A 45,780-nucleotide genomic window follows, 5' to 3' on the forward strand; every position below is an offset into this window, starting at 1 on the left:
ATCCTTACGACACCAGCCCCCGCCTCGCAAGGACACCAGCCCCCGCCTCGCAAGCTCGGCGGTCCAAGGTGGCTTCGCGCAACAGCTGGGGGCGCGGCGCTTCATAGCAAAGGCGCGCCAGAGAGGATGCAACGGCGAGGATGCAACGGCAGGGCGGTGGGTTCTGGCGTAGAGGCAGCCGCAGGGCGGGGCAGGAGATTATCGTACCGTTTGGACAAAAACAGCCTTTTTTGCGCCGACGGCGTCAACGGCGGGTTTTTGCTGCTCACGGACTTGAGTCCGCTGCGCGCAAAAATCCGCCGTTTCCTTGTCGGCATCAAAAAAATCTTATTTTCCCCCAATTCTTACGACACCAGCCCCCGCCTCGCAAGCTCGGCGGTCCAAGGTGGCTTCGCGCAACAGCTGGGGGCGCGGCGCTTCATAGCAAAGGCGCGCCAGAGAGGATGCGGCGGCGAGGGCGGCCTTGCAGAACAAAGTCGCCCGTCCGGTTAGACCTCCGCAGGATTTGCCGTCGTCGGATCCTCTGTCGCTGTGGCAATGTCTTCTTCCATCCCGTCCGCCAAAGCCGCAGGAGGGGCGGTTTTGTCTTCGAGCTTGTTGTGTTTGAGGCTCTCGCCCTGGCTGATGAAGTAGACGTGCTCCGCAATATTGATGGAGCGCCGCCAGATGCGCGTGAGGGAGCGGGTGATGAGGATGATGTGCATGGCCAAAGGCGGCTTGAGGCCAGAGGTCGGATCCGAAAGCCGCTCCATAATGCCCTGGATGATGCGCACCTCGCACTGCAGAGCTTCGCCATCGCCGTGGATGCACTGCAGGGCCTCGTCGGCGCGGTTTTCACGAAAAATGCGCACGGCCTGTTCATAGGCCTCGCGGGCGCGCTGAAACATGGGCAGCACCTGCGGGATCACGGCGCAGCCCGGCGTGTCCTGCATAAGCACGGCCTGTTCCGCCACGCTCACGGCTTCGTCGCCGATGCGCTCCAGGTCCACCACCATGCGCAGGGCGCTGACCACAAAGCGCAGATCGCCGGCCACGGGCTGGGTGCGGGCCAGCAGCTGCAGGGCCATTTCATCAATTTCGTTTTCCAGGGCATCGATGGCCGCGTCGTTTTCCATAACTGCCGTGGCCCTGCCAGGGTCGTTGGCGGCCAGGGCTTTGCCCGCTTCTTCCAGCGCGATGCCCACGCTGGCGGCCATGACCAACAGACGGGTGCGCAGAGTGGCGAGCAGTTGCTGCAAGTAGTTGATTTCCTGTTGCATAAGAGAATCCCTCCCTCTAACCGAAGCGGCCGGTAATGTAATCCTCGGTCTGCTTTTTGGCCGGCCGGGTGAACATGCTGTCCGTGGTATTGTGTTCAATGAGTTTGCCCATGTAGAAAAAGGCCGTGTAGTCAGAAACGCGGGCCGCCTGCTGCATATTGTGGGTGACGATGATAATGCACAGGGATTGCCGCAGCTCGCGGATACTTTCTTCTATCTTTTGGGTGGCAATGGGGTCCAGGGCGCTGGCGGGTTCGTCCATAAGCAGCACCTCCGGCTCCACAGCCAGGGCGCGGGCAATGCACAAACGCTGCTGCTGCCCGCCGGAAAGCCCCAGGGCCGGGGCCTGCAGGCGGTCCTTCACTTCGTCAAAGATGGCTGCCCGGCGCAGGGAAAGCTCCACCTTTTCGGCAATGAGGCTTTCGTCGCGCAGGCCGTTGACGCGCAGGCCGTAGGCCACGTTTTCATAAATAGTTTTGGGGAAGGGGTTGGGCTTCTGAAAGACCATACCCACCTTACAGCGCAGGGAAACTACGTCTGTGTCCGGGCGATTCACGTCTTGCCCGTCCAGCAGGATTTCGCCTTCCACGCGCGCGCCGGGCACCAGGTCGTTCATGCGGTTAAGACAGCGCAGAAAGGTGGATTTGCCGCAGCCGGAAGGCCCGATGAGGGCCGTGACCCGGCTGGGGGGGAACTCCAGACTGACCTCGTGCAGGGCTTTGTTCTGCCCGTAAAAAACACTGACCTTGCGCGTCAGCAGTGCTTCCTTCATGAGTGTGCCGCTCCGTGGACGGGTGTGAGGGTAAAGACCAGGGCCGTGCTGCCGTCCGGGGCCGGACTTTCCGCCCGGATATGGCCGCCGTGCCGCTCAATGATGTGCTTGCAGATGGCCAGGCCCAGCCCGGTGCTGGCCTGGCCCCGGTGGCGCTCCACCTGGTAGAAGCGCTCAAAAATCCGTTCTAGATCCGCCTTGGGAATGCCCGGCCCGTCGTCCGTCACGCGAAAGGTGACCGTGTTTTCCGCTTCCTGCGCGCTCACGCGCACAGTGCCGCCTTCAGGCGTAAAGCGGGCCGCGTTTTCCAGCAGGTTGCGGAAGACCTGGGTCAGGTGGGGCTGGCTGGCCATGACCCGGCAGCCCTGGGGCATGTTCACCGCTACCGTGCAGCGTCTAGCCTCCAGGCTCTCGTGACACTGGGCCGTGGCCTGGTTCAGAGCCTCGAGCGGATCAATGGGGCTGAGCTCCAGGCTGCCGCCCTTGCCCTCCAGGCGGGCCAGAGAGAGCAGATCCTCCACCATGCGCGAAAGGCTCAGGCCGTGTTTGAGGATGATCTCGCCGAAGCGGCGGCACTGGGGCGGCAGGTCCAGATTCATGAGGGTTTCCGCATAGCCCTGGATAGCCGTAAGGGGCGTGCGCAGCTCGTGCGACACGTTGGCCACAAAGTCGCGGCGCACGCGCTCCAGGCGCATGAGCTCCGTGATATCATGGAACACGGCCACCGCGCCCACGCCGGTGGGCACGTGCGCGTCCTCCTGGCCGGAAGGGCGGGAAAGGCAGACGGACATGACTTCGCCCGAAGACAGCTCCAGGTGCAGATAACGTTGCCGGCGGGCCCTGGATTCGGCTTCATCGCTTCGCGCTTCCGGCTCGGCCATAAGGGCGTCTACAGCTTCCTGCAGAGCGGGGGAGGGGATGACCTCCACCACAGGCGCGCCCTGAGCCGCGGCGGCCTGGGGAAAGCATCGGGCCAGGGCGCGGTTGCAGCGGCGGATGCGGCCACGCGGCCCCAGTACCAGCACGCCGTCGCTCATGGTTTCCAGCACGCATTCCAGTTGGGCGGTCTGCTCTGCGGCGGCGCGTATGTGTTCCTCAATATTCTCGGCCATGCGGTTGACGGCCTCGGCCAGCGGGGCAAATTCCCGGCCGGGGATGTGCCGGAGTCGACGCTGAAAATGTCCCAGCGAAATGGCCTCCACCACCGCCACCATCTGGTCCAGCGAACGGCGCAGCGCGCCGGAAAGCACGCCCGCCAGGACCAGTGAAAGCAGCAGGGCCGTCAGCCCCAGACGGGTGAAAAAAGAAGCCTGGTGGGCGATGTCCTGGCGCAGGTGGTCCAGGGGCACGGCCACCCGCAGCACGCGCCCGGTGGCCGCGGGCACGGCGGCGTAGGCCATGTCTGTGCCCAGGGTGCCGCTGGGGCGCAGGGCAAAGCCCGGCTCGCCCATAAGGGCGGCGTGGATTTCGGGGCGATCGGCGTGGTTGTCCAGGCGCGTCACCGGCTGTGCGCCGGGGGACGTGTCGGCCAGCACCTGCCCCGTGGCGTCTGTGAGGGTCAGGCGTTCCTGGGGCATGTCCAGGATGCGCGCCAGTTGGGGCAGACTTGCCGGTTCTGGCCCCAGCTGGGCCAGCAGGGCGGCGGCCAGGGTCGTTTCACGCAGCAGGCGCTGCCGCGCGGCCTCCAACTGGCCCTCCTCAAACCACGAACGGCCCGTAAACACGGCTATGCCCGCTACCACCAGGGCCACGGCCAGCATGCCGCCAAAAATGCGCGTTCTGAAAGAAAGCATGTGTTTCACCGGGGTATAAGATTGTTGTGCCCTGCAACCTTCCGTCACAGGGGGAGGGGCCAGCGGCGGGGGGCATGACGCCGTCGGCTCTGCCGCGCTATTCCTTGATCCGGTAGCCCACGCCGCGCACAGTTTCCAGCAGGGGGGCGGCGGGCCCCAGTTTGGCGCGCAAACGGCGTACATGGGTATCCACCGTGCGGGCATAGCCTTCAAAGGAGTAGCCCCAGACCTTGTTGAGCAGTTGCTCGCGGGTGCGCACCGTGCCCGCGTGGCGCAGCAGGTCTTCCAGCAGGCGAAATTCCGTGGCCGTGAGGTTGAGGGGGGTATCCTCCACTTCGGCGGTATGGGCGTCCGTGCGCAGGCGAATGCCGTGACGTTCCAGCGCGGGGCTTTGGGTTTCGCGTCCGCCGCGCCGCAGCACGGCCCGTACCCGCAGCATAAGCTCGCGTACGCTGAAGGGTTTGACCACATAATCGTCTGCGCCCAGGCTCAGGCCCACCACCCGGTCCATCTCTTCGCCGCGGGCCGTGAGCATGAGTATGGGGATGTGAGCCGTTTCCGTCTGCGCGCCCAGCCGCCGGCAGACTTCAAAGCCGTCCAGCCCCGGCAGCATGACGTCCAGCAGGACCAGCGCGGGCGTGTGCCGCCGGGCCATGTCCAGGGCCTGGGGGCCGTCGGCCGCTTCCAGCACGCTGAAGCCTTCGCGCTCCAGATTGAAGCGTAACAGTTCGCGGATGTCGGCCTCATCTTCTACTACAAGTATCTGCTGCATGGCGTCTTCCTTTTTCCCGACCCAGTTCAGCGCGGTTGTGCGCCAGGCGTGTGGTGGCTGTGTGACAATTGCGTGACAGCCGCCGTCAACGGGGCTGACAGAATTTTGCGCGGCGCGGCAGGGTGTTGCGCGGTTTCACGCAGTGTTCTGCGTTCCGTCATCATTCTGTAACAGAGGCGGGCCAAAAGGGAAACGCGGCGGGAAACGGCCCGCCCGGAACGGCATACGCAACCAAAGTGCAACAAAGGAGCATATTCATGTTTATTGGTAAAAAATTGGTTCTGGCCCTGGCCATGCTGAGCTTGAGCGCCCCGGCTTTTGCGGCCGGGCAGGTCGTTATCAACGGTTCCACCACGGTGCTGCCTGTGGTGCAGAAGGCGGGCGAAGCCTTTATGGCCGCGCACCCCGGCGTGGAGCTGAGCATTTCCGGCGGCGGTTCGGGCAACGGCCTCAAGGCCCTGCTGGAAAAACAGTGCGACATCGCCATGAGCTCGCGCGACATTAAGGACAAGGAAGTGGAAGCGGCCAAAAAGAACGGCGTGAACCCGCAGCGCACGGCCATTGCCGTGGACGCCATCGTGCCCGTGGTTAACCCCGCCAATCCCGTGAGCGGCCTGACCGTTGAGCAGCTGCGCGACATCTACACCGGCAAGATCACCAACTGGAAAGACCTGGGCGGCGCTAACGCCAAGATCGTGGTCATCTCACGCGACACCTCTTCCGGCACCTTTGAGTGCTGGGAAGAAATGGTCATGAAGAAGCAGCGCGTCAGCCCCGCAGCCCTTATGCAGGCTTCCAACGGCGCTGTGGTGCAGGCTGTTTCTAAAAACAAAAACGCCATCGGCTACATCGGTCTGGGCTATGTGGACAAGTCCACCAAGGGCCTTACGGTCAACAAGGTGACCGCCAACGCCCAGACGGCGCTTTCCAAGCAGTGGCCCATCGCGCGCGAGCTGTTCATCTTTACCAACGGCGCGCCTGCCGGCAGCGTTAAAGACTTTGTGGATTACCTGCTGGATCCCGGCAAGGGCCAGAAGAACGTGCTGGAAGTGGGCTATGTGCCCCTGGCCAAATAAGGACGACCCACACACAGCGGGGTGATAAAGCCTCGCGTGGAGGCCTCTGCCGTGGCGGAGGCCTCCGCCGTCGGCGGGACAAGGCCGCCCGGTGTGGACCAGGGCCAATAAAAATCATGCAAGACCATCTGGGAAGGGGAGGGGCCATGCGCTCCACGGCAATGCGGGAAAATCTGGTGCGGCACACCCTGGCCGTCCTGGCGGGCAGTTCTCTGCTGGCTTTGGGCGGCATTGTGTTGTTTTTGTTTATGGAAGGCGTGCCGCTGTTCAGCGAGTATTCCTTTATCGATTTCTTGTTCGGCAAGCTCTGGTACCCCACGGAGGAGCCCGGCCTGTTCGGCATTTTCCCGCTGTTGGCGGCTTCGCTGGCCGTGACGCTGTGTTCATCGCTGCTGGCTGTGCCCCTGGGCGTGCTCACGGCCGTTTATCTGACGGAAATCGCCCACCCGGCCGTGCGCCGCGTGGTCAAGCCCTTTGTGGAGCTGCTGGCGGCTTTGCCCTCGGTGGTGCTGGGCTTTCTGGGCATGGTGGTGCTGGCCCCCTTTCTTCAGGACGCCCTGGGCGCGGCTTCGGGCCTCAACCTGCTCAACGCCTCCCTGGTGCTGGCCCTTATGAGCGTGCCCACCATCTGTTCTGTTTCGGAGGACGCCCTCTACAGCGTGCCGCGTGACCTGCGTGAGGCCTCCCTGGCTTTGGGGGCCACCCGCTGGCAGACCACGGTGCGCGTGGTGGTGCCAGCCGCCCTTTCCGGCATCGGCACGGCGGTAATGTTGGGCATGTCCCGTGCCATAGGCGAAACCATGGTGGTGCTCATGGTGGCCGGCGGCGCGGCCATTCTGCCCACTTCACTGCTGGATCCGGTGCGGCCCATGCCCGCCTCCATAGCTGCGGAAATGGCCGAAGCCCCCTTCCGCAGTGAACACTACCATGCCCTGTTCGCCATTGGCATAGTGCTCTTTTTCCTGACGCTGGCCTTCAATGTTCTGGCCGGACATATTGCTGAAAAACACCGCCAGGCCGGCACCTCCAGCCTGTAACAAGGGGAATTTTCATGCCTTCCATCATACCCACCCCCACGCTGCCGTCCGTGCCCCAGGGCGGCAGGCCCGTCCCGCCGCCCGCTCCGCCGTCGTCCGCTCTGCGCCTGCCCGCCAGCGGACGACGGCGGGCCCGCCGCCAGACCCTTATGTTCTGGCTGCTGCGGGCTGTGGCCGCCTGTAACGTTCTGGCTCTGCTCGGGGTGTGCGCCTTTTTGCTGCGCAACGGCCTGCCGGCCCTGAGCTGGGAATTTCTCACCCAGGCGCCCCGCAACATGATGACCGAGGGGGGCATCTGGCCCTGCATCGTGGGCACGGCCATTCTCTCGCTGGGCTCGCTGCTGCTGGCCTTTCCTTTGGGAGTGGCCTCGGCCGTATATCTGCACGAGTATGCGGGCCGCAGCCCTTTTGCCCGCTATGTGCGCCTGGGCGTCAATAACCTGGCCGGCGTGCCCTCGGTGGTCTTCGGCCTGTTCGGACTTTCTTTTTTTGTCACTTTTTGCGGCTTTGGGGTGAGCATTCTTTCCGGCGTGCTGACCCTGGCCGTGCTGACCCTGCCGGTGATCATCGGCACGGCCGAAGAAGCCTTGCGCAACGTGCCGGATACTTACCGTGAAGCCTCCCTGGCCCTGGGGGCCACCAAGTCGCAGACCATCGCCAGGGTGGTGCTGCCCTGCGCCTTGCCGGGCATGCTTACCGGAGCCATTTTGGGGGTGGCCCGTGCGGCGGGTGAAACCGCGGCCATCATGTTTACCGCCGCCGTGTTTTACACCCCGCGCACGCCCGATTCCGTATTCAGTGCGGTCATGGCCCTGCCCTACCACATGTATGTACTGGCCACGGCGGGTACGGAAATCGAAAAAACCCGCCCTCTGCAGTACGGCACGGGCCTGGTGCTGCTCTTGTTGGTGCTGGGCATGAACCTGCTGGCCATTCTGTTGCGCGACCGGCTGCAGAGGCGGGCTTAGAGCAGTTAGCGAATGGAATGAGCTAACTGCTCTGCAAGGATTTTCTTGAAAATCCTTTGCCACGAAATGCGAGAAGGCAGGCTTTTGCCTGCCGTAAGCGAGCATTTCAAGTGTTAAATGATCGAGGAGCAGATTATCTTGCCCTGGGCGAAGTTCCCGACTGCCGTATACGGCTGCCGCCAGGACAGGTGGCGGCAGATCGCCGGTTGCCGGGCGTGCGGACAGCGCAGCAGAAATTGGGCAACAACATCTGAACATGACGAAACCCCGACCGAAAGGCCGGGGTTTCGCATATCCGTTTCCCCCAGGGAAACGGGAGGAGGGGGCGAGTAAAGTCCGCCGCCGTAAGCCGAGGCGGCATGGTGACAGGAACACTCAGGACAGTTTGTTTTTTTCTGTTTTTTCCGGGTGCAAAGGCTCAATAGTTGCCTGCCCGCCGCAATTGCAGGTGGGGTGCGCCTTGGCGTCGCAGCCTCCGTCGCAGCCACAGCCGCACTGGCCGCTGCGCATGGCGCGGCGCATACGCCGGATCATGAAGACCAGCGCCACCAGGACGCAAAGAATAATGAGGACAAGTTGCAGATCCATATGCATTCACCTTGGCGCGGCGGCGTCGCGACATGTGACGCTCAACCGCGGTTGTCTGTAGCAAGAAGATGGTTCTTTAGAAAATGAAAGTCAAGTTCTTTGCGGGGGGAAATAAATTTTTTCTGGCCGCGCCCTAAAAGGCAGGCCCGCAACCACAGGGGAACGCTAAGGTGCGTTTGTCTCAGCGCAGCTTGCCTTTAAGAATACATATGCTCAACAGTTACGGCTCGCGCGCTTCAGAACTTAACCTTGCAGATACCTTGCGCTTAACTTGCGTGGTGGGCGGTTGCGCAAGCAGTCGCCTGGGCGTTTCAACCTTGAAAAGCCCTAAAGCTCTTTGGCGGCCTTGGCCCGGCATTCGGCGCAGAGGCCGTAGAGGTTGTGCACATGGCCGCGCAGTTTGAAGCCGTATTTTTCGGCCAGTTCGCGTTGCAGTTTTTCGATGCGGGGATCGCAGATTTCCACAATCTTACCGCAGCCGAGGCAGACCAGGTGGTCGTGGTGGCTGTCGGGCCTGGCCACTTCATAGCGGGTGATGCCGTCGCTGAAGTGGATCTCCATAGCCAGGCCCGCGTCGCAGAGCAGCTTGAGCGTACGGTAAACCGTAGTCTGCCCGATGCCGGGATCGCGCTGCAAAATATGCTGGTAAAATTCTTCCAGCGAGTGGTGGCCGGGCAGTTCAAAAAAAGCCTCGGCAATGGTGCGTCGCTGCGAGGTGGTGTTCAGGCCCTTGCGGTTCATGAAGTCCAGAAATTCCGGCAGGCCCACGGTCCTCGGTTTTGCTGTCATAATTGCGCCTGCTCCCGAAAGCGGTCTGGCAGCGCGCGGGGCTGCCAAAACGCTTCCAGGCGGGGAAGCGTGACGGTTGGGGATGTCCGCGCGGCTTCTAGGATGCACCACTTTTATTTAAAAAGCAACGCGCAGTCCCCAAACCAGCGCACGCTTTACGCACAGGCGCGACGGCCTTGTCGTTAGGGCGTGCGCAGACTACAGTAACGCGGTATTTCTCGCTGCCCTGTTCTTGACAGGAATAACAAGATTGAATACTGTTTTCAAAAAGAGACAGCAAAAAACCTTTGCCGGAGCGGTACGCTCCGCCGAATAAGGATGACAGTATGGAAAATCTTATCAACAAAAAAGTGGCTCCGTTCAGCGTGCAGGCCTATCAGGCCGGGGAACTGAAAACCGTGACCGATGCGGAGTTGCTGGGGCACTGGTCTGTGGTCTTCTTTTACCCTGCGGATTTTACCTTTGTTTGCCCTACGGAGCTGGAAGATCTGGCCGAGAACTACGAGGCCTTTAAAAAGCTCAATTGCGAAGTGTATTCCGTCTCTACGGACAGCGCCTTTGTGCACAAGGCTTGGGCCGACGCCTCGCCCAACATTGCCAAAATCCGTTATCCCATGCTGGCGGACTGCGCGGGCGAACTTTCCCGGGCTTTCGGCGTGATGATCGAAGGGGCAGGACAGGCCTTGCGCGGTAGTTTCGTCATCAATCCTGAAGGGGTGGTCAAGGCCTATGAAATCCACGACACCAGCATCGGCCGCAACGTAGAGGAACTGCTGCGCAAGCTGGAGGCCGCCCAGTTTGTGGCCGAGCACGGCGACCAGGTTTGCCCCGCCCGCTGGAAGCCGGGTAAAGCCACGCTGAAGCCGGGCCTGGATCTGGTAGGCAAATTATAGGAATACTGTGGGGAGCGGCGGCCCCCACGTAATTTTTGTATGGAGCCCCTCCATTTGGCTGGGGCTCCATACAAAAAAGGGCGGAGCCCTGCGGCCCCGCCCCATGCGTCCGGTATACGCGGAACTTACTTGATTTCCGCAGTGGCGCCGGCTTCGGTAAGCTGCTTCTTGGCTTCTTCGGCTTCTTCCTTGGAAACGGCTTCCTTGAGGGTGGAGGGGCAGCCGTCCACCTTTTCCTTGGCTTCTTTGAGGCCAAGGCTGGTGAGGGCGCGGACCACCTTGATGACGGCGATCTTGTTGGCGCCGGCTTCCTTCAGCACCACGTCGAACTCGGTCTTCTCTTCGGCGGCCTCAGCGGCGCCGCCGGCCGGAGCAGCCATGACCATGGCGGCAGCGGGGGCAGCGGCGGAAACGCCGAACTTTTCTTCCAGTTCTTTGATGAATTCAGAAAGTTCCAGCACCGTCATGCTGGAGATAAATTCAACGACTTCTTCTTTAGTAATGGCCATGATATGTCTCCTGAATAATTTGGCTTGGCTGCGTTGCAAAAGGCCTTAGGCGGCCTTGCCTTTCTGCTCTTCAATACCCTTGAGGGCGTAGAGCAGGCCACGCAGCAGGTTGGCAAACAGCGACACAAAATTGGTGGGCACGGCGTTCATGGTGCCGAGCAGCTGACCCAAAAGCTGTTCCCTGCCGGGCAGCTTGGCCAGAGCGTCGATCTGGGCGGCGTCCAGCGCCTTGCCGTCCAGGCTGGCGCAACGCAGCTCAAAGAGCTTGCTCTGCTTGGCAAAATCACTAAGCGCCTTGGCCACCGCCACCGGGTCGTCGTACCCAAAGGCCACGCCGCAGTTATCGTGGAACTTGTCCTTGATAGCGGCATGCGTGCCGTCGGTCAGAGCAATACGGGCCAGCGTGTTCTTGACGACGTGGTATTCGCCGCCAGCCTTGCGCAGGCTGACACGCAGGTTCGTCAGCTCTTCCACCGACATGCCCTTGAAGTCCGTGAGCACCGTAAAAGGAGCCTTCTCGGCGCGAGCCTTGATGGCCTCAATAACGGCGGCTTTTTCAGACCTGTTCACGTGATACCTCTCACGTTGGGGTTGCCAGGTGGAATGCCGAGCCAAAGAAGAAGCGTCTGGGCAGGGCAGATTAAGGGGTCGCCCCCGCCTGCCGTCTTCGACTCGAAATCCCGTTCCTCAGACAGTGCGCCCCCAAAACCCGCGGACAAACCGCAAGACCGGGGGCGCTCCTGAAGGCTTAGCCTTCAAGAAATTTTTTGACCTGCGCTATGTCCACCCTGAAGCCGGGGCCCATAGTGGTGGAAACAGCCATGGAGAGCATGTAGGAGCCTTTGGCGGCCGAGGGCTTGAGACGATTGACCGTCTCAAGCAGGGCCTTGAGGTTGCCTAGGATCTTTTCCGGCCCAAAGGAAACCTTGCCCAAGGGCGCGTGCAGCACGCCGGCCTTGTCCACCTTAAAGTCTACGCGGCCGGCCTTGAGCTCGGTGACAGCCTTGGTCACGTCAAAGGTGACCGAGCCGGTCTTGGCGTTGGGCATGAGCCCGCGGGGGCCCAGCACACGGCCGATCTGGCCCACCAGGGCCATGACGTCGGGCGTGGCCACGGCGGCGTCAAATTCGAGCCAGCCTTCCTTGACCTTGGCCACCAGGTCTTCGGCGCCCACCACGTCGGCGCCGGCCTCGCGGGCCTCGGCCTGCTTCTCGCCCTTACAGAACACGGCCACGCGCACGGATTTGCCCAACCCGTGGGGCAGGGTAACGGCGCCGCGCACCATCTGGTCGGAATATTTGGGGTCAACGCCCAGACGAATGGCCACGTCCACGGTTTCGTCAAATTTGGCGAAAGCGGCGGCCAGAGACTTGCTCACAGCGTCTTCAATGCTGAATCGCGCTTGAAGGTCAACCCCTTCAAGGGCGTTGCGAAATTTTTTGCCATGATTGGGCATGGGAATAATCCTTGTCGTTTGCATCTCCTGCCGGGGCCCGACTGCACGGGGCCGGCAGTACAATTGATTCCAACGAGGGCGGGCCGATAATCTCCGACGCAACGCGCCGGTTCCCGCCGCCACAAGGCCGTTGCGCCGCGCAAAAGGGTAGAACGCCGGCGGCGCTCCCGGCGGCACGCGAGCTTACTTGACGTCGATGCCCATGCTGCGGGCCGTGCCCGCAATGGACTTGACCGCAGACTCAAGGCTGGCGGCGTTGAGGTCCGGCAGCTTGAGCTTGGCGATTTCTTCCACCTGGGCGTGGGTCAGGCTGCCAACCTTGTTGCGGTTGGGTTCGCCGGAGCCCTTTTCGATCTTGGCGGCCTTCATGATCAGTACGGAGGCCGGGGGCGTCTTGGTGACAAAGGTGAAGGAGCGGTCGGCGTACACCGTGATGACCACCGGGATGATCATGCCCTTCTGGTCCTGGGTGCGGGCGTTGAACTCCTTGCAGAAGCCCATAATGTTCAGGCCGTGCTGGCCCAGGGCCGGACCCACCGGCGGCGAGGGATTGGCCGCGCCTGCGGGGATCTGCAATTTGATTTTGGCAACTTCTTTTTTGGCCATGTGCGTAATCCTTACATCGCTGCTGTGGCGCGGACATTGCGCCGTGCGGGCAGGTCATTAAAGAGCCGGGCGCGCGCAGGACACAAGACCCTGGCAAAGCGCCCGGACAAAAGGGGCCGCGTTATCCTTTGGAAACCTGCACAAAATCCAGCTCCACCGGCGTTTGCCGGCCGAAGATGGATACGGAGACGCGCAGCTTTCCCTTGTCGTAATTCACGTCTTCCACCACGCCGTTGAAGCCCCCAAAGGGCCCTTCGATGACGCGCACCTCGTCGCCCCGGTCAAAATTGAACTTGGGACGGGGCGTCTCCTTGCGGGTTTCCATCAGGGCCAGAATGCGTTCGGCTTCGGCGTCGCGCATGGGGGTGGGGCGGTTTTTGCCGCCCACAAAGCCGGTCACCTTGGAAATGGACTGCACCAGGTGACAGGAAAGGTCGGTCATGACCATACGCACCATGACGTAACCGGGGTAGAACTTGCGGGTGGAGGTGCGCTGCTGGCCGCCCTTGGTGGGCTCAATGACCTTTTCGGTGGGCACCACCACTTCCTCAATCAGGCCCTGGTCCTGCCCGGTGCGGCGCAACTCGTTAATGGTCTTCTGCACACGCTGCTCGAAGCCCGAGTAGGTGTGCACAATATACCAGCGAGCTTTTTTGGAAAGCTCGGAAGTTTCGTCGATAACGGGTTCTTTCATAACGGCCTTCAGGACAGAATGGTCTTGATGAGGGAGGAGAGACCAAGGTCCACCAGCCCCAGGATGACAGCCATCACGGCGACAAAGCCCAGCACGGCCAATGCGGCCTTGCGTGTCTCCTGCAGCGTGGGCCAGGTGACTTTGCGCAGCTCGGCCTTGGAGTCCTCCACATAGCGGGCAAAGCGGGCCACGGGGTTGGGACCTTTGGCCGCCTTTACGTCAACGGCTTGAGCCTGTTTTTTTGCCATGGTGCGTCCGGGGATAAAAAATGGCAGGGCAGGAGGGATTCGAACCCCCAACATGCGGTTTTGGAGACCGCCGCTCTAGCCGTTAGAGCTACTGCCCTGCGTGCCGTCCGGGGGGCTTACCGCCCCCCGGCGGAAAGGTTGTTACCTGGTTTCACGATGCACAGTGTGCTTCTTGTCCCAGGGGCAATACTTTTTCATTTCCAGCCGCCCGGTAGTGGTCTTTTTGTTCTTCCGGGTGCTGTAGTTGCGGCGTTTGCACTCGGTGCAGGCCAGGATAATGTTGACTCGCATGGCGTTACTCGATGATTTCGGTCACGACGCCCGAACCCACCGTGCGGCCGCCTTCGCGAATGGCGAAGCGCAGGCCGGCTTCCATGGCGATGGGGGCGATAAGCTCCACCAGGAACTGGGAGTTATCGCCGGGCATGACCATTTCCACGCCTTCAGGCAGGTTGATAACGCCGGTGATGTCCGTGGTGCGGAAGTAGAACTGCGGACGGTAGCCGGTGAAGAAGGGGGTGTGACGACCGCCTTCTTCCTTGGCGAGCACATACACTTCGGCCTTGAACTTCTTGTGGGGCGTGATGGACTTGGGCGCGGCAAGCACCTGGCCGCGTTCCACGTCGTCACGCTTGGTGCCGCGCAGCAGCACGCCGATGTTGTCGCCGGCTTCGCCCTGGTCGAGCAGCTTGCGGAACATTTCCACGCCGGTGCAGGTGGTCTTCTGGGTGGGCTTGATGCCCACGATTTCCACTTCGTCGCCCACCTTGATGACGCCGCGCTCCACACGACCGGTCACCACAGTGCCGCGGCCGGAGATGGAGAACACGTCTTCAATGGGCATCAGGAAGGGCTTGTCGATATCGCGCACGGGCTCAGGGATGAAGTCGTCGCAAGCCTGGAGCAGGTCCAGAATGCATTTGGCTTCAGGGGCGTCGGCGCTGTCGGCTTCCAGAGCCTTGAGGGCGGAACCGCGGATAACGGGCACGTCGTCGCCGGGGAAGTCGTAGGAAGAGAGCAGCTCGCGCACTTCCATTTCCACCAGTTCCAGCAGCTCTTCGTCGTCCACCAGATCGCACTTGTTCAGAAAGACCACCAGCTGGGGCACGCCCACCTGACGGGCAAGCAGAATGTGCTCACGGGTCTGGGGCATGGGGCCGTCAGTGGCGGCCACCACCAGGATGCCGCCGTCCATCTGGGCGGCGCCGGTGATCATGTTCTTGATGTAGTCGGCGTGGCCGGGGCAGTCCACGTGGGCGTAATGGCGTTTGTCGGTCTCGTACTCCACGTGGGAGGTAGAGATGGTGATGCCGCGCTCTTTTTCTTCGGGGGCTTTGTCGATTTCGTCATAAGAAATGAACTTGCCCTCGCCCTTGAGGCCGGCGATCTTGGTGATGGCGGCGGTCAGGGTGGTCTTGCCGTGGTCGATGTGGCCGATGGTGCCGATGTTTACATGGGGCTTTTTGCGCTGAAATTTTTCCTTGCCCATTGTACGTCTCCCTGGAGAAAAAAGTTTTGCGTTTTACCTGCGTTACACTGATAAATCGGGTTCGCGCGTGCTGTAACGCCTGCTCCTCGCGTAACGGCTGCGGCAGGGGGCAAGGCCGTGAGGGCGGCCCGCTATCCGCATTCAGTCCCTGGACACCAGGGAACGTGCATTGGCGGACAAGATGACTGAAGGGGGGTAGGGCCAGCAGGAATGGAGCGGGAAACGGGATTCGAACCCGCAACCCTCAGCTTGGAAGGCTGATGCTCTAGCCGTTGAGCTATTCCCGCACATTACCGTAGTACCCCGACAGGCTTCCTGTCTCCTACAGCCAAGGCAGTTTTTTGTAACCACCCACCTACCGTCCCTTATTAAGGGAAGACGGAAAAGTGGTGGTGGAGGGGGGTGGATTTGAACCACCGAAGTCTTACGACGACAGATTTACAGTCTGTTCCCTTTGGCCACTCGGGAACCCCTCCACTGAGCTTGGCAAAGATCCCTATTGCGATCTTTGTTCTGCTTTTTGTGGAGCTGGCGATGGGACTCGAACCCGCAACCTGCTGATTACAAATCAGCTGCTCTGCCAGTTGAGCTACGCCAGCGGCAACACTGCTTCTTAGCTATTTCCACCCTGCTTGGCAAGCAAAAAATGCATTTTGCGACAAATTTCTGTTTGCGCCCTTGGGCTGCAGGGGGCGTTCGTCCGCGCCGGACGCGGAAAAACGGCATTTATACTACTGCACTCTGCCCAGAAGCGCAAGCCGTGTTTCCGCAGCGTTTCTGACAAGGCTGCTTTTTTATAGTGCCGCTTTCCGGCCAAGAGTGCAACGCTCAAGCCCGGCCAGATCCCGGCGCGTCTGGGGGGCAGCAAAGCCGGCCTGGACCAGCAGGCCCCGCACAGCTTCGCCCTGCCTGTCGCCGTGTTCCAGCAGCAGCAGGCCGCCGGGCCGCAGGCTGCGTGTTGCGGCCTGGGTTGCGGCGTCCAGGTGGGCCAGGCCGTTTTGCGGCGAAAACAAGGCTGTATGCGGCTCAAAACGCAGCACTTCGGCCATGACCCGCGAACGTTCGCCCGGGGCCACATAGGGGGGGTTGCTCACCACCAGGTCAAGGCTTGCGGGCCGCAGGGGCGGGGCAAACAGATCGGCCCGCACGGGGCGTACCCGGTGCGCAAGCTCCAGGCGTTGGGCGTTGGCCAGGGTCACGGTCAGGGCCTCTGCGCTGAGGTCCAGGGCCAGGCCGCGCCAGCGAGGTCGGCAACGGGCCAGGGCCAGGCCGATGCAGCCGCAACCCGCGCCCAGGTCGGCAAAGCGGAGTTCCCCCTGCGGATCGGGCAGCAGCTCCAGAGCCGTATCCACCAGCAGTTCCGTTTCCGGGCGGGGAATAAGGGTTTGCGGCGTGACCAGAAAGTCCAGGCCGTAAAATTCCTTGTGGCCTGTGATGTGGGCCAGGGGTTCGCCTGCGGCCCGGCGGTCCACAAGGGCGTCCAGGGCTGCGATTTCGCGGGAGTCCAGCTCCCGCCGGGTTGCCAGCACGCATTCCAGACGGCTGAGGCCCAGCAGATTTTCGGCCAGCACCTGCGCGCAAAGGCGGGGGCTGTCCGCCCCCGCCTTTTGCAAACGCCGGCCCGCCAGAGCCAGATACTCGCCCAGACGCACTAGGCCTCCGCGCCTTCCCGTCGCCGGGCGCGCGGCCTGGCGGCGGTTTTGGCCGCAGCGGTTTTAGCCTTGCCGCCCCGACCGGAGCCGCTGCCCGTCGGGCGCGCACCGCCCTGGGCGTCTTCAAAGACCAGAGACGGCAGTTCGTCATAGTGGTGCACGGGGTGCACGCTGATGCGCTTGAGCAGGTCTTTGGGCACGTCTTCCAGATCCTTCACGTTCTGGTAGGGGATGACCACGTGCTTGAGGCCGCGCGCCACGCCCGCCAGGATCTTTTCCTTGATGCCGCCCACGGGCAGCACCCGGCCCTGGAGGGTGATTTCGCCGGTCATGCAGAGGTCGGCGCGCACGCAGCGGCCGCTCAGGGCCGAGATGAGGGCCGTGGTCAGGGTGACGCCCGCCGAGGGGCCGTCCTTGGGCGTGGCCCCTGCGGGCACATGCACATGGATGTCGTGTTTGGTGATGAAGCCGGGGTCCACGCCCAGCTCGTCGGCCCGGCTGCGGATGTAGCTCAGGGCCGCCTGGGCGCTTTCCTTCATGACGTCGCCCAGCTGACCGGTGAGGGTGAGCCCGCCCTTGCCCTTCATGACCGTGGCCTCTACAGTGAGCACTTCGCCGCCCGCCGGGGTCCAGGCCAGGCCCAGAGCCATGCCGGGCAGGAGGGTCTTTTCCTTTTCATCTTCTATAAAGCGGGGCGCGCCCAGGAGCTTTTCCACATCCGCCACGCCCACCTTGAAGGGGCCGTCTTCGCCTTCGGCCTTACGGCGGGCCAGTTTGCGGCAGATGGAGGAGAGCTCACGCTCCAGATTGCGCAGGCCGGCCTCGCGGGTGTATTCGCGCACCACCTTGACCAGGGCCGCGTCGCTTACAACCACATCTTTTCCTTCTAGGCCGTTTTCTTCAACTTTTTTGGGCAGCAGGTGCTTGCGGGCGATTTCGGTCTTTTCCTGCAGGGTGTAGCCGGGCAGGGAGATGACCTCCATGCGGTCGCGCAGGGGCGCCGGGATGGTGTCCAAGTGGTTGGCGGTGCAGATGAACATGACCTTGGAGAGATCAAAGGGGACGTTCAGGTAGTGGTCGCTGAAGGTGTAGTTCTGCTCCGGGTCCAGCACTTCCAGCAGGGCCGAGGAGGGGTCGCCGCGAAAGTCCGTGCCGATCTTGTCCACTTCGTCGAGGACCATGACGGGGTTGCGCGTGCCGGCCTGTTTGAGGGCCTGGATGATGCGTCCGGGCATGGCCCCGATATAGGTGCGCCGGTGCCCGCGGATTTCGGCCTCGTCGTGCATGCCGCCCAGAGAAAGCCGCTGGAATTTGCGGCCCATGGCCCGTGCAATGGAGCGCCCCAGCGAGGTTTTGCCCACGCCGGGAGGGCCCGCAAAGCAGAGGATGGGGCCCTTGGACTGGGGGTTGAGCTTGCGTACGCTCAGAAATTCCAGGATGCGGTCTTTGACCTTGTCCAGACCACAGTGGTCTGCATCCAGGATTTCCTTGGCGTGGGCGATGTCCAGGCGGTCGCGGGAGAGCTTTTTCCACGGCAGCTCCACCAGCCAGTCCAGATAGGTGCGCGCCACATTGGCTTCGGAGGAATCGGCGTGCATGCCCGCCAGGCGGCGCAGCTGCTTGTCGGCCTCTTTGCGCACATCCTTGGGCAGGCCGGCTTTATCCAGGGCCTTGCGCAGGTTTTCCAGGTCTTCTTCGGCGTCTTCGTCCTTGTCGCCCAGCTCATTGCGGATGGCCTTGAGCTGCTCGCGCAGAAAATAGTCCTTCTGCGCCTTGTCCATGCCTTCGCGGGCGGAGCTCTGGATGCGGGCCTGCACGGTGGCCACTTCCACTTCGCGCTGGAGCTGGGTATTGACCAGCATAAGGCGTTCGATGGGGTCTTCCGTTTCTAGGATGCGCTGGGCCTCGGCGGTTTTTACGCGCATGTTGGCGGCGATGAGGTCCGCCAGGCGGCCGGGGTCGTCCACGCCCTGCAGCACGGCCAGCACGTCCGGCGAGGAAAGCCCGCGCAGGGTGAGCACTTTTTCGCTCTGCTCGCGTACGGAGCGCAACAGGGCTTCCACCGTGGCGTCGGTGACGGCCGTGCGTTCGCTCAGGGTGGTGATGCGGGCCTCCAGATAGGGTTCCACCCGACTGAAGGCCTCCACCTTGGCGCGACTTACGCCCTGCACCAGGATTTTGACGCGCGAGTCGGGCATTTTGAGCATGCGCATGACCTGCACCACCGTGCCCACCTGGTAGAGGTCTTCAGGCCGGGGGTCTTCGGTGCTTTCTTCCTTCTGGGCGCAGACCAGCAAATGGCGGCCGTTCTGCAGGGCCGCGTCCACGGCGCGCACGGATTTTTCCCGCCCGATGAACAGGGGCAGGATCATATAATTAAAGATGACCACATCGCGCACGGGCAGTACGGGCAGCACGTCGGGCACGGCCTGGGCGGAAGGGCCGCCTTCGTGTTCGCCGGTTTCGGGCGCGGCGGCCTCATGCTCCGGCTGCGGGTTCGCGTCGGGCGTGGGGCCGGTTTCGCTGGGCGTCAAAGTGGTTTTTTTGTCAAAATCGCTCATATATTACTCCCCGACTGCAGGCATATGCGCTGTGCTTGCGTGATGCTGTAGCAGTCTCCCTCTGTAACGATGACATGGTCCAGAAAGCGCAGGCCCAGGCGCGGCGCCAGCCTTTGCAGTTCCTCCGTCAGCAGTTTGTCCGCCTGTGACGGCAGGGCATGCCCGCCGGGGTGGTTGTGGACCAGGATGATGCCGCCGGCCTTGTGGGCAAGGGCCGCCTCCAGCACGTCGCGGGGGTAGAGGGGTATCTCCGCCACGCCGCCGCGACGCAGGCGTTCCCAGGCGATCAGGCCGTTGCGCTGGTCCACCAGGGCCAGCCAGCATTCCTCGTGCGGGCATCCGGCCAGCCGGGCCTGGGCCATTCGGGCCACGGCTTCCGGGGTGGCCAGCACCTCGCGTCGGCGTACCGGGGCCGCCACGCTGCGGGCCCGGGTTTCGCGCAGTACCTGCCAGAAGGCCAGCAGCCCCGGTCCAAAGCCGGGCACGGCCAGCAGTTCGTCCGGACGGGCGTCCAGCACGCCGCGGATGCTGCCGAAACGCTGCAGCAGTTCCTTGGCCAGAGGCTTGGTGTCCTTGCGGGTCAGCCCATAGCCCAGTAAAAGCTCCAGCACTTCATAATCCGCTACTGCCGTGGCCTCGTGGGCCAGCCGTTCACGCACTCTGGCCCTGTGGCCAAGATAGCTTGAAGGATTGGATGCCGGCTTTGCTGTCATAAAGTAAGCAGTTTTCAGAGGTGTGCAAGGGGTTGGGCGGCGGAAAGAAGACGCCGCGTCGGCAAGCGTGCCGCAGTCAGTGGGCGGTCTCCGCCGGGGCCAGCAGCCCCGTGAGGCGTGCGGCCAGAAAATCCAGACTTTGTTCCGGGCTGCGGCGGCCGCTCTTGACCTGCCATTCGGCGTCCATAACATGGGCCAGAGCCTCGGCCAGGGTTGCGGGGCTCAGGCGTGCGGCCAGGGCGCGTTTGGCCGCGGCGTCCTTGGGGTAAAGGCGTACGTTCTCACCGGCTTTGATCTGCCAGAGCAGACGCAGTTCCCTGGCCAGCAGGGCCAGAAAGGAGAAAAGCAGGCCGGAGCCGTCTTCGTTGCGGGCCAGCTCCTGCCAGAGGGCCGTGATATTGCCGGCCTCCATATGTTGGATGCAGGCAAAGACGTTGCAGTCCGGGCTCCAGCCGCCTGTGGGGATCTGGCTCAGGTCCACCTCAGGGGGCTGGGGCGCGCCCTGGGCCGTCAGCGCCGCCCGCAGCAGCAAAATTTTTTCCAGCTCGTTTTCCACGGCTCTGGCGTCGGGCGGCACCGAGGCGCAGAGCCGTTCCAGAGCGTCGGGCGCAAAGCGCAGGCCCAGGGCACGGCCCCGCTGCACAAGGTGGTTTTTAAGACTGTAGGGGGTGAGGCCCTCGTGCCGCCACAGCCAGCCCTGTTCTTCAGCAAACTTCAGGCAGCGCAGCTTGGTCAGGGCCGCGGGCAGTTTGGGTTGGCCTTTTTCCCACGGGACTTCCAGGCAAAAAAAAGGCCAGCACTGTTCTGTAGGGCGGGAGAGCGCGCGCGAAAGTTTTTTCCACACTGCCACGGGCCAGAGCTGGGCCTGCCGCACCACCAGAGCGCGGGAGGCGCCCAGCAGGCCGGGCAGGGTCAGCTCTTCCCAGAAAGCGGCTGGCGGTTCCTCATCGCCCCAGTAGACGCGGCGTTCCCAGACGCCGGAGCGGGGGGGATGGGCCGCCAGCAGGCGGTCCAGGCGGGCGCGCAGGAGCTGGCCGTCCGGGCAGATCAGGAGGGAAAAGCCGGGGCGTGGAGTGCTCATAATGCCTTCAGTAACAAGGTTGTGGGGCGTGTGCTGCCGCCCGTAAAAATCCCTGCGGCGAACTGTTCCGTCGTCGCGGTCGAATGGGGCCCGGCACGCGTGCAGCGGGCTGAGCCCCAGGGAACACTGGCTGCAGTATAAGGCGAAACGGCCGTGTGGGGAAGAGGCTGCCCGCGCCCGCACTTTGAGGCCCAACCCAGGCATAACCACTTGGCGGCTACGCAATGTGCGAACAATTCTGACACTACCCTGCTGACGCAACCGCCAGGGCATTGCAACATTGCAATGCCCTACCAGCCGGGGCGTTTTTGCCCCGGTGTATGCGCGGTCTTGCCGTCGCCGGGCTGGCGGGTTGCGGGCCATAACGCAGAAGCCGCAACGGCGAACCGTTGCGGCTTCCAGGGGCCGGACACCCGGCAGCGGCTGTTACCGCTGCTTCCTTTCGGACCTGACGGGGTTGGCAGTGCTGCCGCCGCCCGGCCTGGCCCTGCTTTATACGGTAAGGGGGCGGCTTGTCAATGGCCGGCGGCCACGGAAAGGGGCGGGACTGCCTGGACCGGCGCGGCGGCGTCTTGCCCGTGGCCTGGGCCGAAAAGGGCCGCGGCGTTGGTCAGCAGGCGGTCCATTCCCTCAGCGTCGAGGCCGGCTTTTTGTTGCAGGCGGCGGCGTTCGTCCAGAGGATCGTAGAGGGGCCAGTCTGTGCCGAAGAGGATGCGCTCTGACGGGAAGGCGGCCAGCAGCCGTCGTAACAGCAAGGGCGTGGCAAAGGGCGAGGTGCTGGAGGTGTCCAGCCAGAGATTTTCCCGCAATTTGCCGCCCAGCACCTTGAGCGAGTGCGCCCACATGCGGTAGCCGCCGAAGTGGGCGGCAATGATGCGCAAGCCTGGAAAGGCGTCCAGAATGGCGGCCAGCTTGTAGGGGCAGGAGGGCGCGCTTTCCGGGCGCATGGCGTCGCCGATGTGGATTTCAAAAATAAAATCCTTCTGAGCCGCTTCAAAGATGGGCCACAGGCGCGGGTCGTCCAGGCGAAAGCCCTGAAAGTCCGGGTGCAGCTTGATCCCCCGGATGTTGGCGGCCTTGAGGCGGTCCAGCTCTTTTTGCCATTGGGCGTAGCCGGGGTGCAGGGTGCCGAAGGCAATGACCCTGTCGGGATGCGCACGCTGCAGGGCTATGGCATAATTGTTGGCCGGGATGACCTGGGCCGGGGCCGTGGCCGCGCAGAGCACCACGCATTTGTCAATTCCGGCGGCGCTTTGTCGGGCCAGCAGGTGGTCTATGGTGCCATCGCCGGCGCAGGTGAGCTGATAGTAGGCATTGAGGTGGTCCACGGCTTTACGCGCGATTTTGGGGTGAAAGGCGTGGGTATGGATGTCTATGCGCACGGTTATTTGACCCCGTTGACCACGTTGATGGGCGTACCGGCCTGCCAGCGGCGGATGTTTTCCGCTGTGAGGTTGATGATGTTCTGGCGGGCGCGGGTGGTGGCCCAGGCAATGTGCGGGGTGATCAGCGTGTTGGGCGCGCTGAGCAGGGGGTTGTTCATCTGGGGCGGCTCGGTGGAAAGTACGTCTGTGCCCAGGCCGCGCAGCTGGCCGCTTTTGAGGGCAGCTGCCGCGGCGGCTTCGTCCACCAGGGGGCCGCGCGCCGTGTTCAGCAAAAAGCTCCCCTTGGGCATGAGGGCCAGGGTTTTGGCATTGATGATATGGCGCGTGCTTTCGGTCAGGGGGCAGTGCAGCGAAACCACGTTGGCGGCGGCCAGCAGCTGTTCCAGCGGGGCAAAGGTAAAGGGGCTGTACGCGGGCGGATCCTTGGGCGTACGGCAGTAGGCCAGCACGCTCATGCCGAAGGCGTGGGCCAGTTCGCCCATGCGCCGACCAATGGAGCCGAAGCCGATGAGGCCCATAGTCAGCCCTTCCAGACAGACAGGTGGAATTTTCCAGTAGCACCAGTTGCGGCTTTTGATCCAGTCGCCATTTTTGACGCTTTCGGTATGCAGGGTGGTGTGGCGGCAAAGTTCCAGCAGCAGGGCCATGGCGTGCTGCGCCACGTCGCTCACGCCGTAGGCCACCACGTTGCACACAGGCACGTTGCGCTTGGCCAGGGCGGCGATATCCACGGTATTGTAGCCCGTGGCCAGCACGCCCACCATGCGCACGTCGGGAATTTTTTCCAGATCTGCGCAGCCCAGGGGCGTTTTGTTGGTCAGCAGCACGTCCACGCCTTTGGCCCGTTCCGCCAGTTTGTCCGCCGGGGTTTCGTCATAAATGGTTACATCGCCCAGAGCGGTGATGGGACCCCAGTCCACGTCGCCGGGATTGAGCACCGCGCCGTCCAGAATGGTGATTTTCATAGGTCTAACCTCGGTTTGCCAAAGCAGTGTAGCGCGGCCCGCGTCGGCCCGCAACCTGAAGAAAAGAAGCGCAGCCGCGTGGGCCGGGAGCCGCGTGCCTGCAGGGCAGCGAACAGTATAAAGGCTGGGGGCTGGTGCGGCGCTTAGCCTGCCGATGCAAAAAAATACTGCCAGACCAGCGAAAGCAGCAGCAGACTGAGGGAAACCACCAGAAAGCGGCGCACGGCGGCGGGCCCCACCCGGATGGCCATGCGGCTGCCCAGCCAGTTGCCCAGGCAGCAGGCCGCGGCCATGGGCAAAGCCAGCTTCCAGAGCACCACGCCGTTGAGGACGAAGACCGTGGCCCCGCCCAGATTGGAGGCCAGGTTGAGCACCTTGGCCGTGGCCGAAGCCTGCATGAGCCCCATGCGCAGCACCCAGTGGAAGGCCAGAATGAGAAAGCTGCCGGTGCCGGGGCCGAAAAAGCCGTCGTACGCGCCCAGCAGCAGGCAGACCAGGGTTACGGGCAGCCAGAAGCGCGGTCCCTGCAGAGGCAGGGGGGGCAGGCTGCGGTCTTTTTGGGGCAGCAGGGTGGCGCAGAGGCCCACGGGCAGCAGAGCCACCAGTATTTTGCCCAGCAGGGCGGCGTCCAGCAGCAGGGTCAGACGGGATCCGACCCAGGAGCCCAGCAGGGAGAAACCAAGGCCGGCCAGGGCTACGCGCCAGAGCACCAGACGGCTGCGGGCAAAGTTGCCCAGGGCCACGCCCGTGCCCAGACAGGCGCTGACTTTGTTGGCCCCCAGGGCCATGTGCGGGGGCACGCCGGTGAGCAGCAGCACGGGCATGGTCACCAGCCCGCCGCCGCCGGCGATGGCGTCGATAAAGCCGCCCCCCAGGGCAGCGGCCATGCCCGCCAGCAGGACGGGCAGCGTCAGTTCCCACATGGGCTTACCATTTTTTAAAGATGACCCAGGCAGCCAGCACGATGAGGGCAAAGCCCAGCACATGGTTCCAGCGCAGGGGTTCGTGCAGCCAGAAGACGGAAAAGGCCATGAACACGCAAAGCGAGATGACCTCCTGCACGGTTTTGAGTTCCGCGGCGGAAAAATAGCCATAACCTATGCGGTTGGCCGGCACCTGCAAGGTGTATTCAAAAAAGGCGAGGCCCCAGCTGGTCAGAATGACCAGAGGCAGAGCCGCGCTTTTGTAACGCAGGTGCCCGTACCAGGCAAAGGTCATGAAAACGTTGGAGCAAAGCAGCAGCCCCACGGTGATGCAGGGAACGGGCAGGTGCATGGCGACGCCCTCTGAAGGCGGGTAAAAAGATCCGCACGTGGGCGGGCGCGAGGGGCACGGCGACAGAAGCCGCGTTGCGGCGCAGAGGGGTCTATAGCTGGCGGGCCGGGGCGCGTCAATAAGGCGGCCGGGCCGTTCGGCAAAAAAATCCCTGAAGAAACTTCAGGGATGTGGGCAGAGCGTGGCCCCTTCCGGAGAAAGGATTTCCCGGCCCCGACGCCTGTCGAGGCCGGAAAATCATGTGGGGAGGGGATGTTGCGGCGCTCTGGTTCAGGCGGCCATGGTGTCGAACAGTTCCTTGGCGCTGGCGTTGCCGGGGTTGACGCCCAGCACGCTTTCCAGGTGCTGACGGGCTTCATCGCTGCGGCCCAGATAGATGAGGCAGCCGGCCAGAGTCACGCGCACGGCCTCGGCCTCCGCGCCGGTCTGCAGGGTGTCTTCCAGATAGGGCAGGACTTCTTCCACCCGGCCCAGCTGGTAGGCCTCGCGCACCAGGCAGTTGAGGGCCACGATATTTTCCGCCGATTTGTGCAGGGCGCGGGCAAAGTGGTCATAGGCCGCCTCGTGCTTGCCCTGTTCCATCAGTACCAGGCCGATGCCGCAGAGGGCCTTGTCGGTTTCTTCCACGGCGGCGGCCTTCTGGTAGAGGACCAGGGCCTTGTCCAGCTCGGAGCGCTGCACGGCCACCGTAGCCAGCCCCATATAGGGCGCGGCATTCTGCGCGCCGCTGCTGGCGGCTTTGCGGTAATATTCTTCGGCCTTGTCAAAATCGCCCATAAACAGGTAGCACTCGCCCAGTTCTTTGTTGATTTCGTAATCCAGTTGGTTGCTCATGGTAGTTTCCTCCCCAGCTCTGGCTGTTGTGTTCAGAACGCTCACTGCGCCAATGGCGTGCACGGAAGGATGCAGACTGCGTGCCAGAATAAAAAAATATAGTAAAAAAGAAGTATTGTATGCTGTGTGAAAGGGCGCAGCCCATGCGACGGCAGGAAAAGGACGGCCGAGCGCGCCAAAAACCTGGCGCGGACGGCAAGTTTTGCCCGCCGGTCTTTTCTCCTGTGTCGGGCGCGGCGCAGGGACGGACAAAACTGCCCGCCGTGGGTCGCACGCCGCTTGCGGCGAGTACAGTGGGACCCTGTCGCCCAGCGGCGTCAATGCCTGGCTGTACGTAGATCTTCGCCAGGCCCAAAGGTGCGGCAAGCGGGGAAGAGGCGCTGTTCGCGGTTCTGTCCCGAATCTGCAGACGCGGCGTGGGGTCAGGCCTGCGTCGTCAGGCCGAAGAAGCGGCGGGCGTTGTCGCCGCAGCGCCGCCAGAGCCGGGCGGGATCTTCGTCGCGCGCTGCGGCCAGGGCCTGGGCCGTGAAGACCGTAAAGGCAGGCTCGTTGCGTTGGCCGCGCCAGGGGTGGGGAGCAAGGTAGGGGGCGTCCGTTTCCAGCAGCAGGCGGTCGGCGGGAATGAAGGGCACGGCCTGGCGAAGATTCTCGTTGGCCTTGTAGGTGATGGGGCCGGGCACGGAAATGTGCCAGCCGTTGTGCGTCAGGCGGCGGGCCAGGTCCGGCCCTTTGCCGAAGCAGTGCCAGAGCAGGGGGTAGCCGGCAAAACCGCGCGCCTCCAGCAGGGTCAGGGCTTCGTCTTCGGCGTCGCGGCAGTGGATGACCACGGGCAGATTGCGGGCGCGGGCCAGGTCCAGCTGGTCGGCAAAGGCCTGCAGCTGGATTTCGCGCGGGCAGTCCGGCCAGTGAAAGTCCAGGCCGATTTCGCCCACGGCCCGTAAGCGCGGTTCGGCGGCAAAAGCCGCGTCCATGGCCGCAAGGCAGGCCGGAGTGCAGCGCTGGCCTTCGCAGGGGTGGACGCCCAGTACAAAAAAAACTTCCGGGTGGGCGTCAAACAGGCCGCGCCCCGCGGCAAAGGCTTCCGGCCCCTGAAAGATATTGCCTATCTGGCTCAGGCCCACGGCCCTGGCGCGGGTCAGCACGGCTTCGCGGTCCTGGTCAAATTCTTCGCCGTCCAGATGGGCGTGGCTGTCCACGCCACCCAGGGGCAGGGCCAGAGTCAGGGGATCCACTCGGGTTACGGATTTTTTGGACATGGCTACCTCGCAACCGATTTTTTTACCAACAGCATGGCTGCAAGGCAAGTTTGTCCCTGCAGCGCGGCAGACTGTTTTGTCGCTGCGTTCAGACGACGTTACCCTGCAATGTCTTGGCGGCGTGTCGCAGGGGCCCGCCACAAGGGCGCAGGCCTTTTGCAAGGGGAAACCAACGGCAAACTGCGCTACTGCGCCGGTTTGTCTTCCGGAGAGCAAGGCCGCGCGGGGCTCTGGGGCGGGGCTTTCTTGCAGGCGTGTTTGCGGGCGTACATGCGGGCGTCGGCGCGGGTGAGGGTGGCGTGGAGGTTGGCGTCCTGTTCTGGGTCAAAGGCGGCCACGCCCCAGGCGAAACTCAGTGGAAAGCCGGCGATGGCCGTCCCCTGCGCTTTGGCCTCCATTGCCGTAATGGTCTGGAGTATGCTTTCAGGCGATACGCCGTGCAGGACAGTCACAAATTCGTCGCCGCCGATGCGGTAGGTCTGCCCCGCATCCTGAAACTGGCGCACCAGCAATCCCGCCAGGGTGCGGATGGTGGCGTCGCCCGCCGCGTGGCCGCGCTGATCGTTGATGGTCTTGAGCAGATTGAGGTCGCAGCTCAGAAGCACAAGATTTTTTTCCGCACCCGTGTTGTGCAGGCGGCGCAGGTCCAGTTCAAAAGCATTGCGGTTGTAAACGCCGGTGAGCAGGTCCGTATAGGCCAGTCGGCGATAGAGGGGCACGGCCAGTCGACGCAGCAACCAGCCCGTGAGCAGCGCAATGCCCAGGGCAATGACGCCCGTGGTCACCAGACTGTAGGAAAAAGACCGCCGGATGTCGGTGGCGAAGCCGTCCAGGTCGTATTCTATGACCAGGGCCCCCACCACGCCCCTGTCATCAGCTATGGGCGCGCAGGCCGGGATGATTTTGCCCCAGGAGGTCTGCAGCACGGCCCCTTCGCAGACCGTCTGCCCGTCCAGACAGCGCCGCACCATGGGGAGCACCTCAGATTCCAGCAGGTCGCCGGGATAGCGAAAGTCTGCGGCGTCGAGGGGGAGCCCGTCTACTACATAGGTGACCTGGCCCGCGGCGTTGCGGCTGGCCGTGTACAGGTAACGCACGGCCGTAAGGTGACGGGTGTTGGCCAGCATTCTGTGCACGCTGCGGTAGAGGGGGCCGTGTGCGTCTTCACGGCTGCGGATGCAGGTAAGGCTGGCGGGCGGAATGCGTTGGCCCAGCAGGCTGAAGACGGCGTCGGAACGGTTGACCAGGGTGGCGGTCATAACGCGGCTGAGCGTCTGTTGGAAGATGGCGTAGGTACTCAGGCCCGTGCCCAGAATGGCCACCAGCACTACGAGCAGGATTTTGCGCTCCGTGCTGGAAAAAGGAGAAGGGGCGGTGTGCTGCATAGGCGGTCCAGACAGGTCGTCCGACGCCTTTTTTGTTAAAGGCGGACGGATTATGCTATGCCGCAACACGCAAAAGGGCAAGCCGGTAGCCTCCCGGCCGTCTGGCGTCCCGTTGCCCGGCGGCGCGGGTTCAGGCCCGATGGCAGCGCACGCGCCAGCCTGGGGCCAGGGTTTTCCATTGTGGGAGGCTTTCGCGGCACAGGGGCCGCGCCTCAGGACAGCGGGGGTGGAAGGGGCAGCCCGACGGCGGGGCCAGAGGACTCGGCAGTTCGCCTTCCAGCGGGCGGCCGTTGCGGCCCGGCATGGCCGCCGCCAGAGCGCGGCTGTAAGGGTGGGCCGCGTCTGTCAGCAGGGTGCGGGCGGGGGCCTCTTCCACCACCAGGCCCAGATACATGACGGCCACACGGGTGCACAGAAAATCCACTACGGCAAGGTCGTGCGAAATAAACAGGTAGGCTGGGCCGAAGCGCTCCCGCACGTCGCAGAGCAGATTGAGCACCTGGGCCTGCACTGAGGCGTCCAGCGCGGAAACGGGCTCATCGCAGACCACGGCCAAGGGCTCCGTGACCAGGGCGCGGGCCACGGCCACCCGCTGGCGCTGCCCGCCGGAAAACTGGTGCGGATACCGGCCGCCCGCGCCTTCCAGCCCGACCGTAGCCAGCATGGCTGCAGCCCTGGCGTGGCGTTCCGCCCTGGGCACGCCCTGGGCGGCCAGGGGCTCGGACACTGAAGCCAGTACGGTCAAACGGGGATTGAGGGAGGAAAACGGATCCTGAAAAACCATCTGGATGCGCCCGGCGGCCCAGCTGGCTGCGCCCGCCGGCGGCAAGGGACGGCCCTCAAGCAGCACGCGCCCTGTGGTGGGCGGCAACAGGCCGCAGGCCAGCCGCCCCAAGGTGGATTTGCCGCAGCCCGATTCGCCCACCAGCCCCAGGCTTTCCCCCGGAGCCAAATCCAGACTTACGTCATTGACGGCCAGCAGGCTGCCCCGCGCGGCCCACAAGCCCCGGCGTACGGCAAACCGGCGGGTCACCCCCTCCAGTCGCAGCAGGGGGGCGCTGACTGCCGCAGGGCTCACGGCAGTTTCTCCGCCACACCGGCTTCGTCAAAGGTGGCCATGTCGTTGAAGACGGCGGCGGCGCAACGCAGCAGGTTGTAGGCCACGGCTCCGCCTGTGCCTTCGCCCAGGCGCATGTCCAGCCGCAGTAGGGGCGCGGGCAGCAGATCCGCCAGGGCTGCCGTCATGCGGGCGTGCCCCGGCTCTGCCGAAGCGTGCGAAAGAAAAACCGCCGGCGCGGCCTCCGGCGCTATGCGCAGGGCTGCCACGCAGGCCGCCGTGCAGATGAAGCCGTCCACCAGCACGGGCAGGCGCTCCGCTGCCGCACCCAACAGCAGTCCGGCCATAAGCGTGAGTTCAAAGCCGCCCAGGGCCGCCAAGGCGTCTACAGCGTCGCCTTCGTCCAGCAGCCCGGCATTGGCCGTGAGGGCCTGGTGCAGCACGGTCGCCTTGTGGTGCACCATTGCGGGGTCGGCCCCCGCGCCTGGCCCGGCCATGGCTTCCGGCGACAGGTGCAGCAGGGCGCAGGTCAGGGCTGCGCCCGCCGTGGAATTGGCTATACCCATCTCGCCCAGACCCAGGCAGCGGTAGCCCCGGGCCGCCAGTTCGCGGGCCAGGGTCACGCCCCGGCGCAGGCCCTCCAGGCAGGTCTTCCGGCTCATGGCCGGCCCCCGGCTCATGTCCGCAGTGCCGTCGCCCAGGCGGCGGTCCAGCAGCAGGGGGTGGGGGGCAAAGGGCCCGCCGGCGCAGCCCGCGTCCACCACGTAAAGGTCCATGCCGGAGGCCGCGCACAGGGCATTGACCGCGGCCCCGCCACGCAGAAAATTGTGGACCATCTGCCGGGTCACGTCCTGCGGAAAAGGCGAAACTTTCTGGGCCGCCACGCCGTGGTCTCCGGCTACGGTGAGCATGACCGCCGGGGCAACGCGCAAGGGCCGTTCGCCCCGCAGAGCATAGAGGCGACGGGCCAGTTCCTCCAGTCGGCCCAGGCTGCCCTGGGGCTTGGTGAGGGAATCCAGCCGGGCCTGCGCTTCGCGGCTGCGGGCTTCCAGCAACAGGGGGGCGTCTGCGGGCAGAGGCAGGCCGGGGTCGATGGTTTGGAGCAGTGCGGTAGTCATGGAGTTTTGTGTAGCCTCTCGCCGGGCGGGGCGCAAGAGGCATGCGGCAGCGGCGGCATCGGGCGGGACGCATGGCCGCGTTGACTGCCGCAGACCGTCGACGTGGACCGCCGTTTTTCGGGACGGCGGCAGATTGCTCCGCCCGCAGCCCTTTACGCGGGCGCGCGGGGTGCTTATGTACAAAGCGGCACCAATCCATGCCGTCAAGGACAGAGCGACATGATCCGACCCCGTGTTTTTCCCGCTTTTTTTGTTATTTCCCACGCGCTGCGGTGGCGGGTTTTGCCGCTGCTGGCGGCGCTTTTCTGCTGTCTGGCATCCTTGCCGGCAGCGGCGGCCCCGGCCCCCGGCAGCCCGCGGCTCACGCCTGTGGTGCGGGTGGTGCAGGCCGTGGCCCCGGCCGTGGTCAACATCACCAGCACCCATGTGGTAGAAGGTCAGCGCCTTTCGCCTCTGGAACAGTTTTTCGGCTTCGGCATTTCCGGTCTGCCGGGTTTTGAAGATTTTGGCGGCGCGCCCCGGCGGCAGAAGCGGGTGAGCCTCGGCTCTGGGGTCATTGTGGACGGCGTCAAGGGGCTGGTGCTGACCAATGCCCATGTTATCGCCGGCGGAGACGAGATCATGGTCCACCTGCTGGACGGGCGGGAATTTCCCGCCAGGGTGCGGGGGGCGGACTCCGACTTCGACATCGCTGTATTGGAACTGACCGGTGCGCGCGACCTGCCCGCTGTGCGGCTGGGCGATTCCGACGATATTCTGCCCGGCGAAACTGTGGTGGCCATCGGCAATCCCTTTGGCTTTAACCATACAGTGACCACAGGCGTGGTTTCGGCCCTGGGGCGCACCATCCGCAGCAAAAACGGCGCCTTTACGGATCTGATCCAGACCGACGCGGCCATCAACCCCGGCAACAGCGGCGGCCCTCTGCTCAACCTGGAAGGGGTGCTCATCGGCATTAACACGGCGGTGGACGCCAGGGCCGAGGGCATTGGCTTCGCCATCCCCAGCAACAAGGCCCGGCGCGTCATGACGGACTTGCTGGGCCGGGGCCGGGTGGCCCCGCTCTGGCTGGGACTGGAGCTGCAGGATGTGGACAGCCGCGTGGCCATGGCCCTGGGCCTGCGCGAGGCCCGCGGCGTGCTGCTTACCCGCGTGTTCGCCGGTACGCCGGCGGCAGGGGCGGGTCTGGCGGCCGGCGACATCCTGGAAAGCATCAACGGCTCCCCCGTGCGCGACCGCCGCGACTATGCGGATATTCTGCGCAACCAGACGGCGGGTACGCCTTTGCGTCTGCAGTTGCGGCGCGAGGGCGCTGTCCTGCAACGTTCGCTGACGCCGGCGCCTTTCAGCGACGCTGCGGCCCGTGCCCTGATGGAACGGCGCTGGGGCTTCGAGGCCGCCCAGAACGGCCGGCAGGTGCAGGTGAGTCGGGTGCGGCGGGACGGGCCGGCCGCCTTTTTGCGCCAGGGCGACGTGATTGCCGCCGTGGGCGGCGCGGCCGTGCGCAGTCTGGATGACCTGCTGCAGGCTTTCCGGCGGGAGCGCATGGCCGGTCAGGTACTTTTGCAGGTGGCGCGCGGCGGCAAGGGCTATTACGCGCGCCTGACGCCCTAGCTGACGGAAAGCTCCCGGCCAGGGCTGTCGTCCCCGCCCGCAGCGGCAGGCCAACCGGCCCTGGCTGTTATCCGGAGCGGACCGGTGCCTGAAGGCTGTCCGCCTCAGCTTCAGCGGTGGAGCAGACCCCTGTGTGGCGTCGGTTTGTGAAAAAGTGTGATTTCCCCCTTGCGAAAATCATTTGAAATTTCAGAATGTTTTAGTCCTGCCACTGGCCGGGGGGATGGTCCCCCCGGCTGCAGGGCCTTGGTCCACGCCGGTTTTACGGCGGTTCGGGTGCGGCACTTGACAGGGTGGGGGGCTAAAGCTATCCAATGCACAAGCGGATTTTGGCCGCTGTACTACATGGGCAGAAATACTGCCAACTTGGGAGGATATCATGGGCTATAATGTGAATGTTGATGCGGAAAAGTGCGTGGGCTGTGGCGAGTGTGTGGACGTGTGCCCCGTGGAAGTTTACGAGATTAAGGACGGCAAGTCCGAACCCGTGAACGCCGAAGAGTGCCTGGGCTGTGAATCCTGTGTGGAAGTGTGCGAGGCCAGCGCCATCACTGTTGAGGAAAACTAGAGCATTGTACCCCTGAAGTGCTCTGGCGGCTGCGAAAGCGGACGCCCGCCGCAAAGGCGCAGCCTGGCTGCGTGATGGGCCTTGGGCGTGGATTTTTGGCGCACCTTTGAAAACGCCTGTTTTTGAAGACGCCCCGCTTTTGAGTCCCCTGACGGTGGAAGCGGCGGCCGCGCTTTGGGCGCGACCGTCTGCGGCACGGGGCGCAAACCCCGCCATCCATTTCGTTGAAGTGCCGCCCGGCGCGCGCGTCTGGCGGCATTTCCCTACTTTTGCTACAGGAACGCCATGATCCCCGACCTGAGCGCCATTTTTGCCCGCTACGAGGCCCTGCGCCACGAGGCCGACAGCCTCTTTGCGCGGGTGCGCGACCAGTACCCCCAATGCGTCGCCTGCAAGGAGGGCTGCAGCGATTGCTGTCACGCCCTGTTTGACCTTTCTCTGGTGGAGGCCATGTACATCAACCAGGCCTTTGCGGAGCACTTCCCCTACGGGCCGGAGCGTTCGGCCGTGCTGCAACGCGCCGCCGACCTGGACCGACAGGCCACGCGTCTCAAGCGCGACCTCTACCGGGCCGAAAAGGACGGTGAAGACCCCGGCGTCATTATGGAGCGCGCCGCCCAGATCAAACTGCGCTGCCCTTTGCTGGGGCAGGACGACCGTTGCCTGCTTTACGCGGCGCGGCCCATTACCTGCAGGGTTTACGGCGTGCCTACGGCCATCGCCGGTCAGGGGCATGTGTGCGGCTTTTCGGCCTTTGCCGCCGGTAAGGCCTATCCTACCATACATCTGGACAAAATCCAGAACCGGCTGGAAGACCTGAGCCTGGAACTGGCCCAGACCGTGCAGACCCGGTTTACCGAGCTGCACGAAGTCTATGTGCCCCTGTCCATGGCCCTGCTCACCCGCTACGACGAAGCCTACCTGGGCATCGGCCCGGCCCGGCCGGAACAGGAGTGAGCGCGCGGTCCGCGCCGGCGCGGGCCAGACCTCAAGGAGTCGGCATGTTCGGCAATATTCCCGCAACGGTTTTTCGTGACGGCACACCGCAACGGCTCACGCCCGAAGAGGAAGGGCTCAAGCGCGAAATCTACGAAAAAATGCAGCCGCGCCGGCGCAAGTTTGTGGACCGCATCGGCTATGACAACTGGGATCCGTTCCAGAAGCCTAACGACCCGCTGGACCTGCGCACGGACGCAACTCGGCGCACCACCCAGCAACTGGTCAACGAATTTTTGCACTACGCTTCCAGCAAGGGGACCGTGGGCAAGGACTACGCCAAAGGTGCTACGGAATGTGCCCTGGGCGTCATCAACAAAGACGAAAAATACCTGGGCATCTTTGAATTCTGCCTGTGGTACAACGAGCTTTTGAAAAAAGAGGGGCACCGGCTATGAAAGCGCGTTACGACGACCTGGACGAATATATTGCGGACCTCAAGGCGGAAATCGCCCAAAATGAGCAGTGCGCTACCCACTACTACAATCTGGGCCTGGCCCTGCTGACCAAGCGCGACTTTGTGGCCGCCGAGGAATCTTTCCTCAATGCCGTGCGCAATTCGCCGCATCTGGCCGAAGCCTATGTGCAGCTGGGCGGCATCTGCCTGGAACGCGGCGACCTGGACGGCTGCCTGCGCTACAATGAAGAGGCCGCCAACTGCCGCGCCAAATTCCCCGTGCCCTGGAGCAATATCGCCTTCGTCCACCTGCAGCGCGGCGAACCGGGCAAGGCCGTCACCGCCCTTAAAAAGGCCCTCAAGTGGGATCCCGACTTTGTTCAGGCCCAAAACGCCTTGGCTACTGCCTATTACATGCAGGGCGAATTCAAGGCCGCCGAAGAGCAGTGCCGCAAAATTATTGAAACCCACCCCGGCTTTGCCCCGGCCTGGAATAACCTGGCCCTGGCCCTCTTTGACCTGGGTGACGCCGTTGGCGCGGCCGAAGCCGCCCGCAAGGCCGTCGAGCTGGGCTTCGACGTGCCCCAGGGCTTCAAAGAAGAGCTGCGTACCGCCGGGCAGGAAGTGTAGGAAGATTTTTGCGGGGTGCGGGAACCTTTGTGAGCAAAAGTCCCCCGCACCCCGCACCCTTCAAAAAATTTTATTTTTTAGCATACCGCACAGGGCGTACCCTGAGCGGAAGAGCAAGGGCGCAACCGGGATACTCCGGTTGCGCCCTTTTTGCAGGAACGAGCGTGCCGTATTTTTGAGAAGATATATTCTCAAAAGGAGGGGCTGTGGCGTAGACTGAGAAAGTAAAAACTTTAGAGCAGTTAGCGAATGAAATGAGCTAACTGCTCTGCAAGGATTTTCTTGAAAATCCTTGCCACGAAATGCGAGAAGGCAGGCTTTTGCCTGCCGTAAGCGAGCATTTCAAGTGTTAAATGCTCTAGGGGCTGAGGGCGCGGGGGAGGCGCCCCTTTTTAAAAGAGCCCTCCCCCGCAAAAAAGCTCCTCCCCTTTTTTTATTCTTTCTCCATTTCGCGGCCGCGCTGGTCGGCGGCGAGAACGGCATCTACCAGAAGGCCGGCGAGGCCGGCCTGGTCCAGGGCGTTGACGCCGGCGATGGTCAGGCCTGCGGGGGAGCAGACGTCATCGCGGAGCTGCATGAGGTGTTTGGAGCTTTTTTCAGCCATGAGGGCGGAACCGGCAAAGAGGGCAACGACCATGCGGCGGGCTTCGGCGTGTTGGAGGCCCAGGGTGACGCCTGCCTGGACCAAGCCCTGCATCATGGCAAAGACGTAAGCCGGGCCCGCGCCCACCAAGGCGGAAAAGGCCGTGAACCGGGCTTCGGGCAGGGGGATACAGAGGCCCAGGCAACCGAAGACCTGGAGCAGGAGGTCGCGAGTGTCGGGGCTGAGGGCCGGGTCGTCAAAGCAGAAGGCAAAGACGCCCTTGCCCACCAGCGCCGGGGTGTTGGGCATGCAGCGCACCACGGGGCAGCGACCTTCCACGGCGGCGGTCAGCCTGCCCATGTTCACGCCCGCCGCCACGGAAACCAGCACCTTGTGCGGGTTGAGGGCCGGGCGCAGTTCTTCCAGCACGGCGGCCGTCTGATAGGGCTTGACGGCCAGTACAACGACGTCGGCTGCAGCGGCCACGGCGTGGGCGTCCGGCAGGGCGCGCACGCCCAGGGTTTCCAGGGGGCGCAGTTTTTCCCGGGTGCGGTTGTAGCCGCAGAGGTCGTAGCCTTCGTGTCGGGCCAGTCCCGCCAGAATGGCCCCGCCCATATTGCCGCAGCCCACACACCCCACGCTGATGTTCATGATTTTACTCCACTATTTCCAGTCCGTTAAAGAAGTACCCCAGTTCAAAGGCTGCGGTTTCGGGCGCGTCTGAGCCGTGTACGGCGTTGGCCTCCAGGCTTTGGCCGTACTTGCGGCGCAGGGTGCCGGGTTCGGCCTTGGCCGGGTCAGTAGCGCCCATGAGGCCGCGCCAGGCGGCAATGGCGTTTTCACCGCGCAGGGCCACACAGACCACGGGGCCCGAAGACATATAGTCGGTCAGGCTTTCAAAAAAAGGGCGTTCCCGGTGCACGGCATAGAAGCCCGCGGCCTGGAGTTTGGAAAGGCGCAGCCGTTTGAGGCCCACAATGCGCAGACCGGCGGATTCCATAGCGGCCAGAATTTCGCCGCAGAGGTTACGGGCCACGGCATCGGGTTTGATGATGGCAAAGGTGGTCTGTTGCATGCTCACTCCTTGTTGGTTGGGTGGATGAAGGGGGCCGCGTACTGTTGCCGCGCCCAGAACCAGACAAGCCGCCGCAGGGGCACCAGGGCTACGCCTCCGCTGTCTGACCAGGCGCGCAGGGCGGCCAGGGTAACGCCGTAGGGGTGGCCGATGGCCACGGCCCAGCCCCGGCGGCGCGCTGTGTGGGCTGCTGCGTCCAGGGCCTGCAGCACGGCCTGCGGGTCGCGGTGCGAGTCCAGGAAAATGTCGCGCTCGGCGCTGACCAGGCCTGTCTGCCGTGCGGCGGCAGCCAGCAGCGCGTGGGGGCGGGTAACGCTGTCCAGCACCAGATAGCCCCGGCCCGCCAGCAGGGCGCAGAGGCGGCGGCAGGCGTCCACGTCGCCGGTGAAGGCCGAGCCCATATGGTTGTTCAGGCCGATAGCCGTGGGCAGGGCCTGGAGGTCTTCTTCCAGGGTCAGGGCCAGGTGGCGGGCGTCCATGTGGGTCAGCAGTGCGCCGGGGCCGGGGTTCGGCCGTCGGCCGTCCGGTCTGGGCAGGGCCTCCATGGGCAGGTGGATGAGGCTGTCCAGGCGGCGTTCTTCGGCCAGGCGCGCGGTTTCTGCGGCCAAAGGCGCGTGGGGCCAGATGGCCAGGGTCACGGGAAAGGGCAGGGCCGTCAAGGCTTCGGCCGCTTCCAGGCGCTGGCCCATGTCGTCCATGACGACGGCCAGGGCCGGCAAGGTGGGGGGGTGGGCCAGGTCCATAAGGATATTTTCACGCCCCGGAAAGTGAAAACTGTGGCTTAGGCGGCCGTTGACGCGGATTTCCAGTACGCCGGCGGCGGTCCAGAGCACATCGGTCTGGAAAGTGGCGGGATGGCTTTGTGCGGGGGTCGGACGGGCGGCGAAAGCCCCTTCCGGCCCGTGGTGCAAGGCGGCCAGCAGGGCCAGGGCCAGGCGGAGGGGCGCGCAGGGCCCGGTGACGGTATAGCGGCGGGGGGCCGCGTTCGCAGGCAGGGCAGGGGTGTCAACCGCGCCCAGTGGGGGCGTCAGGCTGCGCTGCCAGCGCGCCCTCGGCAGGGCCTGGGGCAGGATTTGCTCCACCAGGGCGTCCAGATGCTGCAATATTGCCACGCTGGCTGGTTCTTCCGGTGCAGGGAGCCCGGTCGGCAGATGGGGGAGCTCGGCCTTGGGCGCCGGGAACTGCTGCGGGGTGAGCAGCCAGACCAAAAGGAAGCAGCCTGCCAACCAGGCCAGACCACCGAGAAAAAGGCGGGTGGAAGCGGGCAGCCCTGGGGGCGACATCCCGGCGGGGTTGCGCGGGTGGGGGCGCTCAGGCGCGTTGCGACGCCCTGCCCCTTGGTGGGGCAGGGCGTCGCCGGAAGTGGTGGGGGAAGCCTGCGGCCGCATGGCCCGCCGGTCCTAGTTGCGGAGTTCGCGCATTTTGGGCAACCCTTTGACCAGTTGCAGGCCCATGCGCAGCTGGTTATCGCGGGCCAGTTGTTCCTGCACGTCGCCCTTGCTGTCTTTGGCCTTGGCGGGCTTTTTGGCTTTGCCGTTTTCCAGGTGCCGGTTAAGATCCTGTTCGCGCAGGAGGAAGCGGCCGTCCTTGTCTTCGGCGCGGGGCGGCTCAAAGGGGATTTCCAGGTCCGGCACAATGCCTTCGGCCTGGATGGAACTGCCGTTGGGCGTGTAGTAGAGGGCCACGGTCAGCTTGAGGCCGGAGCCGTCGGTCAGCGGAATGATGTTTTGCACCGAGCCCTTGCCGAAGGAGCGCTCACCGGCAATGAGCGCACGTTTCTGATCGCGCAGGGCGCCGGCCACAATTTCCGAGGCCGAGGCGGAGCCCGCGTTGATCAGTACCACCAGGGGCACGCGCACATCATCGTTCTGTTTTTTGGCCGTATAGACGCGTTCGGTATTTTCGCGGCGGCCTTTGATGGAAACGATGGTGCCGCCTTCGAGGAAGGTGTCGCTGACGCTGACGGCCTGGTCCAGCAGACCGCCGGGGTTGTTGCGCAGGTCCAGCACTATGCCTTTAAGGCCACCCTGGGCCTTGCTTTCTTTTTCCGCCGCTTTGAGCGCGTCGTGGAGCTCTTCTGTGGTGCGTTCGGAGAAGCGGGTAAGGCGCACCCAGTAGTAACCCTCGTCCAGTTTCTTGGATTTGACGCTGATGAGGGGGATGGCGTCGCGCACGATATGGACGGTCTGCGGGGCCTTGGCATCGCTGTGCAGGACGGTGAGCTCCACTTCCGAGCCTTTGGGCCCGCGAATGCGGGAGACCACTTCCTGCAAGGAAAGCTCCTGGGTGGCCTGACCGTTGATGGACAGGATCACATCGCCGGACTGCAGCCCGGCGCGAAAGGCGGGGGTATCCTCAATGGGCGTGACCACGGTGACCTGGCCGTTTTCCATGGAAATTTCAATGCCCACGCCGAAAAATTCGCCGGAGGTGGTCTCCTGCATTTCTTTATATTCTTCTGCAGTGAGGAAGGTGGAGTGGGGGTCGAGCCCCTGCAGCATGCCCTTGACGGCGCCGTTAATGAGGTCCGTTTGCGTGACGTCGCGCACATAGTAGCGCTCCACCAGGTCAAGTACCTGGCTGAAGCGTTTGAGGGCCTCGTATTTGTTGGGGGCCTCCTTGGGCGGATCTTTTTTTTCGGCGCCCAAGGCGGGGCCGTGCAGAACGGTCAGTCCAAGGCACAACACAAGGCAAAAACGGGAAAAAACGCGCATGACCATGCTCACCCCACACGATGGGAATTTGACGCCGCGCCCCGCTTGCGCCGTTGCGGGCGTACATCGGCGGATACTGACCCTTTTCAGCCTAAATTGCAACGGCGCGGGCGCATCATCCGGCGGCGCTTAAGGGGCTCATGGCCCGCAGCAGGTTGCTGAACAGGGCGTCCAGCCCGCTCACAAACACGGCCACATGCTCGGAAAGCACCACCAGCAAAAGTCCGGTAAAGAAAAATCCCACCCCAATCTTGATGGGGAAGCCGAATTCCATGATGTGGATTTGCGGCGAGGTGCGTGAAACCAGCCCCAAAGACACTTCCACCAGGAACAGAGCGACCATGACCGGAGCGGCGATCTGCAGGGCCAGCACGAACATCTGCCCCGCCAGGTGGAGAATCTGATGCAGCACCACGGAACCGAGCAGCAGCCCCCCAGGGGGCACCAGACTGAACGAGGCCGCAAAGCCCCGCAGCATGTAAAGATGGCCGTTGAGGGCCAGGAAGGTCAGGGCCGTGACCATCCAGAGAAAAAAGGCCGTGATGCCCGTCTGGTTGCCGGTGAGGGGGTCGGCGAAGTTGATCATGGTGAAGCCCATCTGAAAGCCCAGCAATTCGCCGCCGGCCTGGATGCCCATGAACAGAAAATTGACGGCCATGCCCAGGACCAGGCCCAACACCAGCTCGCCCAGAAGCATGAGGGCCACATCGAAAGGGTGCTGCGGCATGGGCGCCTGCACCGCCAGGTTGGGCCATATTCCCAAAGAAAGAACAATGGTTATGGCTGCCTTGACCTGTATGGGGATGTTGTTGGTGGAAAAGATGGGCAGCATGAAGACCACAATGCTCACGCGCATGATGGTAAGCAGCAGGCTAAACATGTCTGCCGGGTTGTAGCTGAAGACGTCCATGCCTGGAGGTTTGCAAAAAAGCTGCCAAAACTGGAGGAAGGGCAAAGGGCGTAAAAAAAAGCCGCCCTCCTGAAGGAGGGCGGCCGTACTGCCGGAGCAGACCTAGCCTAGTGGGCGATGACGCGGAAGTCGTCGCGGCGGTTCTTGGACCACGCGGCTTCGTTGTTGCCCTGGACGGCCGGATTTTCCTTGCCGTAGCTGATCATCTCAAGCTGGCTGGGGTTCACGCCCAGCATGACCATGTACTCATAGGCGGCGCGGGCGCGGCGTTCGCCGAGGGCGAGGTTGTACTCCTGGGTGCCGCGTTCGTCGCAGTTGCCTTCGATGCGCACGCGGATGGAGGCGTACTTCTTGAGCAGATCGGCCTTGGTCTTGAGCATGTCTTTGTATTCGGCCTTGATGTCGAATTTATCAAAGGCAAAGTAGACGCGGGCGTCGGTGATCTGCTGGATGGCGGCGCGCATTTCAGGGGTCATGCCGTCATCGTAGCCGGGTTCGCTGGTGGTTTTTTTTGCGCAGCCGAAACCGGCGGCAAGGGCCATGACCAGAGCGAGAATAAGAGCGTAGCGTTTCATTGTGTCCTCCTGAACAGCTCATTCTCCAAAAAAAATATGATACCTTTCCTTTCTTCACACACGAGGCCGTTTTGCCCTCGCATATAAGATGGTATCTGCAGTGAGAGTTTTGTCAAGAAGCGTGAGGCCCCTTTCGGGGCACTTTGTAAAATATTTTTTACCCGGCCGTCAAAATCTGCGCGGGGCAAGGCTTTGCGGCCGGGGATCTGACAAGGCTATTTCGCGGCGCCGGGCATGCCCCAGCGCGGGAAGGAGGCGGGCCCGCCGCCCGTGGGCACGCGCTTGGCATCGCCGCCGTGCCTGGTGGTGAGGTAAATGCCGCGCCCGCCGCCCCTGGTGGAGGCAAAAGCGATGAAGTAGCTGTCCGCACAGAAGGAGGGCTGCTCGTCGCTGCCGGGGCCGAAGGTGATCTGCCGCTCCATGCCCGTGAGCATGTCCTGCACAAAAATGCGGTGGCCGAAGTCTGTCATGCGGCTGTAGACCACTAGGGTGCCGTCGGGGGAGAGGTTGGCTTCAGTATTGTAGGTGCCGTTCATGCTGACGCGGGTGGTGCTGCCGCTGCTCAGATCCTTGAGGAAAATCTGCGGCCCGCCCAGCCGGGAGGAGGTAAAGGCCATCTTGGTGCCGGTTTTATCAAAGGTGGGGGACACATTGATGGAATTGCCCTGTTCCAGCACCCTTTCTTTCTGGAAGACGTGGTTAAGCTGGAAGATGACCGGGTACTTGCCGTTGGAAAGGGCCACGGCTACCTTATTGTCGGGCATAAAGGCCGGACCGATGACCACGTTGCCGGGAAAGCGGATGCGCTGCACCTTGCCGGTGGAGCGGTCCCATACGCCCAGAGCGTGGGATTTCTGGTCAATGTGGGTAAAGACAATGAAGCGCCCGTCGGGCGACCAGGCCGGGGACATGGATTCGCCGGCCAGGTTGGTGATCTGCCGCAGGTCGCGGCCCGTGGGTTTGACCAGCCAGACGTTGGCGCTGAGTTTGCCCGTCTTTTTCACAAAGGTCAGCGTGGAGCGGAAAAAAGAGCCGTTGCCCGTAAGGGCTTCCAGCAGGTCGGCGCAGAAACGGTCCGCCACTTCGGGCAGATCGCGGGAAGAAACCTTGGGGTATTCCTTGCCGAACAGGCGGCCGCCCGTGTTGGTTTCAAACGCGCGGATCTGCACCGGGCGGGTGCCACTGTCGCCCTCGGGCCAGAAGGTGGTCACCACAATGTCGGAACCAGCCAGCTGAAAGCGTTTGAAATCCAGGCTGGGCGGTTCGTAGCCCGCCAGCAGCACGCCGCCCAGCACAGCCCTGGGGTCCGTGAGGCGCATAAAGGGCAGAAAACTGAGGTTCTGTTCCACAATTTTCTGCAGTTCCGTGCCCATGCCGCTGGCCTGGGTCTGCGGGCCTTTGATGGGCGCGGCCAGGGCCAGATTGACGATGTTCTGGCCAGGGCCGTAAATGTCCACGCGCATGGCGGCCTGCGCACCGCCCTCCAGCGCCAGCCAGAGCCCCAGAGTGAGGAGAAGCAGCACTTTTTTCATGGTTATCCCATCCTTCCTTACCGTAATGGTCTTGAAATCTGTGTAGAAAATTTTGACCACGGCGTGCGGTCTGCAGGCCTGCGCCGTTGTGGGGCCGCCGACGTCAGCCAGTCAGGGCCGGAGCAGCACAAGGGTGAATTCCAGCCTGCCGCCCTGGCCCTGCGGTGGCGGCGGTACGCTGCCCGCACGGCGTATGCCGAGGCGTATATATCTGTCAAGGAGCTTGTCGCCTGTATCTCGCAACACTGTAAAATCCTTGATTTCTCCGCTTTGCGAATCCACTTCCAGGCGCAGCGGCACGCGGTATTCGCCGGGTGCGGTTTCCGCCGGGATGACAATATGTTCGCGCAGCCGTCGGGAAACAGCGCGCGTATAGCGCTGCAAGGCCGCTTTGTCCGGCGCGCTGCCCGCCGTTTTGTCCGCCTGCACGGCAGGGACGGCGTGCTGCCGGGGCTCTGCTGCCGGGGTAACAGGCCTTCCGGCGGCCGCCGGAAAGGGGGCCGCCGGGAGCACTGACGGGGCAGGCTGTTGCGCAGCGGCGGCGGGCGTTTGCGCCACTGCGGCCCCGGCCGTCTGGCGGGCCAGCTCTTCGGCTTTTTCGCGGGCGCGGTCTTCGGCCGCAGCCGCGCGGGCGTCGCTTATGGCGGCCTCGGCCTTGGTGCGGGCGCGTACTTCGGCGCGCAGGGCTTCTTCACTGCTGGGGGCCGTAAGTCGCGGCTTGCCTTTGGGCGTGCCGGTCCAGAAGGCCAGTTGCACTTCCAGGGGTTGGGCGTAGGGCGGGACGCCGTAGCCGCCGCCCTGGCGCACGGCCCCGCAGGCGGAAATATCCAGGGCTTCCATGCCGGAAGAACGCAACGGCACGCAGTCCGTCACCGCGCCCTTTGCGTCCACCCGCACGCGCAAACGGACTATGAAGTCCCCTTTAAGCGCGGGCGGCGGGGCCCAAACGGCCACGATTTTTTCCAGCATTTTTGCGCCGTAGCCGTCACCCTGGTCCAGAGCCGCGCCGGCAGCGGCCTGCGCCTGCGGCAGAAGCGGGCCGGGCGCGCACAGGGGCGACAGCACGCCCGCCCACAGGCAGGCGAACGCCGCAACTACGGCGCAACGCTGGTGTGTAAAAATGGGGGAAGGCATGGTGTCCGTCCTCCTCTGGACTTCCTGGCGGGCCGTGGGCGCGCCGGCCGGAGGCTAGCGCCCCATGAGCTCGTCCAGGGTGAACACCAGGTCCAGGTCGGTGTATTCCGCCGAAGGGGGCGGCGGGAACTGTCCGCTCTGGCTGGTGCGGATAATGGCGTTCACGGCCGAAGCGTCAAACTGCGCGTTGCCCGAACCGCGCGTTACGGCGGTCTGCTGCACGCGGCCCTGCAGGTCCACCTTGACGTTGACCACGCAGACCAGGTTGACGCGTCCGGCCGAGGCAAAGCCCCAGTTGGGGCGCACGGCCAGCATAACCTGGCCCATGTAGACGTCGCCCAAACCGCCGCCGCCGGGGCCGGAGCCTTCGCCCCCGCCGCCGCCGCGGTTGCCGCCGGCCCGCCGCTGGGCCTGAGCCAGGGCCTGCTCCACGGCAGTGCCCCGGTCGCCGGAATCGGCGCGCGAGGTGGCTTTGCGGGCGTGCTGCAGGGCTGCGGCCACGGGATCCTCAGCCGTACTTTTGCCGTTTTTGTCCGCTTTTTTGCTGGGCTGCGGTTTGGTCGGCTCCGGCTTTTTTGTATCCTTGGGCGCTTCTTTTTTGGGCTCTTCGTTGGGTTTGTCCTTTTTTTTCTGGGCTATGGGCTTGGCGTCCTCTTTGGGCGCGGGTTTTGGTTCCGGCTTGGGCTCGTGTTTGGGTTCCGGTTTGGGCGCCGGCTTTTTAACGGGTGCAGCCTCTTGCCTGGGCGTGGGCGGCAGGGGCGTGGGCTCCTTGATCTCCGCCCGTTCGGGCGCAGCCACTTCGGCCTTGGGCGCGGGCGGCGTGGGGGCCAGGGGCCCGTCGCCGGGCTGGCCCATATGCCCCAGGATGGGGGAGGGCGTCCGGTTGCCGCCGGGCGCGCCTTCCACCAGGCTGATCATCACCGGCGGCGTGTCCAGCCGTACCGGCGGCCGACTGGGCCAGAACCAGACAAGCAGAAATATCGCCAGATGCAGGCAGAAGGAGAGGACGTAAGAGGCCATGCGCATGGGAGTTACCTGGAGCGGCGGCCGCCCTGATTGCGGTTGCCGCCGGCGGAGGCTGCTTCGTCGGGCTTTTCGGCGATGACGCCCAGTTTTTCAATGCCCACAGCCTTGATGTGCCCCATAACCTCTACCACCGTGCCGTAGGGCACGGCCTTGTCCGCCTGGAGGAAGAGGGTTTTGTTCTTTTCCTTGACCAGACGCTGCAGGTAGCCTTCCAGATCCTCCATGCTGTCCACGGCGTATTCGTCCAGATAGATTTTGCCGTCATTGCGCACGGTAAGCACCATGTGGTCCGCGTCGGTGGGCAGAACCTCCACCTGCTTGGTCTGGGGCAGATCCACGTCCAGCCCCTGGCTCATCATGGGGGTGGCCACCATAAAGATGATGAGCAGCACCAGCATCACGTCCACAAAGGGAGTGACGTTGATGTCCGAAACAAATTTGTTGCCGCCGCCCACGTTCGCGCCCATCTTACATCTCCGTGGCGCCCATGCGCTGTACGTGGCGATGGGCGTTGAGTTCGCGCTGCACGCGGTTAAGGAACACGCCGGCAAAGTTGACCAGCAGAGTATCCACCTGCGAGAGCTTGCCCATGAAGATGTTAAAGCCAATGGTGGCCGGTACGGCCACGGCCAGGCCGATGGCTGTGGCCACCAGGGCCTCGGAAATGCCGGGGGCCACGGTGGCCAGAGAGGCGGATTTGAGCATGCCGATGGAGTGGAAAGAGCTCATAATGCCCCAGACCGTGCCGAACAGACCGATGAAGGGCGCGGTATTGGCCGTGGTGGCCAGCAGCGAAAGGGAACGCTGCAGCCGCGCCAGTTCGGAGCCCACGCCCTGGCGCAGGGCGCGGCGCACGTTGTCCACCACCACATCGCTGCTGTTGCCCAGCTCTTTGGAGCGGTTGAATTCCTGCACGCCCTGATGGGCTATATAGTAGAGGGGGGAAGTGGGATCCGCGCCCAAGGACTGCACGGCGTCACGCAGGTTGGGGGCTTTCTCAAACTGCCCGGTGCCCGCCAGGGCCTTTTTGTTGGCGGCGGTGAGGGCGATGTACTTCTGGATCATCAGCCCCCAGCTCATGATGGACATGCAGAGCAACAGCAGCAGCACGCCCTTGGCGACAAGACTGGCTTGCGCGATCATTGAAAAAAAACTGAATTCCATGCGGCCTCCCTGATGACGACCCTCGGCGTTGGCGGACACAGCCCGGCTGTGGACCGGGCGCGGCCAAACGCAGCAGACACCGCGTTTTTTTGGAGCCTTGTCCGCTCTGGGGCGGACAGGCTTGGTACGGCGCTGCGCGCGGGACTGCCCGCCCGCCGGGTTCTGCGCGCAGAATGCACCGGTGGCCGTAAATTTTCAAGATTTATTTTAGAGTACCGGCGGGGTCATGCAGCACGCTTTACAACTAAGAGAGGGTAGAAAAAAAGATCTGGCAGGGAAAGCCGCTTCAGGCGGTCTTTTGCGACAAAAGTAAAACTTTTTGGGCGCAGGGTGTTGACAAAGGGGGGCCTCCCGGCTACATTCCGGTTTCGCGACGAGGGACGGTTTTTGAAACAAAGGCAAAAAGAAATTTTGCCGGAAGCGAAAAAAAACGGTTGACTCCGGAAGCGAAGGGGAGCATAAACACTCCTCGCGCCGACCGAAAAGGTCCGGCGGGGCCGGAAGGCCCGGTGGTTCATTGACAAGTGAATAGYGAGTGGGAAGGAAATCTTTGAGATTCCGATTTTCGCCCGCAAGGGTGAGAATCTTGTACAGAATTTGAACTGGAGAGTTTGATTCTGGCTCAGATTGA

48 protein-coding genes, 4 tRNA genes and 1 other RNA gene are annotated in these 45,780 nt (G+C 63.6%); 10 read left to right on the forward strand and 43 right to left on the reverse strand.

The window, feature by feature from the left end; genetic code table 11:
* Nucleotides 1-210 precede the first annotated feature (210 nt).
* Complete coding sequence (locus EB812_RS10910; RefSeq protein WP_130958294.1) at nt 211-492, forward strand: hypothetical protein; 282 nt, start codon at nt 211-213, stop codon at nt 490-492.
* Here the strand turns inward: EB812_RS10910 and phoU are convergent.
* From phoU to EB812_RS10930, 4 genes are all read right to left on the reverse strand, one after another.
* Nucleotides 489-1,259, reverse strand: coding sequence for a phosphate signaling complex protein PhoU (gene phoU, locus EB812_RS10915; RefSeq protein ID WP_130958295.1), 771 nt, complete (start codon nt 1,257-1,259; stop codon nt 489-491). The genes EB812_RS10910 and phoU overlap by 4 nt on opposite strands.
* A 16-nt stretch (nt 1,260-1,275) precedes the next feature.
* On the reverse strand, nt 1,276-2,031 hold the full coding sequence (gene pstB / locus EB812_RS10920) for a phosphate ABC transporter ATP-binding protein PstB (RefSeq protein WP_118230525.1): 756 nt from the start codon (nt 2,029-2,031) through the stop codon (nt 1,276-1,278).
* On the reverse strand, nt 2,028-3,824 hold the full coding sequence (locus tag EB812_RS10925) for a HAMP domain-containing sensor histidine kinase (protein ID WP_118230526.1): 1,797 nt from the start codon (nt 3,822-3,824) through the stop codon (nt 2,028-2,030). Before EB812_RS10925 ends, pstB begins: the two co-directional genes overlap by 4 nt.
* Before the next feature lie 97 nt (nt 3,825-3,921).
* The gene (locus tag EB812_RS10930; protein ID WP_130958296.1) at nt 3,922-4,596 is read right to left on the reverse strand and encodes a response regulator; all 675 of its coding nucleotides are present in this window, start codon (nt 4,594-4,596) and stop codon (nt 3,922-3,924) included.
* A 257-nt stretch (nt 4,597-4,853) separates the two neighbouring features.
* Here EB812_RS10930 and EB812_RS10935 point away from each other — a divergent pair, with 257 nt between their 5' ends.
* From EB812_RS10935 to pstA, 3 genes are all read left to right on the forward strand, one after another.
* Entirely contained in the window at nt 4,854-5,672 is an 819-nt protein-coding gene (locus EB812_RS10935) for a phosphate ABC transporter substrate-binding protein (RefSeq protein ID WP_130958297.1), read from the forward strand.
* A gap of 146 nt (nt 5,673-5,818) precedes the next feature.
* Nucleotides 5,819-6,709, forward strand: coding sequence for a phosphate ABC transporter permease subunit PstC (gene pstC / locus EB812_RS10940; RefSeq protein WP_130958298.1), 891 nt, complete (start codon nt 5,819-5,821; stop codon nt 6,707-6,709).
* 149 nt (nt 6,710-6,858) lie between these two features.
* A complete protein-coding gene (gene pstA / locus EB812_RS10945) occupies nt 6,859-7,677 on the forward strand; it encodes a phosphate ABC transporter permease PstA (protein WP_118230564.1) in 819 nt (272 codons plus the stop codon).
* Between the two features lie 375 nt (nt 7,678-8,052).
* Here the strand turns inward: pstA and EB812_RS10950 are convergent, their stop codons facing one another.
* Nucleotides 8,053-8,265 (reverse strand): FeoB-associated Cys-rich membrane protein, encoded by a 213-nt coding sequence (locus EB812_RS10950; protein ID WP_118230530.1) that lies wholly within the window; start codon nt 8,263-8,265, stop codon nt 8,053-8,055.
* 327 nt (nt 8,266-8,592) lie between these two features.
* Entirely contained in the window at nt 8,593-9,054 is a 462-nt protein-coding gene (locus EB812_RS10955) for a Fur family transcriptional regulator (protein WP_118230531.1), read from the reverse strand.
* 326 nt (nt 9,055-9,380) lie between these two features.
* Between EB812_RS10955 and ahpC the strand changes: the two genes are divergently transcribed.
* Complete coding sequence (gene ahpC / locus EB812_RS10960) at nt 9,381-9,947, forward strand: alkyl hydroperoxide reductase subunit C (protein ID WP_118230532.1); 567 nt, start codon at nt 9,381-9,383, stop codon at nt 9,945-9,947.
* 125 nt (nt 9,948-10,072) lie between these two features.
* Here ahpC and rplL read toward each other — a convergent pair whose 3' ends face one another.
* The 26 genes from rplL to cobT form a co-directional block, all read right to left on the reverse strand.
* Nucleotides 10,073-10,456, reverse strand: coding sequence for a 50S ribosomal protein L7/L12 (gene rplL / locus EB812_RS10965; RefSeq protein WP_118230533.1), 384 nt, complete (start codon nt 10,454-10,456; stop codon nt 10,073-10,075).
* 45 nt (nt 10,457-10,501) lie between these two features.
* Entirely contained in the window at nt 10,502-11,026 is a 525-nt protein-coding gene (gene rplJ / locus EB812_RS10970) for a 50S ribosomal protein L10 (protein ID WP_118230534.1), read from the reverse strand.
* Between the two features lie 178 nt (nt 11,027-11,204).
* Nucleotides 11,205-11,912, reverse strand: a complete 708-nt coding sequence (gene rplA, locus EB812_RS10975; protein WP_118230535.1) for a 50S ribosomal protein L1 — start codon at nt 11,910-11,912, stop codon at nt 11,205-11,207.
* Between the two features lie 183 nt (nt 11,913-12,095).
* A complete protein-coding gene (rplK, locus tag EB812_RS10980) occupies nt 12,096-12,518 on the reverse strand; it encodes a 50S ribosomal protein L11 (RefSeq protein WP_118230536.1) in 423 nt (140 codons plus the stop codon).
* Nucleotides 12,519-12,639: 121 nt separating this feature from the next.
* A complete protein-coding gene (gene nusG, locus EB812_RS10985; RefSeq protein WP_130958299.1) occupies nt 12,640-13,212 on the reverse strand; it encodes a transcription termination/antitermination protein NusG in 573 nt (190 codons plus the stop codon).
* An 8-nt stretch (nt 13,213-13,220) separates the two neighbouring features.
* Nucleotides 13,221-13,460 carry a preprotein translocase subunit SecE gene (gene secE / locus EB812_RS10990; RefSeq protein WP_118230537.1) on the reverse strand — a complete coding sequence of 80 codons (240 nt, stop codon included), beginning with the start codon at nt 13,458-13,460 and terminating at the stop codon, nt 13,221-13,223.
* A 21-nt stretch (nt 13,461-13,481) separates the two neighbouring features.
* Nucleotides 13,482-13,558: transfer RNA gene (locus EB812_RS10995), tRNA-Trp, on the reverse strand.
* Nucleotides 13,559-13,601: 43 nt separating this feature from the next.
* Nucleotides 13,602-13,751 carry a 50S ribosomal protein L33 gene (gene rpmG / locus EB812_RS11000; RefSeq protein ID WP_092152471.1) on the reverse strand — a complete coding sequence of 50 codons (150 nt, stop codon included), beginning with the start codon at nt 13,749-13,751 and terminating at the stop codon, nt 13,602-13,604.
* A gap of 4 nt (nt 13,752-13,755) precedes the next feature.
* Complete coding sequence (tuf, locus tag EB812_RS11005; protein WP_118230538.1) at nt 13,756-14,949, reverse strand: elongation factor Tu; 1,194 nt, start codon at nt 14,947-14,949, stop codon at nt 13,756-13,758.
* 211 nt (nt 14,950-15,160) lie between these two features.
* Nucleotides 15,161-15,236 (reverse strand) — tRNA-Gly (locus EB812_RS11010).
* A gap of 103 nt (nt 15,237-15,339) precedes the next feature.
* Nucleotides 15,340-15,425: transfer RNA gene (locus EB812_RS11015), tRNA-Tyr, on the reverse strand.
* A gap of 47 nt (nt 15,426-15,472) precedes the next feature.
* Nucleotides 15,473-15,548 (reverse strand) — tRNA-Thr (locus EB812_RS11020).
* A gap of 195 nt (nt 15,549-15,743) precedes the next feature.
* Nucleotides 15,744-16,601 carry a peptide chain release factor N(5)-glutamine methyltransferase gene (gene prmC, locus EB812_RS11025; protein WP_118230539.1) on the reverse strand — a complete coding sequence of 286 codons (858 nt, stop codon included), beginning with the start codon at nt 16,599-16,601 and terminating at the stop codon, nt 15,744-15,746.
* Nucleotides 16,601-19,162, reverse strand: a complete 2,562-nt coding sequence (gene lon, locus EB812_RS11030) for an endopeptidase La (RefSeq protein WP_130958300.1) — start codon at nt 19,160-19,162, stop codon at nt 16,601-16,603. The genes prmC and lon overlap by 1 nt, the downstream gene beginning before the upstream one ends.
* On the reverse strand, nt 19,159-19,875 hold the full coding sequence (locus tag EB812_RS11035) for a JAB domain-containing protein (RefSeq protein ID WP_130958301.1): 717 nt from the start codon (nt 19,873-19,875) through the stop codon (nt 19,159-19,161). Before EB812_RS11035 ends, lon begins: the two co-directional genes overlap by 4 nt.
* Nucleotides 19,876-19,951: 76 nt before the next feature.
* The gene (locus tag EB812_RS11040) at nt 19,952-20,956 is read right to left on the reverse strand and encodes a DNA polymerase III subunit delta (protein WP_130958302.1); all 1,005 of its coding nucleotides are present in this window, start codon (nt 20,954-20,956) and stop codon (nt 19,952-19,954) included.
* A gap of 398 nt (nt 20,957-21,354) precedes the next feature.
* Nucleotides 21,355-21,445: signal recognition particle sRNA small type (gene ffs, locus EB812_RS11045), an RNA gene on the reverse strand.
* Nucleotides 21,446-21,471: 26 nt separating this feature from the next.
* Nucleotides 21,472-22,338, reverse strand: coding sequence for an amidohydrolase family protein (locus EB812_RS11050; RefSeq protein WP_118230543.1), 867 nt, complete (start codon nt 22,336-22,338; stop codon nt 21,472-21,474).
* Between the two features lie 2 nt (nt 22,339-22,340).
* Nucleotides 22,341-23,306, reverse strand: coding sequence for a D-2-hydroxyacid dehydrogenase (locus EB812_RS11055; RefSeq protein ID WP_118230544.1), 966 nt, complete (start codon nt 23,304-23,306; stop codon nt 22,341-22,343).
* A gap of 143 nt (nt 23,307-23,449) precedes the next feature.
* A complete protein-coding gene (locus EB812_RS11060; protein ID WP_118230545.1) occupies nt 23,450-24,229 on the reverse strand; it encodes a sulfite exporter TauE/SafE family protein in 780 nt (259 codons plus the stop codon).
* A gap of 4 nt (nt 24,230-24,233) precedes the next feature.
* Entirely contained in the window at nt 24,234-24,581 is a 348-nt protein-coding gene (locus tag EB812_RS11065) for a DMT family protein (protein ID WP_118230546.1), read from the reverse strand.
* A 270-nt stretch (nt 24,582-24,851) separates the two neighbouring features.
* Complete coding sequence (locus tag EB812_RS11070) at nt 24,852-25,415, reverse strand: tetratricopeptide repeat protein (protein WP_118230547.1); 564 nt, start codon at nt 25,413-25,415, stop codon at nt 24,852-24,854.
* A 422-nt stretch (nt 25,416-25,837) separates the two neighbouring features.
* The gene (locus tag EB812_RS11075) at nt 25,838-26,671 is read right to left on the reverse strand and encodes a TatD family hydrolase (RefSeq protein WP_118230548.1); all 834 of its coding nucleotides are present in this window, start codon (nt 26,669-26,671) and stop codon (nt 25,838-25,840) included.
* 185 nt (nt 26,672-26,856) lie between these two features.
* On the reverse strand, nt 26,857-28,056 hold the full coding sequence (locus EB812_RS11080; RefSeq protein WP_118230549.1) for a sensor domain-containing diguanylate cyclase: 1,200 nt from the start codon (nt 28,054-28,056) through the stop codon (nt 26,857-26,859).
* Nucleotides 28,057-28,186: 130 nt separating this feature from the next.
* Nucleotides 28,187-29,134 (reverse strand): ABC transporter ATP-binding protein, encoded by a 948-nt coding sequence (locus EB812_RS11085; protein WP_118230550.1) that lies wholly within the window; start codon nt 29,132-29,134, stop codon nt 28,187-28,189.
* Nucleotides 29,131-30,231: a nicotinate-nucleotide--dimethylbenzimidazole phosphoribosyltransferase gene (gene cobT, locus EB812_RS11090; RefSeq protein WP_118230551.1), complete on the reverse strand. Its 1,101-nt coding sequence runs from the start codon at nt 30,229-30,231 to the stop codon at nt 29,131-29,133. Before cobT ends, EB812_RS11085 begins: the two co-directional genes overlap by 4 nt.
* A gap of 219 nt (nt 30,232-30,450) precedes the next feature.
* Here cobT and EB812_RS11095 point away from each other — a divergent pair, with 219 nt between their 5' ends.
* The 5 genes from EB812_RS11095 (at nt 30,451) to EB812_RS11115 (ending at nt 34,436) form a co-directional block, all read left to right on the forward strand.
* A complete protein-coding gene (locus EB812_RS11095; RefSeq protein WP_118230552.1) occupies nt 30,451-31,845 on the forward strand; it encodes a trypsin-like peptidase domain-containing protein in 1,395 nt (464 codons plus the stop codon).
* A 379-nt stretch (nt 31,846-32,224) separates the two neighbouring features.
* A complete protein-coding gene (locus EB812_RS11100) occupies nt 32,225-32,413 on the forward strand; it encodes a ferredoxin (RefSeq protein WP_092152487.1) in 189 nt (62 codons plus the stop codon).
* A 285-nt stretch (nt 32,414-32,698) separates the two neighbouring features.
* Nucleotides 32,699-33,370 (forward strand): YkgJ family cysteine cluster protein, encoded by a 672-nt coding sequence (locus tag EB812_RS11105; RefSeq protein ID WP_118230553.1) that lies wholly within the window; start codon nt 32,699-32,701, stop codon nt 33,368-33,370.
* 44 nt (nt 33,371-33,414) lie between these two features.
* The gene (locus EB812_RS11110) at nt 33,415-33,807 is read left to right on the forward strand and encodes a hypothetical protein (RefSeq protein ID WP_118230554.1); all 393 of its coding nucleotides are present in this window, start codon (nt 33,415-33,417) and stop codon (nt 33,805-33,807) included.
* Nucleotides 33,804-34,436 (forward strand): tetratricopeptide repeat protein, encoded by a 633-nt coding sequence (locus tag EB812_RS11115; protein ID WP_118230555.1) that lies wholly within the window; start codon nt 33,804-33,806, stop codon nt 34,434-34,436. Before EB812_RS11110 ends, EB812_RS11115 begins: the two co-directional genes overlap by 4 nt.
* Before the next feature lie 433 nt (nt 34,437-34,869).
* Here EB812_RS11115 and proC read toward each other — a convergent pair whose 3' ends face one another.
* The 11 genes from proC to tolQ all read right to left on the reverse strand — a co-directional run bounded on the left by proC (nt 34,870) and on the right by tolQ (nt 45,149).
* Nucleotides 34,870-35,670, reverse strand: coding sequence for a pyrroline-5-carboxylate reductase (gene proC, locus EB812_RS11120; protein ID WP_118230556.1), 801 nt, complete (start codon nt 35,668-35,670; stop codon nt 34,870-34,872).
* A 4-nt stretch (nt 35,671-35,674) separates the two neighbouring features.
* Nucleotides 35,675-36,094, reverse strand: coding sequence for a nucleoside-diphosphate kinase (gene ndk / locus EB812_RS11125; protein WP_118230557.1), 420 nt, complete (start codon nt 36,092-36,094; stop codon nt 35,675-35,677).
* A gap of 2 nt (nt 36,095-36,096) precedes the next feature.
* Nucleotides 36,097-37,482 (reverse strand): divergent polysaccharide deacetylase family protein, encoded by a 1,386-nt coding sequence (locus tag EB812_RS11130; RefSeq protein WP_242621283.1) that lies wholly within the window; start codon nt 37,480-37,482, stop codon nt 36,097-36,099.
* 12 nt (nt 37,483-37,494) lie between these two features.
* The gene (locus EB812_RS11135; protein ID WP_130958303.1) at nt 37,495-38,808 is read right to left on the reverse strand and encodes a S41 family peptidase; all 1,314 of its coding nucleotides are present in this window, start codon (nt 38,806-38,808) and stop codon (nt 37,495-37,497) included.
* A gap of 115 nt (nt 38,809-38,923) precedes the next feature.
* A complete protein-coding gene (locus EB812_RS11140; protein ID WP_118230567.1) occupies nt 38,924-39,718 on the reverse strand; it encodes a flagellar biosynthetic protein FliR in 795 nt (264 codons plus the stop codon).
* A gap of 107 nt (nt 39,719-39,825) precedes the next feature.
* Nucleotides 39,826-40,293 carry a peptidoglycan-associated lipoprotein Pal gene (pal, locus tag EB812_RS11145; protein ID WP_118230558.1) on the reverse strand — a complete coding sequence of 156 codons (468 nt, stop codon included), beginning with the start codon at nt 40,291-40,293 and terminating at the stop codon, nt 39,826-39,828.
* Nucleotides 40,294-40,508: 215 nt separating this feature from the next.
* Nucleotides 40,509-41,825, reverse strand: coding sequence for a PD40 domain-containing protein (locus EB812_RS11150; RefSeq protein ID WP_118230559.1), 1,317 nt, complete (start codon nt 41,823-41,825; stop codon nt 40,509-40,511).
* 111 nt (nt 41,826-41,936) lie between these two features.
* Nucleotides 41,937-42,959 (reverse strand): TonB C-terminal domain-containing protein, encoded by a 1,023-nt coding sequence (locus EB812_RS11155; protein ID WP_118230560.1) that lies wholly within the window; start codon nt 42,957-42,959, stop codon nt 41,937-41,939.
* A 54-nt stretch (nt 42,960-43,013) separates the two neighbouring features.
* A complete protein-coding gene (gene tolA / locus EB812_RS11160; RefSeq protein WP_130958304.1) occupies nt 43,014-43,985 on the reverse strand; it encodes a cell envelope integrity protein TolA in 972 nt (323 codons plus the stop codon).
* Between the two features lie 5 nt (nt 43,986-43,990).
* Nucleotides 43,991-44,452, reverse strand: a complete 462-nt coding sequence (locus tag EB812_RS11165) for an ExbD/TolR family protein (RefSeq protein WP_118230562.1) — start codon at nt 44,450-44,452, stop codon at nt 43,991-43,993.
* Nucleotide 44,453: 1 nt separating this feature from the next.
* Nucleotides 44,454-45,149, reverse strand: coding sequence for a protein TolQ (tolQ, locus tag EB812_RS11170; RefSeq protein WP_118230563.1), 696 nt, complete (start codon nt 45,147-45,149; stop codon nt 44,454-44,456).
* Between the last annotated feature and the right edge of the window lie 631 nt (nt 45,150-45,780).

It is taken from the genome of Desulfovibrio legallii (assembly GCF_004309735.1).
GTDB lineage: Bacteria > Desulfobacterota > Desulfovibrionia > Desulfovibrionales > Desulfovibrionaceae > Desulfovibrio > Desulfovibrio legallii.

What these genes read in the sequence shown, in the direction of transcription:
- pstB (WP_118230525.1), bottom strand. Translation starts at nt 2,031, where the DNA reads ATGAAGGAAGCACTGCTGACGCGCAAGGTCAGTGTTTTTTACGGGCAG.
- tuf (WP_118230538.1), bottom strand. Translation starts at nt 14,949, where the DNA reads ATGGGCAAGGAAAAATTTCAGCGCAAAAAGCCCCATGTAAACATCGGC.
- ndk (WP_118230557.1), bottom strand. Translation starts at nt 36,094, where the DNA reads ATGCAACAGACCACCTTTGCCATCATCAAACCCGATGCCGTGGCCCGT.
- EB812_RS11060 (WP_118230545.1), bottom strand. Translation starts at nt 24,229, where the DNA reads ATGTGGGAACTGACGCTGCCCGTCCTGCTGGCGGGCATGGCCGCTGCC.
- EB812_RS11100 (WP_092152487.1), top strand. Translation starts at nt 32,225, where the DNA reads ATGGGCTATAATGTGAATGTTGATGCGGAAAAGTGCGTGGGCTGTGGC.
- EB812_RS11150 (WP_118230559.1), bottom strand. Translation starts at nt 41,825, where the DNA reads ATGAAAAAAGTGCTGCTTCTCCTCACTCTGGGGCTCTGGCTGGCGCTG.
- rplA (WP_118230535.1), bottom strand. Translation starts at nt 11,912, where the DNA reads ATGCCCAATCATGGCAAAAAATTTCGCAACGCCCTTGAAGGGGTTGAC.
- ahpC (WP_118230532.1), top strand. Translation starts at nt 9,381, where the DNA reads ATGGAAAATCTTATCAACAAAAAAGTGGCTCCGTTCAGCGTGCAGGCC.
- EB812_RS11055 (WP_118230544.1), bottom strand. Translation starts at nt 23,306, where the DNA reads ATGAAAATCACCATTCTGGACGGCGCGGTGCTCAATCCCGGCGACGTG.
- rplL (WP_118230533.1), bottom strand. Translation starts at nt 10,456, where the DNA reads ATGGCCATTACTAAAGAAGAAGTCGTTGAATTTATCTCCAGCATGACG.
- EB812_RS11155 (WP_118230560.1), bottom strand. Translation starts at nt 42,959, where the DNA reads ATGCCTTCCCCCATTTTTACACACCAGCGTTGCGCCGTAGTTGCGGCG.
- EB812_RS11035 (WP_130958301.1), bottom strand. Translation starts at nt 19,875, where the DNA reads ATGACAGCAAAGCCGGCATCCAATCCTTCAAGCTATCTTGGCCACAGG.
- rplK (WP_118230536.1), bottom strand. Translation starts at nt 12,518, where the DNA reads ATGGCCAAAAAAGAAGTTGCCAAAATCAAATTGCAGATCCCCGCAGGC.
- EB812_RS11040 (WP_130958302.1), bottom strand. Translation starts at nt 20,956, where the DNA reads ATGAGCACTCCACGCCCCGGCTTTTCCCTCCTGATCTGCCCGGACGGC.
- pstC (WP_130958298.1), top strand. Translation starts at nt 5,819, where the DNA reads ATGCGCTCCACGGCAATGCGGGAAAATCTGGTGCGGCACACCCTGGCC.
- EB812_RS11070 (WP_118230547.1), bottom strand. Translation starts at nt 25,415, where the DNA reads ATGAGCAACCAACTGGATTACGAAATCAACAAAGAACTGGGCGAGTGC.
- EB812_RS11095 (WP_118230552.1), top strand. Translation starts at nt 30,451, where the DNA reads ATGATCCGACCCCGTGTTTTTCCCGCTTTTTTTGTTATTTCCCACGCG.
- EB812_RS11080 (WP_118230549.1), bottom strand. Translation starts at nt 28,056, where the DNA reads ATGCAGCACACCGCCCCTTCTCCTTTTTCCAGCACGGAGCGCAAAATC.
- cobT (WP_118230551.1), bottom strand. Translation starts at nt 30,231, where the DNA reads ATGACTACCGCACTGCTCCAAACCATCGACCCCGGCCTGCCTCTGCCC.
- EB812_RS11135 (WP_130958303.1), bottom strand. Translation starts at nt 38,808, where the DNA reads ATGCGCGTTTTTTCCCGTTTTTGCCTTGTGTTGTGCCTTGGACTGACC.
- EB812_RS11110 (WP_118230554.1), top strand. Translation starts at nt 33,415, where the DNA reads ATGTTCGGCAATATTCCCGCAACGGTTTTTCGTGACGGCACACCGCAA.
- tolQ (WP_118230563.1), bottom strand. Translation starts at nt 45,149, where the DNA reads ATGGAATTCAGTTTTTTTTCAATGATCGCGCAAGCCAGTCTTGTCGCC.
- nusG (WP_130958299.1), bottom strand. Translation starts at nt 13,212, where the DNA reads ATGAAAGAACCCGTTATCGACGAAACTTCCGAGCTTTCCAAAAAAGCT.
- secE (WP_118230537.1), bottom strand. Translation starts at nt 13,460, where the DNA reads ATGGCAAAAAAACAGGCTCAAGCCGTTGACGTAAAGGCGGCCAAAGGT.
- EB812_RS11165 (WP_118230562.1), bottom strand. Translation starts at nt 44,452, where the DNA reads ATGGGCGCGAACGTGGGCGGCGGCAACAAATTTGTTTCGGACATCAAC.
- phoU (WP_130958295.1), bottom strand. Translation starts at nt 1,259, where the DNA reads ATGCAACAGGAAATCAACTACTTGCAGCAACTGCTCGCCACTCTGCGC.
- EB812_RS11065 (WP_118230546.1), bottom strand. Translation starts at nt 24,581, where the DNA reads ATGCACCTGCCCGTTCCCTGCATCACCGTGGGGCTGCTGCTTTGCTCC.
- pstA (WP_118230564.1), top strand. Translation starts at nt 6,859, where the DNA reads ATGTTCTGGCTGCTGCGGGCTGTGGCCGCCTGTAACGTTCTGGCTCTG.
- EB812_RS11075 (WP_118230548.1), bottom strand. Translation starts at nt 26,671, where the DNA reads ATGTCCAAAAAATCCGTAACCCGAGTGGATCCCCTGACTCTGGCCCTG.
- EB812_RS11140 (WP_118230567.1), bottom strand. Translation starts at nt 39,718, where the DNA reads ATGGACGTCTTCAGCTACAACCCGGCAGACATGTTTAGCCTGCTGCTT.
- EB812_RS10925 (WP_118230526.1), bottom strand. Translation starts at nt 3,824, where the DNA reads ATGCTTTCTTTCAGAACGCGCATTTTTGGCGGCATGCTGGCCGTGGCC.
- EB812_RS11105 (WP_118230553.1), top strand. Translation starts at nt 32,699, where the DNA reads ATGATCCCCGACCTGAGCGCCATTTTTGCCCGCTACGAGGCCCTGCGC.
- EB812_RS11115 (WP_118230555.1), top strand. Translation starts at nt 33,804, where the DNA reads ATGAAAGCGCGTTACGACGACCTGGACGAATATATTGCGGACCTCAAG.
- tolA (WP_130958304.1), bottom strand. Translation starts at nt 43,985, where the DNA reads ATGCGCATGGCCTCTTACGTCCTCTCCTTCTGCCTGCATCTGGCGATA.
- rpmG (WP_092152471.1), bottom strand. Translation starts at nt 13,751, where the DNA reads ATGCGAGTCAACATTATCCTGGCCTGCACCGAGTGCAAACGCCGCAAC.
- proC (WP_118230556.1), bottom strand. Translation starts at nt 35,670, where the DNA reads ATGAACATCAGCGTGGGGTGTGTGGGCTGCGGCAATATGGGCGGGGCC.
- EB812_RS10950 (WP_118230530.1), bottom strand. Translation starts at nt 8,265, where the DNA reads ATGGATCTGCAACTTGTCCTCATTATTCTTTGCGTCCTGGTGGCGCTG.
- EB812_RS10935 (WP_130958297.1), top strand. Translation starts at nt 4,854, where the DNA reads ATGTTTATTGGTAAAAAATTGGTTCTGGCCCTGGCCATGCTGAGCTTG.
- lon (WP_130958300.1), bottom strand. Translation starts at nt 19,162, where the DNA reads ATGAGCGATTTTGACAAAAAAACCACTTTGACGCCCAGCGAAACCGGC.
- EB812_RS11130 (WP_242621283.1), bottom strand. Translation starts at nt 37,482, where the DNA reads ATGCGGCCGCAGGCTTCCCCCACCACTTCCGGCGACGCCCTGCCCCAC.
- EB812_RS10930 (WP_130958296.1), bottom strand. Translation starts at nt 4,596, where the DNA reads ATGCAGCAGATACTTGTAGTAGAAGATGAGGCCGACATCCGCGAACTG.
- EB812_RS10955 (WP_118230531.1), bottom strand. Translation starts at nt 9,054, where the DNA reads ATGACAGCAAAACCGAGGACCGTGGGCCTGCCGGAATTTCTGGACTTC.
- pal (WP_118230558.1), bottom strand. Translation starts at nt 40,293, where the DNA reads ATGAAACGCTACGCTCTTATTCTCGCTCTGGTCATGGCCCTTGCCGCC.